The 57671-nt window shown below is 60.8% G+C and carries 45 protein-coding genes, 1 tRNA gene and 1 other RNA gene (1 of these 47 running past the window's edge); 16 read left to right on the top strand and 31 right to left on the bottom strand.

What is annotated here, in order from left to right:
- Positions 1–310: the start of an ROK family protein gene (locus tag NG895_RS03645; protein WP_252851092.1), read on the bottom strand. It extends 716 nt beyond the left edge of the window; the window shows 310 of its 1026 coding nt (coding positions 1–310); the start codon lies at positions 308–310; its stop codon lies beyond the left edge, outside the window.
- A gap of 194 nt (positions 311–504) precedes the next feature.
- On the opposite strand from NG895_RS03645, the gene NG895_RS03640 reads away from it, so the two are divergent.
- The 3 genes from NG895_RS03640 (at position 505) to NG895_RS03630 (ending at position 3153) form a co-directional block, all read left to right on the top strand.
- Positions 505–816 carry an ArsR/SmtB family transcription factor gene (locus NG895_RS03640; RefSeq protein ID WP_252851091.1) on the top strand — a complete coding sequence of 104 codons (312 nt, stop codon included), beginning with the start codon at positions 505–507 and terminating at the stop codon, positions 814–816.
- 73 nt (positions 817–889) lie between these two features.
- Positions 890–1447 carry a rhodanese-like domain-containing protein gene (locus NG895_RS03635; RefSeq protein ID WP_252851090.1) on the top strand — a complete coding sequence of 186 codons (558 nt, stop codon included), beginning with the start codon at positions 890–892 and terminating at the stop codon, positions 1445–1447.
- A gap of 56 nt (positions 1448–1503) precedes the next feature.
- Positions 1504–3153 (top strand): FAD-dependent oxidoreductase, encoded by a 1650-nt coding sequence (locus NG895_RS03630; RefSeq protein WP_252851089.1) that lies wholly within the window; start codon positions 1504–1506, stop codon positions 3151–3153.
- Between the two features lie 269 nt (positions 3154–3422).
- Here NG895_RS03630 and NG895_RS03625 read toward each other — a convergent pair whose 3' ends face one another.
- Positions 3423–6269, bottom strand: coding sequence for an MMPL family transporter (locus NG895_RS03625; RefSeq protein WP_252851088.1), 2847 nt, complete (start codon positions 6267–6269; stop codon positions 3423–3425).
- A gap of 487 nt (positions 6270–6756) precedes the next feature.
- On the opposite strand from NG895_RS03625, the gene NG895_RS03620 reads away from it, so the two are divergent.
- The gene (locus NG895_RS03620) at positions 6757–8532 is read left to right on the top strand and encodes an arylsulfatase (protein WP_252851087.1); all 1776 of its coding nucleotides are present in this window, start codon (positions 6757–6759) and stop codon (positions 8530–8532) included.
- Positions 8533–8546: 14 nt separating this feature from the next.
- Here NG895_RS03620 and NG895_RS03615 read toward each other — a convergent pair whose 3' ends face one another.
- Positions 8547–9251, bottom strand: coding sequence for a hypothetical protein (locus NG895_RS03615; protein ID WP_252851086.1), 705 nt, complete (start codon positions 9249–9251; stop codon positions 8547–8549).
- 233 nt (positions 9252–9484) lie between these two features.
- Here NG895_RS03615 and NG895_RS03610 point away from each other — a divergent pair, with 233 nt between their 5' ends.
- On the top strand, positions 9485–10546 hold the full coding sequence (locus NG895_RS03610; protein ID WP_252851085.1) for a hypothetical protein: 1062 nt from the start codon (positions 9485–9487) through the stop codon (positions 10544–10546).
- Positions 10547–10568: 22 nt separating this feature from the next.
- Here NG895_RS03610 and NG895_RS03605 read toward each other — a convergent pair whose 3' ends face one another.
- Positions 10569–10988, bottom strand: a complete 420-nt coding sequence (locus NG895_RS03605) for a secondary thiamine-phosphate synthase enzyme YjbQ (protein WP_252851084.1) — start codon at positions 10986–10988, stop codon at positions 10569–10571.
- A gap of 398 nt (positions 10989–11386) precedes the next feature.
- On the opposite strand from NG895_RS03605, the gene NG895_RS03600 reads away from it, so the two are divergent.
- Complete coding sequence (locus NG895_RS03600; RefSeq protein ID WP_252851083.1) at positions 11387–11617, top strand: hypothetical protein; 231 nt, start codon at positions 11387–11389, stop codon at positions 11615–11617.
- A gap of 860 nt (positions 11618–12477) precedes the next feature.
- Positions 12478–12738, top strand: a complete 261-nt coding sequence (locus NG895_RS03595; RefSeq protein ID WP_252851082.1) for a hypothetical protein — start codon at positions 12478–12480, stop codon at positions 12736–12738.
- Between the two features lie 114 nt (positions 12739–12852).
- Here NG895_RS03595 and NG895_RS03590 read toward each other — a convergent pair whose 3' ends face one another.
- Positions 12853–13362: a hypothetical protein gene (locus NG895_RS03590; RefSeq protein WP_252851081.1), complete on the bottom strand. Its 510-nt coding sequence runs from the start codon at positions 13360–13362 to the stop codon at positions 12853–12855.
- 124 nt (positions 13363–13486) lie between these two features.
- Positions 13487–14609 (bottom strand): peptide chain release factor 2 gene (gene prfB, locus NG895_RS03585; protein WP_341871429.1). Its coding sequence is split into 2 segments (ribosomal slippage): positions 13487–14539 and positions 14541–14609, totalling 1122 coding nucleotides; the frame shifts between segments, so codons are not numbered across the junction.
- Between the two features lie 152 nt (positions 14610–14761).
- Here prfB and mnmA point away from each other — a divergent pair.
- Both mnmA and NG895_RS03575 read left to right on the top strand, forming a co-directional pair.
- Complete coding sequence (mnmA, locus tag NG895_RS03580; RefSeq protein ID WP_252851080.1) at positions 14762–15895, top strand: tRNA 2-thiouridine(34) synthase MnmA; 1134 nt, start codon at positions 14762–14764, stop codon at positions 15893–15895.
- 116 nt (positions 15896–16011) lie between these two features.
- The gene (locus NG895_RS03575; RefSeq protein ID WP_252851079.1) at positions 16012–18084 is read left to right on the top strand and encodes a thioredoxin domain-containing protein; all 2073 of its coding nucleotides are present in this window, start codon (positions 16012–16014) and stop codon (positions 18082–18084) included.
- A gap of 227 nt (positions 18085–18311) precedes the next feature.
- On the opposite strand, the gene NG895_RS03570 is transcribed toward NG895_RS03575, so the two are convergent.
- Positions 18312–18384 (bottom strand) — tRNA-Ala (locus tag NG895_RS03570).
- Between the two features lie 90 nt (positions 18385–18474).
- A complete protein-coding gene (nrdR, locus tag NG895_RS03565; RefSeq protein WP_252851078.1) occupies positions 18475–18948 on the bottom strand; it encodes a transcriptional regulator NrdR in 474 nt (157 codons plus the stop codon).
- A 174-nt stretch (positions 18949–19122) separates the two neighbouring features.
- Between nrdR and NG895_RS03560 the strand changes: the two genes are divergently transcribed.
- Complete coding sequence (locus tag NG895_RS03560) at positions 19123–19797, top strand: PH domain-containing protein (protein ID WP_252851077.1); 675 nt, start codon at positions 19123–19125, stop codon at positions 19795–19797.
- A 45-nt stretch (positions 19798–19842) separates the two neighbouring features.
- On the opposite strand, the gene NG895_RS03555 is transcribed toward NG895_RS03560, so the two are convergent.
- The 17 genes from NG895_RS03555 to NG895_RS03475 all read right to left on the bottom strand — a co-directional run bounded on the left by NG895_RS03555 (position 19843) and on the right by NG895_RS03475 (position 41329).
- Positions 19843–20028, bottom strand: a complete 186-nt coding sequence (locus NG895_RS03555; RefSeq protein WP_252851076.1) for a hypothetical protein — start codon at positions 20026–20028, stop codon at positions 19843–19845.
- 18 nt (positions 20029–20046) lie between these two features.
- Positions 20047–21177, bottom strand: a complete 1131-nt coding sequence (locus NG895_RS03550) for a DUF1559 family PulG-like putative transporter (protein ID WP_252851075.1) — start codon at positions 21175–21177, stop codon at positions 20047–20049.
- A gap of 121 nt (positions 21178–21298) precedes the next feature.
- Complete coding sequence (locus NG895_RS03545; RefSeq protein WP_252851074.1) at positions 21299–21493, bottom strand: hypothetical protein; 195 nt, start codon at positions 21491–21493, stop codon at positions 21299–21301.
- Positions 21494–21735: 242 nt separating this feature from the next.
- A complete protein-coding gene (rpoN, locus tag NG895_RS03540) occupies positions 21736–23280 on the bottom strand; it encodes an RNA polymerase factor sigma-54 (protein WP_252851073.1) in 1545 nt (514 codons plus the stop codon).
- 421 nt (positions 23281–23701) lie between these two features.
- The gene (locus tag NG895_RS03535) at positions 23702–24910 is read right to left on the bottom strand and encodes an acyltransferase family protein (protein ID WP_252851072.1); all 1209 of its coding nucleotides are present in this window, start codon (positions 24908–24910) and stop codon (positions 23702–23704) included.
- Positions 24907–25278, bottom strand: a complete 372-nt coding sequence (locus NG895_RS03530; RefSeq protein WP_252851071.1) for a YbaB/EbfC family nucleoid-associated protein — start codon at positions 25276–25278, stop codon at positions 24907–24909. The genes NG895_RS03535 and NG895_RS03530 overlap by 4 nt, the downstream gene beginning before the upstream one ends.
- A 136-nt stretch (positions 25279–25414) precedes the next feature.
- The gene (dnaX, locus tag NG895_RS03525; RefSeq protein WP_252851070.1) at positions 25415–27283 is read right to left on the bottom strand and encodes a DNA polymerase III subunit gamma/tau; all 1869 of its coding nucleotides are present in this window, start codon (positions 27281–27283) and stop codon (positions 25415–25417) included.
- Positions 27284–27384: 101 nt separating this feature from the next.
- An RNA gene (ffs, locus tag NG895_RS03520) (signal recognition particle sRNA small type) lies at positions 27385–27483 on the bottom strand.
- Positions 27484–27525: 42 nt separating this feature from the next.
- Complete coding sequence (locus NG895_RS03515; RefSeq protein ID WP_252851069.1) at positions 27526–30021, bottom strand: WD40 domain-containing protein; 2496 nt, start codon at positions 30019–30021, stop codon at positions 27526–27528.
- Between the two features lie 26 nt (positions 30022–30047).
- Positions 30048–32498 carry a DUF1549 and DUF1553 domain-containing protein gene (locus NG895_RS03510; protein WP_252851068.1) on the bottom strand — a complete coding sequence of 817 codons (2451 nt, stop codon included), beginning with the start codon at positions 32496–32498 and terminating at the stop codon, positions 30048–30050.
- A 33-nt stretch (positions 32499–32531) separates the two neighbouring features.
- Positions 32532–34844 carry a PPC domain-containing protein gene (locus NG895_RS03505; protein ID WP_252851067.1) on the bottom strand — a complete coding sequence of 771 codons (2313 nt, stop codon included), beginning with the start codon at positions 34842–34844 and terminating at the stop codon, positions 32532–32534.
- A gap of 60 nt (positions 34845–34904) precedes the next feature.
- Positions 34905–36206, bottom strand: a complete 1302-nt coding sequence (locus NG895_RS03500) for a DUF1501 domain-containing protein (RefSeq protein ID WP_252851066.1) — start codon at positions 36204–36206, stop codon at positions 34905–34907.
- 447 nt (positions 36207–36653) lie between these two features.
- A complete protein-coding gene (locus tag NG895_RS03495; protein ID WP_252851065.1) occupies positions 36654–36857 on the bottom strand; it encodes a carbon storage regulator in 204 nt (67 codons plus the stop codon).
- A 209-nt stretch (positions 36858–37066) separates the two neighbouring features.
- Positions 37067–37624, bottom strand: a complete 558-nt coding sequence (locus NG895_RS03490) for a hypothetical protein (protein ID WP_252851064.1) — start codon at positions 37622–37624, stop codon at positions 37067–37069.
- A 661-nt stretch (positions 37625–38285) separates the two neighbouring features.
- Positions 38286–39269: an SUMF1/EgtB/PvdO family nonheme iron enzyme gene (locus NG895_RS03485; protein WP_252851063.1), complete on the bottom strand. Its 984-nt coding sequence runs from the start codon at positions 39267–39269 to the stop codon at positions 38286–38288.
- A gap of 189 nt (positions 39270–39458) precedes the next feature.
- Positions 39459–40658: a serine/threonine-protein kinase gene (locus tag NG895_RS03480; protein ID WP_252851062.1), complete on the bottom strand. Its 1200-nt coding sequence runs from the start codon at positions 40656–40658 to the stop codon at positions 39459–39461.
- A gap of 506 nt (positions 40659–41164) precedes the next feature.
- Positions 41165–41329, bottom strand: coding sequence for a hypothetical protein (locus NG895_RS03475; RefSeq protein WP_252851061.1), 165 nt, complete (start codon positions 41327–41329; stop codon positions 41165–41167).
- Between the two features lie 262 nt (positions 41330–41591).
- Here NG895_RS03475 and NG895_RS03470 point away from each other — a divergent pair, with 262 nt between their 5' ends.
- The 3 genes from NG895_RS03470 (at position 41592) to NG895_RS03460 (ending at position 44224) form a co-directional block, all read left to right on the top strand.
- On the top strand, positions 41592–41960 hold the full coding sequence (locus NG895_RS03470) for a TFIIB-type zinc ribbon-containing protein (RefSeq protein WP_252851060.1): 369 nt from the start codon (positions 41592–41594) through the stop codon (positions 41958–41960).
- Positions 41961–42058: 98 nt separating this feature from the next.
- Positions 42059–43351, top strand: a complete 1293-nt coding sequence (locus tag NG895_RS03465; RefSeq protein WP_252851059.1) for a DUF1593 domain-containing protein — start codon at positions 42059–42061, stop codon at positions 43349–43351.
- Between the two features lie 171 nt (positions 43352–43522).
- Positions 43523–44224 carry a lamin tail domain-containing protein gene (locus tag NG895_RS03460; protein ID WP_252851058.1) on the top strand — a complete coding sequence of 234 codons (702 nt, stop codon included), beginning with the start codon at positions 43523–43525 and terminating at the stop codon, positions 44222–44224.
- An 89-nt stretch (positions 44225–44313) separates the two neighbouring features.
- Here the strand turns inward: NG895_RS03460 and NG895_RS03455 are convergent, their stop codons facing one another.
- The 6 genes from NG895_RS03455 to NG895_RS03430 all read right to left on the bottom strand — a co-directional run bounded on the left by NG895_RS03455 (position 44314) and on the right by NG895_RS03430 (position 52884).
- Positions 44314–48462: a M56 family metallopeptidase gene (locus NG895_RS03455; protein WP_252851057.1), complete on the bottom strand. Its 4149-nt coding sequence runs from the start codon at positions 48460–48462 to the stop codon at positions 44314–44316.
- Positions 48407–48745, bottom strand: a complete 339-nt coding sequence (locus tag NG895_RS03450; RefSeq protein ID WP_252851056.1) for a BlaI/MecI/CopY family transcriptional regulator — start codon at positions 48743–48745, stop codon at positions 48407–48409. The genes NG895_RS03455 and NG895_RS03450 overlap by 56 nt, the downstream gene beginning before the upstream one ends.
- Positions 48746–49308: 563 nt before the next feature.
- Positions 49309–50106, bottom strand: coding sequence for a helix-turn-helix transcriptional regulator (locus NG895_RS03445; protein WP_252851055.1), 798 nt, complete (start codon positions 50104–50106; stop codon positions 49309–49311).
- A gap of 300 nt (positions 50107–50406) precedes the next feature.
- Positions 50407–51060: a hypothetical protein gene (locus tag NG895_RS03440; protein WP_252851054.1), complete on the bottom strand. Its 654-nt coding sequence runs from the start codon at positions 51058–51060 to the stop codon at positions 50407–50409.
- The gene (locus NG895_RS03435) at positions 50985–52043 is read right to left on the bottom strand and encodes a WD40 repeat domain-containing protein (protein ID WP_252851053.1); all 1059 of its coding nucleotides are present in this window, start codon (positions 52041–52043) and stop codon (positions 50985–50987) included. Before NG895_RS03435 ends, NG895_RS03440 begins: the two co-directional genes overlap by 76 nt.
- Before the next feature lie 7 nt (positions 52044–52050).
- Positions 52051–52884 (bottom strand): hypothetical protein, encoded by an 834-nt coding sequence (locus NG895_RS03430; protein ID WP_252851052.1) that lies wholly within the window; start codon positions 52882–52884, stop codon positions 52051–52053.
- A gap of 1087 nt (positions 52885–53971) precedes the next feature.
- Here NG895_RS03430 and kaiC point away from each other — a divergent pair.
- From kaiC to NG895_RS03415, 3 genes are read left to right on the top strand one after another with little or no spacing between them, the layout of a single operon-like run.
- The gene (kaiC, locus tag NG895_RS03425) at positions 53972–55474 is read left to right on the top strand and encodes a circadian clock protein KaiC (protein ID WP_252851051.1); all 1503 of its coding nucleotides are present in this window, start codon (positions 53972–53974) and stop codon (positions 55472–55474) included.
- On the top strand, positions 55471–55791 hold the full coding sequence (locus tag NG895_RS03420; protein ID WP_252851050.1) for a circadian clock KaiB family protein: 321 nt from the start codon (positions 55471–55473) through the stop codon (positions 55789–55791). Before kaiC ends, NG895_RS03420 begins: the two co-directional genes overlap by 4 nt.
- A gap of 7 nt (positions 55792–55798) precedes the next feature.
- A complete protein-coding gene (locus tag NG895_RS03415) occupies positions 55799–57487 on the top strand; it encodes a PAS domain-containing sensor histidine kinase (protein WP_252851049.1) in 1689 nt (562 codons plus the stop codon).
- Positions 57488–57671: the final 184 nt, after the last annotated feature.

Genomic DNA, 57671 nt, shown 5'->3' with positions numbered 1-57671 from the left:
CAGGCAAATTGCCAGGCTGCAGTACTTTGCCGGCCGCAAGGTCCATCGGGCCGGGGGTGGCGAGCCCCGCTCGGGCGACCTGATCGGGCTCTATGCCGAGCCCGGCGACCATCTCTGTGAGCTTCTCAGCGGACCGCTGGGCCGCCTTCTCGGCCCCTTGCTGCTGATGGGTGTGGATCTTCTCAAAGGCCACGGGATGGCCTGCATCGTCCACCAGGCCGATCTTGATGTTCGTGCCACCGACGTCAATGCCGGCGAAGAGAGGAAACGTGGCCTGGTCGATCGGTAGCAAGGTAGCGGTGGCTGTCATTGAGTACTTGGAGAGTCAGATGGACTGGTCAATTGTTTGCGATTGCCCCCCAGTTGGGCCAATATAGTCGGCCACGCCGCACCGGGGCAATCTGCCAGGTTGGTATGGCAGGCGGCAGAGCGCGGTCAAAAAGTGGTCAGAATTATTAATTGACATATCGAGACATTCCGATATATTGAAATAGAGGCAAAACCATGGCATCCACCAAGAAAATGCGAATGACGAATCTCGAGTCCCTCGGCGAAGCTGCCGAGTGCTTGCGGACGTTGGCGCACCCGCACCGTTTGCGGATGGTTCAGATGCTGCTGCAGGGGGAGTACACCGTGGGCGAACTGGCCGAGGCGTGCGACGTGCCCAGTCATATGGCTTCGGAGCACCTGAGGCTGATGCAGCGTTGTGGACTGTTGACCAGCGAAAAAGAAGGTCGCCGGCGGTACTATCGCGTGGGTGAGCCTCACTTGGAATCGATTATGCAATGTATTGAAACACGCTTTGGAACCAAGTAATTCTAGTGGGAGTTTTTTTTCTCAATAATATCGTAATGTCGCGATGTGATAACCAATACGAGAGGTGTTAATTATGGCTGCTCAAACGATTAGTCCTAACGAATTCAAGAGTGTTGTAGATGGGGGAAACTTCAAACTGGTCGATGTCCGAACACCGGCCGAGTTTCAGAGCACCCATGTACGCGGTGCGGTGAACGTGCCGCTCGACCAGGTGTCGCCCGACTCGGTGCCGCAGCCGGTCGAGGGGAAGCCACTGTACATCATCTGCCAGAAAGGTGGCCGCGGCTCGCAGGCGTGTGATCAGCTGACTGCGGCGGGCTTGGAGAACGTCGTGAACGTCGAAGGTGGCACCACCGCCTGCGAGCAGGCCGGTCTGCCACTCGTGCACGGCAAGAAGACCATGTCGCTCGAACGGCAGGTTCGTATCGCGGCTGGTTCGCTGGTGCTGCTGGGGATTGGGTTATACTTCGTCCATCCTGCGTTCCTGGCGCTGTCGGCGTTCGTGGGGGCGGGACTCGTGTTCGCCGGCGTGACCGACACGTGCGGCATGGGCATGCTGCTGGCCCGCATGCCATGGAACCAGGCGTGCGGCGACGGTTCCTGCAGTACCAAGGCCGCCAAGGCTGCCTAGCCGGTCCTCTGGTGTTTCGCGAATATCACCATCCAAGCTCCAAGTGAGTGAACGTCATGAAGATCGTCATTGTTGGTGGCGTGGCAGGCGGCGCAAGTGCGGCCGCCCGTGCACGAAGGCTGTCGGAAGAAGCCGAAATAATTATGGTCGAGCGAGGCAGTTACCCGTCGTTCGCCAACTGTGGAATGCCCTATTACATAGGCGGTACCATCGAGTCGCGCAACAAGTTGCTGGTGAGTCCCATCGAGCGGCTGCGTCAACGTTACCAGTTAGATGTCCGCGTGCGGGAATCGGTCGAGTCGATTGATCGAGCTAACAAGCAAATAGTGATCCGACGGCTCGAGACGGGCGAGCAGTACACGGAGAGCTACGACAAGCTGATCCTGGCGCCCGGCGCGGCACCGTTCAGGCCGCCGATTCCTGGCATCGAGTCGCCTGGCATCTACACGCTAAGGAATCTGGAGGACGCCGACCGTCTGGCCGCCGCGACCAAGGGGGCCCAGCGAGCGGTTGTGATTGGCGCTGGATTCATCGGCATCGAGATGGCCGAGAACCTGGTGCATCGCGGCCTGCAAACGTCGCTGGTAGAACTCAGCCCCCAGATATTGCCTCCCTGGGACGCCGAGATGGTGGCGCCGCTCGAGCAATTGCTCCGCGACCGCGGCGTCGACCTGTACCTGGGCGATTCGGCCACGGAATTTCGCCCAAAGGACAATGGGCTGCAGGTGGTAATGAACAGTGGCAAGACGCTGGCGGCCGACTTCGTTGTGCTGGCTATCGGTGTCCGCCCTGAGAGCACGTTGGCAGCCGACGCGGATCTGAAGGTCGCCCAGCGCGGCGGTATTCAGGTGAATCGCCAGCAACAAACCAGTGATCCCGACATCTACGCCGTGGGCGACGCCATCGAAGTAACGGATGTGGTGAGTGGTACGCCAGTGCAGATTCCGTTGGCCGGGCCTGCGAATCGTCAAGGACGCATCGCCGCTGATCACATCTTTGGGCGCGACCTGGAGTATCGCGGCACTCAAGGCACGGCGATCGTCGGCCTATGGGATCACGGTGCCGCGATGACTGGCTTGAGTGAAAAAGCATGTCAACGACTCGGCCTGGAATACGAAAAGGTCTACCTGCACCCGGGCGACCACGCTGGCTACTATCCCGGAGCCACGTCGATGGCGGTAAAGGTGTTGTTCGATCCGGAGACCGGCAAGCTGCTGGGGGGGCAAGTGGTTGGCAAGCACGGCATCGATAAACGTGTCGACGTGCTATCCATGGCGCTGCAGGCGGGCATGTCAGTGTTCGACCTGGAAGAATCGGAACTGGCCTACGCCCCGCAGTTTGGTTCGGCCAAGGATCCCATCAACATGGCCGGCTTCATTGCTGCGGGCGTCCTGCGTGGCGACCAACCAGTGGCGCACTCGAAGGATCTCATCGATGGAGAGTTCGAGGACGCGGTGTTGCTGGATGTACGCACGCCCGAAGAGTACGCTGCAGGAGCGATTCCGGGCAGCGTGAACGTTCCGCTCGATGAACTGCGCGACAAGCTGGATTCGCTACCGCAAGGTAAGCCAGTCGTTGCTTACTGCAAGGTGGGCCAGCGGGGCTACATGGCAACCAGGATTCTCTTGCTCGCAGGCTATCAGGCGCGCAACCTGAGTGGTGGATACACCACGTACCAACAGGTGGTCGCCGCCAGCGATGCGTAACGGTCGCACCGGTAGCGCATAAAAAAACCGGAGGAACCCGTTAGGGCTCCTCCGGCGTTGCCATTCGCGGAATCTTGTGATGTTGGATCAGTGCGGGTGTGCGAACAGCTGGATGGCTTGTGATGGAGCACACTTCAGTCGCTCCACACCTAGTCTGTCGGCTGGCTCGCAATTCGTCAATTATGGCGCAAGGAAAAAGCCAAAAATTCATCAAGGGTCCGCGGAAACCCGACTTCTGAGACCACGAACGCCAATAGAGGCGAATTTGGCTAGCTAGCAGTTTCCGTAACTTGAGAGCTGCCAGAGTGATGCGGCGAACTACCCCGGTGTGCCGCATCTTCGCCAAGGGCCTTACCCTCGTTGTTTACCCCCTGCGGCTCCCCCGGTTCATCTTCCTTACCCGCCATCAAGGCGAAGAAACAAGGCACGACGACCGTTCGCACAAAGAAGGTGTCGAGCAGGACGCCCAGGGCCAGGGCGAATCCGATTTCGATCATGCCCCGCAGCGTACCCGAAGCCATCGCGATGAACGTACCCGCCATGATGATGCCACAGCTGGTAATGATGCCACCGGTTTGCACCATAGCCCGTCGCAAGCCGCGACGCGGGCCCAGTCGAGACTGCTCCTCGAACACGCGGGTGGTGAGATAGATGTTGTAGTCCTGGCCCACGGCGATCAGGATCACGAACAGGAAGATTGGCACCTTCCAGTCGAGTCCGTCGAAAGTATCACCGTAATACCAGCGGAAGAAGAAGTCCGTCATTCCGATGGTTGCGAAGTACGACAGCAGCACCGTGACGATCAGATACAAGCAAACCAGCGGACGGCGCAGGATCACAATGATCACCGCTAGCACTGCCAGCACGACTAGTACCTTGATGGTGGTCTCGTCGGCGGTAGTGACCCGTTCCAGGTCGCGCATTCCCGGCGTGGTGCCAATGAACTCGAACGTGGCTCCTTTCCACTTGGAAATACCTTCGCGCATGACGTCCCAGTTGTCCTGAGTGCCAGCGAACCACTCCGGTTTCTCGGCGGGGAACTCTTCCCCTTTGCTCACCATTTCGAGCCGCTTTTCAATCTCGTTGACGATCGCCCGGGCTTCGCGTGAGAAAGGGTCCTTATCCAGCACCAAGTGAAGCTGGGTGACCTTGCCAGCGTACTTGCCAGTCTCCGAGACGAATGCGGTCTTGGCCAAAGGACTGCCCGCCAGGGTGGCGGCGCCAATGTTCTTGCCGCTGGTTGGATCCCCACCAATTGGTTTATAGAGGCTGCGAACGTCGACCACGCCCGGCAAGTTGTAAAGCAGTGTGTTCAAGTAAGCGATCGAGTAGTCGCTATCGTCGTTCAAGTTGCCGCTGGGCAGCTTTGCCACCACGGACATGGGGGCGGATTCGCCCGGGGGGAAGTAGTCGCGAATCAACTCGGTGCCCAGTTTGCTGGCGCGGTCTTCGGCCAGTTCGTTCATAAAGTCGTGCGTCTTCTGGACACTCAGGCCGTTGAACATGAACGGAGCTGCAATGCCGAACGACAGCCACAGTATCAAACCAGGCCAGCGAATCACCTGGCGGGCGACCCAGTCCCAAATAGGCGAAATCCGCTTCATCTGTTCGTCGAACGACAGATTCGACTCTTCGGGCGGAGTGAGGTGCTTGATGCCAAAGGGCCAGAACACCACCTTGCCGAACGCCCGCAATAGAGCTGGAGCGAACGTGATGCATGCTAGCAGAGCTATGAACAGGCAAATCGCGATGACCGGCCCCGAGTACACGAACTTGCCGTACGAGGCGAAGAACATCGTGGCCAAGCCCAGAATCGTGGTGAACGCGCTGGCGGCCAGGGCGTCGCCCACATGCGTGAGCGCAGTGCCAGAAGCCTTGGATAACTCGACACCCAGCCCGAGTTCCTCCTTGAATCGCGCGATCAGGAACAGGCAGAAGTCGGTACCGGCGCCGAACAGAATTACCACAACAAAGATCTTCGTGGTGGTGAAGATCTTGAAGTCGCTGCTCAAGCCGGCAATCGTCAGGTCGCCAGGCCCCAAGTACTGCGCCATCAGCGCCACGACGTCGCTTGCCACGCTCAAGCTCACGCCGATCGTGGCCATCGGTATCAGCACCAACAGAGGCGAGCGGTAGATCATCAGCAGGCACAGCAGTACCAGCACGATGGTGGTCAACTCCGTGCTCTTGAGGCTCTCGCCGATCGATAGCTGCATATCGCCACCAATCATGCCCGAACCGCTGAGCCCCACCGCTAGCCCTTCTGGCTTGTCGGGCGAAGTGCGGGCTTCTTCCACCAGGCGCTTGACTGCCTGCAGGATCCACACGTTTTCGGTGGCCATCATGTCGGTCGTAAGACGCCCGACCACCATCACAGCGTGATCGTCGAGGTTCCTTCCGTCGTTCGAAGCGTCGCCCGGGGACGGCTTTCCTCGACCGGCGTTCTTGAGCATCTGGCCCACTACGGGGGTAAGCTCGGTCCACACCCGCGTATTGTCGTCTGCCCAGGGAAAGTCATCGGTGACATAGGCCACCAGGTCGCCTACCGAGACGATGGGCGCCGTAGCCGGATCGGGGACCGGTAGATTGTGCTCGTCACAGACAGCTTCGATCAGCTTATCGGCCTGCTGCTGAGTGAGACCAAGTGAGGGAGCCTGTTTGTCGTCCGCGACGGCTGAGTCTTCGTTCTCCGTCTCTTCGGGAGCGGGCGGCGCCACGAGCATCGTGTTCAAGCGCACCTTGTCGGGGGGAATGCTGTGCTCTTGGCCCAGCCGACTGCGGATGTTGTCGAGTACGTTGAACGACTCCTGGCCCAACTGCGACAACTGCCCTGCTACGTCGATGGCGAACTGGCGGTCGAGTTTCGAGAGAGGCTTGTCGGGGCGGGCGAACACCAGCACGATCTGGCTCTTGGCCTGCTCGTCGGGAAATGCCTCATGCAAGAGGGCGATGCCACGTCGGCTGGTAGAATTACTGGGCAGGTAGTCAAAGTCGCCATCCAGGGCCACCTGGTCCCAGCTGGGCGCCACTAGCTTCAGCACTATCGCTAGCGCTCCCCAGAACAGGAGGATTGCCAGCCAGTAGCGGTTTACCCAATTGCCAAGAATTGCAAACATCGACCATTCGAATGAGCTGGAAATTGCGGGACAGCGGGTCGGGCGTCCGCCACTCCTCCCCGAAGTGCCCGAAGTCTTTGATATTACCCCGTTTGCGACGAACGTCCTAGTGGATAACCCCATCGCCCGGGGTAACGATTGGAGGGATTCTGTGCTGGCGGGGTCCCTAACCCCTACTACAGGCAAACTTGCCGGTGTTACTGGCAAAGTCGCAAAATGCGGCAGAAATCGTCCCAAAAACCTCGGCTCGTGGTCAGTTTCGCGGAACCTTGCGGCTTGGCGAACGTACAAGTCCTGGAGACCGGTCCCCGATCAGATCGCGTGCTGGACACCAGCTGGCAGCTGAGCGTCCGCCAGGGGTGGTGGGGGGCCGCCTTGCGCCGTGGTACAATCGGCACACGGAGGTCGGCCCAGATGCCCTCACTCGGCTAGTCGCCTCATCTTATCGCTACGGAACAACACAAGAGACACATTCAGGGAACCAGTCATGATTCCATTGCGCCGTCACAACGGGGCAGCTGCGCTGCTGTTGGGAGCGCTCGCTGGGCTGCTGGGCAGTGCGTCGCCGCTGCTGGCGGCAGACGAGCGACCTAATGTCATTGTCATCTTGTCGGACGACATAGGCTTTTCCGACATCGGCTGCTACGGCGGCGAGATCAACACGCCAAACCTCAACCGGCTGGCCGACGGCGGGTTGCGGTTCACCCAGTTCTACAACTCCGGGCGGTGCTGCCCCACCAGGGCCAGCTTGCTCACGGGGCTCTACCCGCACCAGGCCGGCATGGGGTGGATGACCAGCTACTCCGGCCCCGAAGGCTACTCCGGCGACCTGAACCGCCGCTGCGTGACCATGGCCGAGGTATTGAAGACCGCTGGGTACAGCACCTACATGGTGGGCAAGTGGCACGTCACGCCCGCGCCGACACAGGCGCAGGTGGATGAGAATGAGATTCCACAGCACAACTGGCCCCTGTCGCGTGGCTTCGATCGCTTCTATGGCACGATTGCGGGAGCCGGAAGTTACTTTGATCCGGGCACCTTGGTCCGCGACAACCAACTGATCGCGCCCGATCACCCCGACAGCTTCTATTATACCGACGCACTGAGCGACAACGCCTCGCAGATGATTCGCGAGCACCAGCAGGGCGAGAAGCCGTTCTTCATGTACCTGTCTTATACGGCGGCCCACTGGCCGCTGCACGCCAAACCGGCCGACATCGCCAAGTACGAAGGCAAGTACGACGAAGGTTGGGACAAGCTTCGCGAGACGCGCCTGGCCCGAATCAAGGAACTCGGCCTGCTGGCCGACGACGTGGCGCTGGCGCCCAACGTGAAGGACTGGACCGACGCAGACCGCAAGCAGTGGCAGTCCGACCGCATGGAAGTCTACGCCGCGATGATCGATTCGATGGATCAAGGCATTGGTCGCGTCGTGCAGACGCTCCGCGACACCGGCCAGTTCGACAACACGCTGATCCTTTACCTGCAGGACAACGGTGCTTGCCAGGAGGAAGGCCGTAGCAACAAAGCACGGCGTTTGCGCGAGGATATGGAGCCCGTCGAGGCCATGGCCGACGACGCCTTGCAGTTGAAGGTGGTTCCGCAATACACCCGGGCAGGGCAGCCTGTGCAGTGGGGAAGGGGTGTCGTGCCCGGCCCCCCGAATACTTACATGGAGGTTGGCCGCGAGTGGGCCAACGCTTCGAATACGCCCTTCCGGCTGTTTAAGCACTATGTTCATGAAGGGGGTATTGCCACGCCGCTGATTGCTCATTGGCCGCAAGGCATTAAGCGACACGGCGAACTCGAAACCCAGCCTGGTCACCTAATCGACATCATGGCCACCTTGGTTGAGGTCGGTAAGGCCGAGTATCCGACCAAGTTTCACGACGGGGACGTAGAGATACAGCCGGCCGAGGGAACTAGCCTGGTGCCGGCCTTTGCGGGCGAGCCGCTCGATCGCAAGGCGCCCATCTTTTGGGAACACGAGGGGAATCGCGCCGTTCGCGATGGCGACTGGAAACTCGTCGCCCGCGGCGCGAAGGGGCGTTGGCAATTGTACAACCTTGCCAACGATCGCAGCGAGTTGCACGATCTGGCCGAGGAGCAGGCCGGAAAGGTCACCGAACTGAGCGGCGCGTGGAACGCCTGGGCAACGCGGGCCGGGGTGTTGCCGCTTACGCCCTACTGGCCCGAACCGGAAGAGAAGGCCAACGCACAGAAGCAGGGTGCCTCGCCGCGACATGCCGCATTGGTGCGGTAATCAGCCCGCACGGCTCACCGCCAGGGCAGCCAGTCGAACCAGCCACCGGCGCCCTCCACGCGATTCATCTGGGGCAGGCGGGCGAGTTGTTTTCGCAACGTGCCGCTGACGGCCGTGCCTCGCAGATCGAGGTATCGCAGGTTGCTGGTCGCGGTGACCTTCAGTACGCCAGCGTCGCCGACTCGGGTGTGAGCCAGACGCAATACCTCAAGGAACTTCAGTCCTTCGGCCTGCTCGGCCAGGGCCAGCAGCTCTGCATCGCCCACTTGGCATCCCGACAGGTCGATCTCCACCAGGCGATCGGCAATGGCCGTGAAGTCTTGGCCGATGGTCTCCTCCAGCCAATCCATTTGCTGCACCTCGACCCGCCCGCCCCACAATTCGACCAGTCGCAGGATCTCGCGCTGGGCGATGTACAACGGCATCTGCAGGCCAATCCAGGGTAGTCGCTTGCCGTTGCGTTGGGCGAAGTTCAGCGCTTCGTCGAACGCCTCTTGCAGCGCCATGAAATCCTTCGAGTTGCCACCATGGTCGGGGTGCACCTCCTTGGCCTTTTCGAAGAACGCCTGCCGCACATCCTGCTGGGTAACTGGCAGCGTCAGCCCCAGTCGTTCGAGGAACCACCGCCGCTTGCGGCCGCGTTTCACCACTTCGGCGTTTCGCTGGATGGCTGCGTCGAGCGCCGCGGATGCGGCTGGTTTTTCAATGTCGTCCGGCATGGGGGGACACCCGTTTCGGTCAAAGGCACCGTGAAGGCGAATCTGGAGCTCTTGGACTGAATTATACCCATCCTGGGCAAGAGTTGCGCACCACGGGCGAACAACCCCCTGAACTTACCCGGCCCGGCAACCAGCAAGCGTATTCCAATGCGGTGCCGGGCAGTCCCTCGGAGGCTATATTCGCTATGATGACGTCCACCCCCTCTGCGGCCGATGTGCGAGAAAGGACCCCGATGCCTCAACCGTCCGATCCGACGCCAGAACCCTCCGAACGCAGTGTGCACGACTACCTGCTGTACTCGCTCAGTCTCCCCGAGCGAGCACTCCGCAGCACCGCCGGCATGGCGGGGGGCGTGGTGCGCGAGGGGGCCAATCTGCTGGTGCCGCAGGCGTTTCGCAGTTCCAAGAGCTATGAGATTGTGGTGCAGCAAGGTCTCGACTTTCTCACCAGCGATGTGGGCGGCGTTAGGCACGAAGGCGACGCACAGCCGGCTCCCAAGATCGAGGGCTACGTGGCCAAGAAGACCGTGGGCAGCTTCGTCGAGATGGCCAGTCTCGCCACGCTGCATCTCTCGCCCGCCCTGCTGCTGGCCGTAGTGAGCGATGTTGCCTACGGTTCGCAGACCTACCTCAAGGAACTGGCCATCGAGCTCAAACGCGAAGGCGTGATCGACGAGAACTCGACCATCGACCACGCCGGCGACCTGCTCGAGGCCATCCGCAATTCCTCGGCCGTCGGCGCCGAGGTGTTCGACACCCCGCCGCTGTCGGTCGAGGGCATCACCCAGGCTATCAACGATACCAGTGCGTCGGTCCGTAAAATCGATCCCACCAAGGTCCTGCCCGCCGCCGAGATCGATCGGCTGTGGCGAGACATGCACGAAGTTGCACGCGGCGAGGATGTCACGCTGCTCGAAGTGTCCGGTGCAATGACCCTACATGCACTAAACCGAGCCGACAAAGTCGCTCAGGGGGCATTGTCGGGCGTTACCATCGCAGGCACGCTGCTCGATCGCCTGGTGGTCGACCATTACCGCAGTGCATTGACCGACATCCACACCCGTGGCTACTACAACACATTGGCCGATGTGAGCCAGCCCTACATCACGGCCGTCTGGGAGAATTTCTCCACCGACCGCAGCACCATCACCGAGGACCTGCTCAGTGGCAAGCTGGTGGGTCAGGCCGCCACCGTGGTCGGCCGCTGGTTCGGACTCGGTCAGCAGGAAGTCGAAGCGGCCGAAAATACCGACCCCCAGGGTCCGGATTCCGAGTCCGCCAACCCTGGCGCCTAGCTTCCAGCTGGCCCCGAGCATGTCACTCGCCCCACAGCGTCGCCACGACGCGTCGACTGCTAGCATGGTTGCGGTGTTCCACCAGGTAGATTCCCTGCCAGGTACCCAGGGCCAGTCGGCCATCACGCACCGGTACGGTGAGCGAAGCCCCCAAAAGCGAGCTCTTCACGTGGGCCGGCATGTCGTCCGGGCCCTCGCAGGTGTGGACGTACGGAAACGACTCGGGGGCGATCGCATTCATCGAGGCCTCTAAGTCGACCTGCACGTCCGGATCGGCGTTCTCGTTGATGGTCAGACTTGCGGATGTGTGCTGCAGAAACAAGTTCAACAGGCCCACACTCGTGTCGCCGATTTCGGGTACCTGAGCGACGATCTCGCGGGTCACCAGATGGAAGCCACGGCGCTTTGGGGCAAACTGCAGGGAATGTTGAATCCAAGGCATAAATTTTTGGAACCTTTCGCTTTTAGGTGTAATCGCAGGCTGTTAAAATGGGCTTAACACATGGCGGGCAGACGTTATGATTTCGGCCTCGATTCGGAATTCGAGGATGTCGGCAATACCCACCTCCTGGATTGCCTTTTTGCATTAAAGCCCCCATTTTTCGCCATCCGGTACGGTTTGCCAGGTTGGACCAAAAAAGGCAAGAAAAGTTGGGTTTTGGACCCTTGCAAAAACTTGACTTCCGAATTTTCCCAGTAATAATCGTGCGTTCAATGTTAACGAGTTCTTCATTCCCCGTAGCGGTGTAAGTTCACCCAGGCGGCTGCGAGGATCACCCATAGCCGGCTTCACCTTCCCGCCCCTAGGGCCGGCCCTGTATCGAGTTGTGAGAGTTTATCATGCCTGACAACAAGCTAGACAATGTATTCGACGCCATCCTGAAGTACGGTCACGACGAAGACTTCGTGCCCCGCGTCGACGAAACCTTCCAGCCCACCACGGCCCCCGCGGGCTCGGCGGAGAAGCTGGAAATCCTCGCCGAGCGTGTCCGCCAGGGTCAGCCCCTGTGGCACGACGAAGATCGTTTCGACTACAGCGGCCTGACTGGTGCCGTACGCCCTCGCGACTGATCGCAGTCGCGGGAGTTTGAAACCCACATCAACCGTCGTCTTTTCCACAAGGCGGCGGTTTTTTCATGCGCCGGCGCCAAGCCGCGACCAGCGCCGCTACCCTGTAGCCACCGTCACCAGACGGTGGATCGTGGCGGGCTGGCCATGGTTTTGGGCCAACTGCTGGGGATCTTCATCCGTGGGCCCAAAACCCAACGTGTTTTGGTCTCTCCCAAGCGGTGACACCCCTTGTTTTCCAGTGTCAATCACTCGCCCGGTGGTCCATAACCCACCGCGTTGTTCCCCGCATGTGTGGAAGTTGTACCAATACTCCCGATAGTGGCGACTCGCTCCGCGAGTCAGCGAAGTGCCCCAGGTGCACGCTTACTCACTCACCGCCTTCTGCTCACCGCTCACTGCCTACCTGCCTTCGACACGACCACGGGCCTTACGGCCCACGCTCGCCGGTGTGTACGTAGCGGGATGCACCTCCATTGGAGCAGGTTGGGGGACGGGTTCAACGACGAGTTTCTTACAGCCCGCGGGAAGTAGAGAGCCACGAGCGTTGGTCGCGGCGAGACTTCGGCAAGTTTGGTTAGACGCAAGAGAGGTCCCTCGGTCTCTCGTGGTACAATGCAACCAGCGATACCTGCTCACCAATGACTCCGCCAGAGATTCCCGACTCGCTGCTCCCTATGCCCAAGTCGCAAAAGCTGGTTCGCCTCACACTTCTCCTGCTGGCTATCGGTGTCGGTTTTTGGCTCCTCTGGCGTAGCGCCAGTCCCCAACCGACCAGCTTTCCCCTCCCGATTCCAGCCACCGCGAAACTCTTATCCTCGTTCCATCATGAGGGCGCCATCAGAGAACATACGTATGCATTTGTGTTCGAAGTGACAGACGACGAGTTGTTGAATCAACTAATTGACGAGTGGAGTCTCGAGGACCACAGCTCCGACCACTTCTCGGGCTCCTTCGCAGCAACGACGGCGAAAGCCTGGAAGGTGAAGTGGTGGCCAAGTCGCGAGGAGCTCGAGGCGATGCCAAGGCGGTTCGAGTTGTACGACCACTCCAGGCAGTTCTATCACGCGGTCTACTGTGGCCGCGAACCCGACCGACTGTATTTGGAGTACGGCAACTGGTAGCCCCGCAGGCCTAAACAAGCCCTACGCAGTTGCGCCAGAGCCAATCCATCCGACGCTAGCGCGTGCGGATGGCTTTGTTCGCTCACGGCCACCGGCGGCCATGTTCCTTTATGGTTACCAAAGAAACATGTACTTGTAGCGTAGCGTGGCCGGCAGTTTGTCGCTCGATTCCTCCGACGGAATGCGATTCCCCGGCGGGCTAGGATCGATGAGTTCGCCGCTACCGTTTGCGAAGTGGGCACAGGCGAGGGGTAGGTTGCCATCCAATTCACTACGATATTCGATAACTCGCTCAACTGGCTCTTTGGCAACCCGTGCGGCCACATCAAAGGTCAGATGGCAGACTGCTTCTTTGAACGAAACACTAGCCGACCAATGCGCCCCCGCACTCGCTCCGTTGAGGAACAGAATCGTCCGGCCATCATGCGTGGTCTGCTCGTGCAGTTCCTGATACACAGGGCCGAACTCGTCGTTGTCCACGCTCCGCCACACCACCGTTGCTTCACCGTCGCGCACCGCTGAGATCGTGTGGCTGAACCGATCGCCGAGCCAATAGAAGTCGACGCGGATGCCGCAATCTTTCTTGGTGAGCTTTTCGAGAGTGGTGTGTGGGGAGTTGGACATCGTCGTCAGCTTGTTATTCTCAATCCCCAACAGCCTTCGACGGAAGTCGAGTGTTTCGAAGCTCCAGCGCGGTTGCCATTCCCAGAAACCCTCGACATCCGTCGAGGGCTACGGTGAGCCACTCTTAATCCTCGTCGTCGTCGTCTTCGATTGGTTGGCCGGCGCGCCAGCGGAGGGTGCTATCGAGGAAGCCTTGGATGTCGCCGTCCAGTACGGCGTGGAAGTTGCCCATCTGGAATTTGGTGCGGGCGTCCTTCACGCGTTGGTCGGGGTGTAGGAAATAGTTGCGGATCTGCGAGCCGAAGCCGGTCTTCGCCTGCTCTCCGTACTTGGCCGCGTCGGCCGCTTCGCGTTTTTCTTCCTCGGCTCGGGCGAGCTGCGCACGAAGCATCTTCCAGGCGGTGGCACGATTCTTATGCTGCGAGCGTTCGTTCTGGCACTGCACGACGATGCCGGTTGGCTCGTGGGTCAAACGCACCGCCGAGTCGGTCTTGTTGACGTGCTGACCGCCGGCGCCGCTCGCGCGGTAAGTGTCGGTGCGGACGTCACTCTCGTCGATTTCAACTTCCACCGAGTCGCTGATCTCGGGCGACACATCGACCGCCGCGAAGCTGGTCTGACGCTTGCCTTCAGAGTTGAACGGGCTGATTCGCACCAGGCGATGAATGCCGGTCTCGCCCCGCAGGTAACCGTAGGCCATCGGCCCGCGAATGGCGAACGTGGCGTTGTTGATGCCCGCCTCTTCGTTGTCCTGCCGATCGATCAGCTCGACTTTGTAGTCGTTCTTGCTGGCCCATTGGATGTACATCCGCAGCAGCATTTCGGCCCAGTCGTTGGCGTCGGTGCCGCCGTCGCGAGCGTTGATGGTGATGATGGCACCCGCAGCGTCATGGGTACCCGAGAGCAGCGCGCTGAGCTTGAGCTTTTCGAGCATCGTCTCGATTCGCTCGACCTCGCCCGGCACCTCGGCCGCGAGTTCCTCATCCTCTTCGGCCATTTCGACCATGGCCGCCAGGTCATCCGCTGCGGCGAGCGCCTCGTCCAGCGGGGCGACGACAGAATTCAGCGACTTGCGCTCGCCGATTTTCTCCTGTGCCTTTTCCTGATCGTCCCAGAAGCTAGGCTCGCCCTGTTCCCGCTCGATTTCCTCGATGCGGGATTTCTTAGTGGCGTAGTCAAAGAGAGTCCCTGAGCTGCGTCAGGGCCTCCTGAATGCCGGCCGTGCGGTCGACAAATTCCTTTTCCATGGCGATTTGCTTCTTTTCTGGGGGTGGCAAGACTCGCAAGAGTTCTGAGGTCCGAAGTCTGGCGACTCCGGCTACGGAATTATACGGGTAACCCCCAGGACCCGCGAGGGCGGGCCGTTGTTCGCGGGCAAGCTCGCGCCTATGCTGCAAGCATGGCACGCGTGGTCCTGGCAATGAGCGGGGGAGTCGATTCGAGCGTGGCGGCCCATCTGCTCACCGAGGCGGGCCACCAGGTGATCGGCGTCTTCATGCGCCATGGCGAACAGAGCCCCGCGGTTTGTGCCACGCTGAGCGGTTCTGAGGGCACCGAGCAAGCTCGCTCGGGAGGGCAGCAGTTGCCGGTGATGCGGCTCGATCACAAGCAGGGGTGCTGCACAGCGGCCGATGCCGAGGACGCCCGGCGGGTGGCCGACCGGCTGTCGATACCGTTCTACGCCATTGATCTGAACGAGGAATTCGGGCGGATCATGGACTACTTCACCGCCGAGTACGTCCGCGGCCGCACGCCGAACCCGTGCGTGCAGTGCAACAACTGGCTGAAATTCGGCAAGCTGTTCGACTATGCCGACTCGGTCGGCGCCGAGTTCGTTGCCACGGGGCACTACGCTCGGTTGGTCCGCCGCGGGGGCGAAGTGGCCTTGGTGCGGGGCATCGACGACGGCAAGGATCAATCGTACGTGCTGTTTGGCATCGAGCGGAAGTACCTCGAGCGGATGATGCTTCCCGTGGGCGAGTTCCTGAAGCCCGACATCCGCGAGCTGGCCGCCAAGGTTGGCATGAACGTCGCCGAGAAGAAGGACAGCCAGGAAATCTGCTTCGTCACCAGCGGCCGCTACGACGAGTTCGTCAAGCGCCGCCGCGAAGGCTCTTCCACGCCAGGCGAATTTGTTACGACCGCCGGCGAAGTGGTCGGCACGCACGAGGGGATCGAAGGGTTCACCGTCGGCCAGCGAAAGGGCCTCGGCGTAGCGCTCGGCGCCCGAAAGTTCGTGGTCCGCATCGAAGCGGATACCAATCGAGTGGTACTGGGCGACCGGGACGAACTCGGCCGCCGCGAGTTAACCGCCGCCGAATGCAATTGGCTCACCGATGTGCCGGTCGACCATTCGGTGCGAGGCCTAGCGCAGATCCGCTACAACGCTTCGGCCGCGCCGGCGGAGTTTACACGGCTCGCAGACGGCCGGCTGAGCGTGATGTTCGACGAACCGCAATTTGCCGTCGCACCGGGACAAGCGGTAGTCTGCTTCGAACGCGATCGTGTTCTTGGTGGTGGTTGGATTGAGTAAATAAATTAGCCACGGATGAACACGGATAAGCACTGATTGATGCGAACGAACATCTGTGTCTATCTGTGTCTATCTGTGTTCATCTGTGGCTAAAAAACTAAGGACGATTAGCACACATGCCAAATCAACTTGCCAACGAAACATCTCCCTACCTGCTGCAGCACAAGGACAACCCTGTTGAGTGGTATCCATGGGGACCCGAAGCGCTCGAGCGTTCGCGCGCCGAAGAGAAGCCGATTTTTCTTTCGATTGGTTACTCGGCCTGCCATTGGTGCCATGTGATGGAGCATGAAAGTTTTGAAGATCCGCGGATCGCGGCGATGATGAACGAGAAGTTTGTTTGCGTGAAGGTCGATCGCGAGGAGCGACCCGACCTCGATCAGATCTACATGAACGCCGTGCAGTTGATGACCGGGCATGGTGGCTGGCCGATGAGTGTATTTCTGACGCCGGCGCTCAAACCGTTCTATGGCGGGACCTACTGGCCGCCCACCGCGTCGCGAGGCATGCCGGGATTCGATCAGGTACTGGCGGCCGTGGACGACGCGTGGACCAACCGTCGCGACCAGGCTCTGCAAGGTGCCGAGCAGCTTACCGCCGAGCTCGAACAGCTCACTCGCAAAGGCGCCGAAGGAGGTTCGGTACTGCTCGACAAGAGCCTTCTCAACGCCGGGGCGCATGCGCTGGAGCGAATGTTCGATCCCATCCATGGCGGGTTCGGCGAGGCGCCGAAGTTTCCTCACCCGTTCGAGCTGCAGCTGTTGATCCGTTGGTGGCAACGCAGCGGCAACGACCAGTGGCTGCATATGGTCACGGCATCGCTCAACAAGATGTTCCAGGGCGGGATGTACGACCACCTGGGGGGCGGCTTCGCCCGGTACAGCGTCGACGCCCGCTGGCTGGTGCCGCACTTCGAGAAAATGCTGTACGACAACTCGCTGCTGGCCGTGGTCTACCTCGAGGCGTACCAGGCCACCGGCAACGAGCAGTACCGTCAGGTGGTAACCGAGACGCTTGACTACTTGCTCCGCGACATGACTGACGCAGCAGGTGGGTTCTACAGTGCCGAGGACGCCGACAGCGAGGGGGTGGAGGGCAAGTTCTACGTCTGGACGCCCACCGAAGTGCAACAGCTGCTGGGCGATGCGGCCGACACATTCTGCCGGGTGTACGATGTGCGCGACGGTGGCAACTTCGAAGGCCAGAGCATTTTGAACTTGCCAAAGACCATCGAGCAGCAAGCCAAGCTGCTGGACCGCGATGTTGATGAGCTCGCCAAGGAGTTAGCCGAGAGCCGCCAGAAGTTGCTCGCCGAGCGAAGTAAACGGACCCGGCCCGGCCTCGACGACAAAGTGCTGGTGAGCTGGAACGCCCTGGCGATTGATGCCTTTGCCAAGGTCGGCGCCGCGCTGGGCGAAGTGCGTTACACCGCGGCCGCCAGGAAAGCGGCCGATTTTATCCTCTCGGAGATGCGCGACGAGTCGGGCCGGCTGCTGCACACCTGGCGCGGTGGTACAGCGAAGCTGGCCGCGTACCTGGACGACTACACGGCGCTCGCTAACGCCCTGGTAACGCTGTACGAGGCAACCTTTGAGGAGTCGTACATCTCGGCCGCTACCGAATTGATGGACGTCGTGATTGCTCACTTTGGTGGCGCCAATGAGCAAGAAAAATGGGAAGCGGGCTTTTACTTCACGGCTGACGACCACGAAGAGCTGCTCACCCGCAACAAGGACTTCACCGACAACGCCACGCCGGGTGGCAACTCGATGGCGGTGATGGCGCTACTGCGATTGGGTAAGCTTACCTCTCGCGGCGATTACCTCGACACAGCAGCCGCCATCCTCAAGGCTGCCGCGCCGCTGATGCAGCAGATCCCCATGGCCACGGGGCAAATGCTGGTGGGGTTGGACCTCTTTGTGGGCCCGGCGCAGGAGTTGGTGTTCACGGGGGCCGGCGCCAAGCAGTTAGCGCTCGATTGCTGGCAGCAATTGCTGCCACGTACCGTGATCGCGGTGCGAGAGGCTGCATCCTCCGCAGGGCCACTCGACGCGTTGTTCCAAGGTCGCGATGCCGGTGAGGACGTGGCGCTCTACATCTGCGAGAACCAATCCTGCCAAGCGCCAATCAAAGGGCAGCAGGCGATTCTTGCCGCGGTGAAGGAGCTAGCCACCGCAGGCCGCGGTTGAACGCAGTGAAGGGAGGGTTAGATCGATGCCGCCAAAGCTACACCCGCCCAGCACAGAAAAGCCCCAGCGTAACGAGATCCTGGCGCAGCCAAGTCGAGTAGCAAGAAAACCAGCGTCAACGAGATCCTGGCGCAGCCAAGTCGAGTAGCAAGAAAACTAGCCGAGTAGCAAAAGCCCCAGCGTCAACGAGATCCTGGCGTAGCCAAGTCGAGTAGCAAGAAAAACAGTGGAGCGGAGGAGAGTCGAACTCCCGACCTCTGCATTGCGAACGCAGCGCTCTCCCAACTGAGCTACCGCCCCAAAGTGGTTTCTAGATTCTACGACATTTCGGGCCGCTTTCAACCAAGCGCTGGCCTGGGGCAATCGCGGACCGCCCGATGCCAGGGAGGGCTAGCGGGGGCTGATCGGCGGGCGTTTGGCCAGCATGGGCCGCAGTTCCTCAAAGAAGTCCTGCACGTCGTTAAACTGGCGGTAGACGCTGGCGAAGCGGACGAAGGCCACTTCGTCCAGGTGCTGCAAGTGCTCCATGACCAGCACGCCCAGCTCTTTCGACTCGACTTCGGTATCGAACTTGGCGTAGACGTCGTTCTCGATCGCGGCGACCGTCGTATCGATCTGGCGGCTGGAAATGGGCCGCTTCCAGCAGGCCCGCTCCAGGCCCCGGCGGATTTTCTCACGCGAAAAGGGCGCCCTCGATCCGTCCTTCTTCACGACCTTGATGGTCGATTCCTCGGGACGTTCGTAGGTCGTGTAACGCCGGCCGCAACTCAAGCACTCACGACGACGGCGAATGGCCGATCCATCCTGGCTGGCTCGAGAGTCGATGACGCGGTCGTTGTCCAAGCGACAAAAAGGGCATTTCATGACCGTTGAGTATACACGTCGGCTGACAGCGTCGACAACTATCCCGTGGCCCGGTTGAATGAAGTTTGCCAAGATTGGTAGGTTGCTAGCGAAGTAGGTTTTGGGGCAAACTGAGGGCTTGCCCTGGTGGCGTTCCACTGTGATCAACTGGTCCCGTACAACGAGTGTTCGTCGATGAACTGTCCGAACTGTGCTAGCGAAATCGAAAACGACGCTGCTTTCTGCCAGCATTGTGGAGCCCGCATTGCGGACGACCACTCCCAGGCGGAACAGGCGGAGAACGATGCCGAGTTTCCCATTCCTCCCACGGGTACCGATGCGACCAGCAAGTTTCAGCGGGCGGTTGCGGCCAGGCAGGGGGACGACGACCATGTGGAGGACGACGTCTGGAACGGCTGCTACTCGCCCAAGGCGATGGTGGGCTGGTGGATTGCCGCCGGTGTGATCACGGTCGTCGCCCTGGTGGTGGGCCTGATGTACTTTGGCGATTACATCGGCTGGCTGTTGCTGGCCTTGGTGATTGGCTGGGCGGCGCTTGGCGGGCGGTACGCTTATCGCCGGTTCGGCATGCACTACTACCTGACCAACCAGCGCTTCATCCACGAGGTGGGCATCCTGTGGCGGCGAATTGAGCGCATCGAATTGATCGACATCGACGATGTGACCTTCCGCCAGGGGCCGATCGAACGGATGTTCAACGTCGGCACCATCCACATTTCGAGCAGCGACAAAACCGACCCGGAGATGGATGTACCAGGCATCGAGGACGTCCGCCGAGTGGCCGACCTGATCGACGACCTACGCCGCAAAGAGCGCCGGCGCAGAGGATTACACATCGAGGCAGTGTGAGACCGCGATGGCTGGATGCGACTACCGATTAGCTGGCCTGACGAACTACTTGGTCTGGAAGCCAGCGGGTGCCTGACTGGTGGTCGAGTCGTCGACCGGCTCGCCCAAGGGTTGTGCATCTTCGGGAATCTGGGCCGAAGGCTTTTCGGACATGCATCCCGTAAGCAGCGGACACGCCAAGACCAGGCCCATCAACGTCGGAAAAACAAATCGCGTACTGATACACTTCATCGCTTGGCTCCTGCAGCCTCAGAGTTCGGTAGAGTCGACCAAGTCTTCGCCCTTCATGGTCGAAAGAAACATGTAAGTGGCGAAGTCGATGTCTTTGGTAAGGGGTCGAACCGAGCCGTCGGACATGGCGAACATTACTACATCACCTTGGTGCAAGCTGCCGTAGGTTCCGGACGCCACGTCATACTTGGTTTCCGGTGTTGGGCTGCCATTGTAGGACGATGCATCCAGGCCGAGCACCGTCGGAAGCGTGGCGTTGCAGGCCCAGGAAATGCCGGATACGAAGCCGGTGTAGGTGCCAGTATTTGTAGTGATGTTCTCACCAATCATACCGGGGGCTTCGCCAAACATCAGGGTGTTGCTGGTGCCATCGATGATCTGGGCCATTCGCGTCTTACTGCGAACGAAAAACACCCCGATCCACCCGTCGTTGATCGACTTGTACCCACTCGAACCTAGGGCCAGTTCCGGAAAATTGGGATCCTGCTTGCCACCCAAGCCTTCCACGCCCTGGTAGTGCGTGATGCCCGGCAGTGGATTGTCGGGCGTGTAGGAACCGCTGATGATGGAGAGTGTGACCTGTCCATTGCTAATGAGCAACTCGTTCCATTTTCTGGCCATCACTCCGCTTTGGGGAGTCTCGTTGGTCATGCTGGGGCATAGCAGGCCCGGGATGGTCGCCTGGCTGGCGATACTTGCATTGACATCGGCGTACCATTCACTGGGTGCAAACTTATCGACTCCCATTGGAAGGGTCTGCGAAAACCGATCGTAGACCACGTTGGCTTCCATGTAAGGAAGCAGGTAAGTGAAGACACCGTTGAGCTGGTAGTACTGAGCGGTGCTGCCGACTGTCTGGCCGATCGCTCCAAATGTCTCGGGCACTTGCTCTCCAGACAAGTGTCCCGGTGGCAGACGCTGCCGGGCGCTTTCGTAGTTCAGCGCCGCCAGAGCGATTTGCTTGAGGTTGTTGGTGCATGAGGAACGCCGGGCTGCTTCGCGGGCCGATTGGACCGCTGGCAACAACAGAGCGACGAGAATGCCAATGATGGCGATGACGACCAATAGCTCGACTAGGGTAAATCCCTGGAATCCACGCCATCGGAGGGATGGACGTTGAAAGGCAACTTCGCGGCGTTGCGTTCTCATAGAATCTCTGCGGGGACAGGGAATCGCCTGTAGAGCATACGGCCGCTGCCAGCGCGGAAGCCAAGCTAGCGCCCCACCGACCAATCCGATTATCCTAGCTTAAGCCACCTAAACAGTCAATCTAAAGGCTTTTTTGTGGGTCCAACTGGTCCTCGGCATCCGGTTGGTTGTCGCAGCCGGGTGGTGGGGAGCCATCGTTCGGAAGGCCAAACACATTGGTGAGCATTAGTCCTGCGATGACTCCAAGCAGATTGGTGATGAGCGCGGCTACGACGATGAACAGCACGTGTTCGCTGCTGTAGCAAGCTAGAATCAACGAAACGATGGTGAAAAACAGCAGCAGGTGGGCGAGTCGAAAGCGGAACCGCCGGACGGGCCGGTCGTCCGCCTGGGGCGGAGTGTAGGGGCTAGTCGCCCGTGTGGGTGGATGAGAGCCATCGATAGCGCCGCCGCAGTTCCAGCAGACCTCGAACCCCCGAGGGACCGCTTCGCCACAGTACTGACAATTGGTGCTAATCGGTAGTGCACCCTTGGGCGGGAGCTTCGGTTGCTATGGGCCTACTTGTCGGCAGTCGCCCAATCGCGTCGCTGGCGGCTGCTGGGGATATTCATCGCCTTGCGATACTTGGTCACCGTGCGGCGTGCGACCGTGATACCTGCTTCGGCCAAGGCGCTCACCAGGGCATCGTCGCTCAGCGGCTTGCTTTTGTCTTCGTTGTCGACAATTTCCTGCAACTTCAGCCGCACCCGGTCCCAGGCCACCTCTTCGCCATCGGCGCTGGTGGTTCCGCCGACGAAGAATCGCTTCAGCGGGAAGATGCCACGCGGGGTTTGAATCCACTTGTCATCCACCGCGCGACTGACCGTGGTGACGTGCACGCCAACCTTGTCGGCGATCTGCTGCATCTTCAAAGGTTCGATGAACTCGGGGCCTTCGTCGAGGAAGCGAGTCTGGTGGTCGACGATCGCCTGGGAGACGCGCGAGATGGTGCCGCGACGTTGTTCGATGGCGTCGATCAGCCACTGTGCGGCGTTGATCTTCTTCTTGATGTATTCGCGGGTCTCGACGTCCTTCTGCTGTGCCGCCTGCTGCAGCAACTTGCGATGGTAAGGACTGATCGACAGCGAAGGGATCTGGCTGTCTTCCAACCGTACCGTGTAGATGCCGTCCTCGCCCCGTTCGACGAATACATCGGGCGTTACGCTGGGCACGCTGACATCGCCGTAGTCGGCGCCAGGCTTGGGCTTTAGCTTGCGCAGTTCGGCCCAAAGTTCGTTAATCAGTTCGATGGAGAAGCCGGTCTTCTTCGAAATCAGCGGCAACCGATTATTCTCGAGATCTTCCAGATGATTCTCGATCAGGGTACGCAACTGTTCGTGGTGAGGCATCGAGGGCTTGATCTGTAGCAACAGGCACTCGCGCAGGCTACGCGCGCCAACGCCGGGGGGATCGAGCGACTGCACCACTCCCAACGCTTGCTCGGCAACGGCCAGTTGTTCTTCGCGGTACTGCTGAGCGTTGCCGTTCAGGTCGCTGGCAGCCGGCGGAATGATTTCCTCGAGTGGCGTCTTCAGGTAGCCGTTGCTATCCAGACTGTAGACGATGCGTTCGGCCATCTGCCGCACGGCCGGCTCGATTTCGAACCAGCTGAGTTGATGATGCAGGTAGTCGGCCAACGACTCGGGACGGGCCGAAATGTTGGCCATCGCGTCGTGTTGCCGGTCGCCGTCCGACTCGATCTGATCGCGGGACGGCCGACTTCGTTCTTCGTAGTCGTCCGGCAGATTCTCCGCCATGTTGAGCAGGCGTTCGAAGTCGTCTTCGTTGTTGTGCTCCTCGTCGACAACCAGTTCCTTCTCCGACTCGGTGGGAGCGTTAGGATTTTCTTCGTCCTGTTCTTCCCGCGAGTCGCGTTCGCTATCCGAGTCTGTCTCCCCCGACTCTTCGGTTTGCTCGAGCGTAGGATTGTCTTCCATCTCCTGCTCGATCCGTTCCTGCAAAGCCATAATCGGCAACTGCAAGATCTCCATCGACTGGATCATCCGCGGTGCAAGCACCTGCTTCTGAGCCAGTTGCATTTGTTGGCCGAGCGAAAGACGCATGGAAGTGAACTGCTAAGTTGTGAAGGAAGGGGAGTAGGAGGTTAAGCCTGTGACGAACGATTCAATGGGTTGTTGTCGGCGGTCCTTGGCCGACGCCTCTAGCATACCGCTGTTTGCCTGGAGTGGTCAAACCAAACTTGAAACCCGTAGGTATGCTTAATCTTAGCCTACCACCCGAAGGGGCAGCGGCGGCATACCAAAGTGTACACCGAGTTAACCACACGGTAGGCGACGCTCCAGGGCCGCTCGGGGGGATTGGGCAGAGGAGGCCCCCTGTCGGTGTTTCCAGTTTCCCCATTCTAACGAGTTTCCTCACCATCTGGCGAGGGGGCCGAAAAAATTGTTGTCCTGCGCGTAACCCGCACTTTCCGAACCGGTGTTGCGAAAAAGGGCAATAACGATGCGAGCGGTGCAACACCGGTTAGTACGGGAAGTATCGCTTGAGGTTCAAGAACCACTTCTCCAGCAAGTGCCAGCTGAGCCAACCAATGCACCACGCGGCCGCAATTGCTAGCAGGTAGAGCAATAGCTGCCCTACCCACGGACAGGTACTAACCTGTTCGAACGTCAGCAGTGGTGTGTAGCGGTCGTTGGAGGGACTGATTAAGAATCGACGGAAGGAGAGGAGCACCACGGTGTGAGTCAGGTAGATCGCAAAACTGTATTTACCGAACGATCGCAAGAACCGGGAGCTTAGAACCCGCCGCGCGAACGGGAGTGCATCGGTAGCGACCAACAAGATCACCAGACTGCCAAACCCGATGGCCATGAGCGAGACACCTACCAGCAAACCGAAGGCGGTCCGCGCGTAAAGACTTTCGCCCACGTACAGCGTAGCGATCCACTCGCCCACATAAGCCGTGGTGAGCGTCAGCGTCGCGGTGGCCAGTAGCAGCTTTCGCCAGGGCCGGGCTTCCCAGCCGGCCCGCAGTGCCGTGGCGATCCAACTGCCCACTACCAGCCCGTCGAGCCGGCAGGGGGTGAACACGTACACGGTCGTGAGCCCTTGGTCCCAGACGTAGAGCATTGCCGCCCGCAACGCGATGGACAGCACCAGCAACACAGGACACAACCGCAGGAGCCCGCGCTTGCCCACCAGCAACACGACCAGCGGCCACACCAGGTAGTACTGTTCTTCGATGGCCAGCGACCAGGTCACGGCCAGCAGCCGGTTATGAATTCCGTTGTCCCAGGCAATGGCGTAGTTCGACAGAAAGCACCAATAAGTCCAGTCGTGGTGGCCCACCAGTCCGTCGCTGGCAGCCCGTGCGGGAAACAAGACCGGAATCAGCACCAGCACCGTCGTCACCACGACGTAGTACAGCGGAAAGATCCGCAGCATCCGCCGACCGTAAAACGAGCGGAAGTACCGCGGCGACTCTCGTGCATCTAGCAGGATGCCGGTAATCAGGAATCCCGAGAGGACGAAGAACAATTCGACGCCCGACCAGCCAAAGTGACCAGAGTAGATGAGCCAGCGATCGAAAGTCGACTGGCCGTGGATGATGGTGAAATGATGAAACAGAACCAGCAGGATGGCGACGCCCCGCAGGCCGTCGAGCTCGGTGATGCGACGCGCTTCGCCAGTAGCGGGCGATGGCGTCGAGTTGGTCGTGGGCAGGGCGGTCACGGGGTGGGAGTCGTGTCGTCTCCGCCGCCCAGCATGTCGCCGAGGCCGGGCAGGTCCAAGCCGCCGGTGACTTCGGCCATGGCCTGTTGATGCAACTCGCCGGCTTTCGCCTTGGCCGAGTTGAACGCGGTGGGCAGCAGGTCTTCGAGCATCTCTCGCTCGCCCTTGGCCACCAGGTCTTCATCGAGCCGGACGGCCAGTACCTCGCCCAGCCCGTTGATTTCCACCTCGACCAGGCCGCCGCCCGCCGAGCCGGTAACCCGCTTGGTCTTGAGCTGTTCGTTCAGGGCCTGCATCTTGGAGTTCATTTCCTGCGCCTGCTTCATGATGTTGCCCAAGTTGGCAAGCTGTCCAAGTCCTTTAAGCATGGCTGACTCCGTAACTAAGTTAGAAAATGGTTGTGTTGATTCTAGCACACCGTCGGGTGACGGCTGATCGCGAGCGGTGAATTTCTGGTCATTGTCAATGGCCGAGGTGGCCATGGTGCTCGAGAACCTCGTCCATCTACCGCTTGTTGCGAGGTGGTATGACTTTGAGTTTGGAGATGTCGGTGTTGAACAGTTCCATGGCCCGCACGACAAAGGGCCGCTCGGCCACTTCGCTCTGCAGTTGCCGCTGCGAGACCACTCGCTGCGGCTTGGCCTGCTGCGTTTCGACCTTGATCGAGCGGTCGATCTCGAACTTCAGCGACACCGCGCCACCGAGTTGTTCTGCCAGCGAGCGTTCGAGCGTTTGCAGGTTTGCCGGTTGCTGGCACATGTCCAGCGAGAATTGATTGCTCGGTGCGAAGCGGACCAGCACCCTGGAATCGCCATCGAGCTCGACATGATGTGCCTGCTCGGCCTGCATGGCGAGCAACCCTTCGAGGCTGCTGGTGACGTGCTTCCAGGCTGCCTTTACCGCTTCGCTGGTCAGCGCCACCGGAGCGCGTGGGGCCGCAGGCGCGGGAGGATCGACCCGATGGGCCGCGGCGTCGCCGTTGGTGGCCGGCGGGGGCGATGTGCGAGCGGGAGCAGGCGCTGGGGGCTGCGGTGCCGGAGTGGTCGCCGCCGGAGATTGGGGGGGCGGCTGTGGCGACACTGGGGCTGCCGGCGGTGGTGTGGGCGCGGTTGACTGAGGCGCCGCTACGGGTTGCGGGCTAACGTTTTTTTTTACGCCCCCTGCACCGGCGGAAGCGGGTTCTGAGGAACGCAATTCGGCTACGGCGGCCGCCAGGTTATCGAGATCATCCAGGTGGGCCAGCCGCACCACGGCCATCTCGGCCAGCGTTCGCGTGTGCAAACTGCCCCGCATCCGCGAGGCGGTTTGATCAAGTACCTGAATCATGGCCAGCACCGTGTGCACGCCCAGTCGCGTACCGAGCTCGCGAGTCTGTTCGTACTGGCTCGGTAAGGCGTATCGTAGTTGCGAAGTATCGCACCCCACGACCATCGCCATGACGTCACGAAAATAGCCAAGCAGCTGATCGATCAGCTGCCCCACGTCGGCGCCGCCCACGATGGCCTCGTCGAGGCTGGCAATTGCCGCCGCGGCGTCGCGGTTGACGATGGCTTCGACCAATTGCGCGATGCGTTCGCCCGGGGCCGTGCCCAGTAGCGTGTAAACCTCCTGGGCGGTGATCTTGTTGCCCGCCACGGCCAACAGTTGCTCCAAGAGCGACTGGCTGTCCCGCATCGAGCCCGCCGCACGAATCGACAGCACGGCCAGCGCCTCGTCGTCGATCTCCACGCCTTCGGCCTCAGCGATTTGCGAGAGCCGTCCGGCGATGGATGCCGCTTCGATGCCCGCGAAATCGAATCGCTGGCACCGCGACAGGATGGTGATCGGAATCTTGTCGGGCTCGGTCGTGGCGAAGATGAACTTCACATGCTCGGGCGGCTCTTCCAGCGTCTTCAAGAGCGCGTTGAATGCGCTTTTGGAGAGCATGTGCACTTCGTCGACGATGTAGATCTTGTAGCGACAGCGGCTGGCCCGCACGTTGGCGTTCTGCCGCAGGTCGCGGATGTTGTCGACACCCGTATTGCTAGCAGCGTCGATTTCCATCGTGTCGACGTCGTCGCCGGACTTAATGGCCTGGCAGATGTCGCACTGGTCGCACGGCTCGGTGGTGGGACCGTGCACGCAGTTCAGCGCCTTGGCCAGGACGCGGGCAGCCGAAGTCTTACCGACACCCCGGGCACCGGTGAACAGATAGGCGTGGCCCACGCGGCCGCTGGAAATGGCCTGCTTCAGGGCTTTGGCGACGTGTTCCTGGCCGATCAGCTCGTCGAACGTCTGCGGCCGATATCGTCGGGCGACAACCTGATAGCCGGCGGCCTGAGGGGCCTCCTTGCCGGTGTGTGTCGCTTCAACTGGCGTATCGGGGTCGGCCATGACGTGCCCTGCGAGTGGCCTTTGCTGGAAATCTCGGACGAACGGAAAGCCTCGCACGCGGCCGCTGGTGGGCACCGGAGGAGCCATGCTGGGAGGGCGACGCCGGGCGAGAGACCCCCACACAAAGAAGCACGAGCTTATGGCTGCTGTGTTTCCACCCTGACCAGGTTCACTAGGCCCCCATTGCAGGGGCCTCTCGCTTGACGCCGTCACCTACAAGTATGACGAGTAGGACATGATCGTCAATTGCCCGGTTCGAACTGCTTGCGGAGCTCGGCTGTGGCGTGGAAGTCGGAGAGGGCTTTTTCCACTTTTGCCTTTTCGTTCGACAGTTCGGCCAATTCCGCTTCGAGCGAGGACGCCGCCTGCTCGGCCGTGCTGGCCACGGCGGCCAGCTCCTTGCGTTTGGACTCGAGCTTCTCCATCTGCTTGCGGAGCGCCTCGAGTTCGGCGGCAACTTCGTCGACCTTGGCTTGCTCGGCCGCGTACTGCTCTTCGAGCTTGCCGAGCTCGCCGGTCTTCGCCTCCACGGTGCTCTCTTGCTGGGCGAAAGTCGCTTCGAGTTCCACCTGCGCGGCGGCATAAGCTTCGATTTCGGCGGCAATTGCGGCGATGTTGTGCTCGGCCGCCGCTTTCGCCTGCCGCTCGGCGTCGAGCTGCTGCTGCAATCGATCGCGCTCGGCAGTGAGGGCGTCGATCTTTGGCAAGCTCTTTTCTTCCGCTTCGAGTTTCTTCAGTGCCTCGCGCTTCTCTTTTAGCTGCCCGGCGAGTGAGTCGAGCGAACTCCTGGCCGCCTTACGCGACTCGGCTAGCTTGGGCTTCTTGGCTGCAGTTTCTTCGCGCTTGGCGAGAATGCCCTCGAGGGCCGATTCTTGCTCGGCAATCTTGCCTTCAATCTCGGCGGCCGCTTTGCCGTCGGCCTCTTCGCCCTGCTGATTACCGACGGTGGCCAGGTGCTGCTTGAGTTCTTCGAGCTTGGCCTCGGCGGCATGTTGCTCATCCACTACGGTCATGAGCGCCTTGTTCAGTTCGTCCATTTCCTGCTTGCGGAGTTCGAGCTGCGCTTGTTGTTCGCCGCGAGCCTTTTCAAGCTTGGCGAGGGCATCGGTGGCAGCTTGCTTGGCCGCTTTGTGTTTTTCGACCACTTCGGTTGCACCGGAGAGGGTCATCGTAGCGGCGGCCAGCGCTTGTTCGGCGGGTTCGATTTTGGGCACAATCTCGGCCAGCGCGTTGTTCGCCGCGTCGAGCCGCATCGTAAGCGTGGGTGGGTTGGCGTCCAGGCGGCCAAGCTCCTCGCCCGACTCGAGATTCACCAATCGCACCGCGCCGGTCCAATCGGTGAACACGGCCTTGGTCTCGTCATGCGTGGCGGCGATGGCCAGCGTGATGTCGTCGCCGGTACCGAGCTTCTTGAGTTCCTTGCCATCGGTGTTGTACAAGCGAGCCACGCGGTCGCGACCCACGGTTACCACGCGGCCATCCTTGGTGAACGACACATCGAGCACGCCCGGCCCGGCCCGCCACTGCTTGACCTGATTGCCACGCGGCTGCCAGGTGCGGATGTCGCCATCGTCGCTGGCAGTTACGACCAGCTTGGAGTCGCCACGCCACGAAACGGAAGTGATGGCCGCTTTGTGCCCGTTGAGCGCCGCCACGGGGCGGCCCGTGACCGCTTCCCACAAGTGGACGCCACCCGAGCGATCGGCAGTGACCAGCAACTGGCCATCGGGGCTGAACTCCAGGGCCGTGACCCAGTCGGTGTGTTTGGTGATGCTGTACGCCAGCGAGCCATCGGCTGTGCGATGGACCTGCACGCGTTTGCGAGGGCCGCCCATCGCCACGAGCGTGTGATCGGCCAGCAGGTCGGCGGCCAGAATGGTGTCGAGCTCGTCCCCCACCTCGGCAATTCGTTCGCCGGTCTTGATGTTCCATAAATGCACGACGCCCAGGGACGCGCCCCGCCCACCGCCGACCATCAACAGGTCGCCATTACGGCTGAAGCGAACCACCTGGGGTTGCCCCACCACGAACGGCAGGGCGGCCAGCAGTTCGCGCGTATCGGCATGGTACAGCAGCACCTGCCGCTGTCCGGTCAAGGCAATCAGCGGCGCCCAGGGACTGGCCGCCACGTCGGCCACGGCGCCGGCCGTTTCGGTGCGCAGGACCGGTTCGCGGAAGAATCCGCCCGGCATGGCGGGCTCGCCGCTGGGGCGATTGTCGGCCGAGGGGACGAAGGCCTCGACGGCCGGCTTCTTCGACTTCAGTGCCTTGGAGCCCGAGTTTTCCAGCAGCCCGCCATCGATCCACGCTTTGACCAGGTTCAGTTGTTCGTCGGGCAGCTTGTCCGACCCCGGCGGCATGACCGGCGTTTCGATGTGTGCCATCAATTGGTACAGCCGCGAGTCGCCCGCGACGCCCGGTTCCACGATCTTGCCACTGGCGCCGCCGGTCATGGTGTCGCCGTACGATTCGAGCGACAAATCACCACTCTTCCCGCCCGAGTCGTGACACGCCAGGCAGTGCTCGCGAAAGATGGGCGCCACGTGATCGTCGAAGGTCACTTTCTCGGGGGCGTCGGCCTGGGCGTAGGGACACACCGCCACAATCAATAAAGCGGTGACGATGAATTCGGAGTTCGGAATTCGGAATGCGGAATAGAGGATGTTCCAACCGCTTCGCGCGTCATTCCGCACTCCGCATACCGCCTTCCGCATTTGCGTTTCGTCAAGCTTCGCCATGGAATCAATTCTCCACACTGTAGCCTCTAGTGGTTGAACAAGAACTCGCGGCTATTCAAGATGGCCCAGAACACGTCTTCCAGCTCGGCGACCGGCTTGTCACCGTCGCCAACGGCTGCCAGCAGTTTTTCGCGTTCGGTATCGCTCGGCTTACGGGCCAGGCACCGCAAGTAAATGGCGTCGATCACCTCTTCGGGCGTGCTTCCTTCGTCGAGCATCGTGCGAACCAGCTTGCCCTGCGCAATTTTGCTGTGCACGGTGCCGCCGTTCAGCAGGTGCAGCGCTTGGGAAAGTGTTGGCTCGCTTTTCACTTCGCAAGCACACACCGAATCGCGGCGAGCGCGGCCAAACGTGGTGAGGAAGTAGTTGCTCGAACGGCCATCGGCGATCTCCACCGCTCGCGAACCCACCGGCAAACCGGGCAGCTTCTCGGGCGCTTGGGTCACCTGGCAGATGCAGTCGAGCAGCGTCTCGGCCGGCATGCGGCGTGTTTGCGCGTGGGCAAAGTTGGCCGTGTCGGTTTCGTTCGACTGGTTGGTAACGGTCGAACGCTGGTAGGCGTTCGAGTTGCAGATGTCGCGGACCAGTTGCCGCAGGTCGTACTTGTAGTCCACCAGGTGCGTTCCGATCGCATCCAAGAGTTCTGGATTCGAAGGTGGGTTGCTCACGCGGAAGTCGTCCACCGGTTCCACCACGCCCACGCCCATGAAGTGGGCCCACACGCGGTTGGCCAGGCTTGGCGCGAACCAGGGGTTTTCAGGGCTAGTGACCCACTCGGCAACCACCTCGCGGCGATCGCGGCCCTTGGTGTCAGGTTGCTCGCCACCCAGGAACTTCGGTGGCACGTTCTGGCCGGTGACTGGGTGCTTCGACTCGCCACTGCCGCGGTTGAAGACCAGCCAGTCGCGATAGTCGCTGCCCCGTTTGCGGGAAATCTGCGTGAAAAACGCGGTGAATCCGTAGTAGTCGTCCATCGTCCAGCGATCGAACGGGTGATTATGGCACTGGGCACATTGCATGCGAATGCCGAGGAACGACTGGGCCACGTTCTCGGAAATCTTGTTGGTGTCCTGCTCCACCAGGTAGAAGTTCACGGCCGGATCGTCGAACGAACTGCCGCTGGAGCCGATGAGCTCCTTGAACATCTTGTCGAGCGGCACGCCGGTTTCCATTTGTTCTTTGAGCCACTCGGAGTAGAGGAACATGGCCTTATAGTCGACGCGGTTGTTCTCGGTCCGCACCAGTACCAGCTCGGCCCACTTCATGCCCCAGATCTGCGAGAACTCTTCCCGTTCCAGTAGTTCGTCGATCTTCTTGGCCCGCTTGTCGGGCGTGGCATCGGCGACAAACTGCTCAACCTCCTCGGGCGTGGGCAGCATGCCGATGGTGTCGATGTACAACCGGCGAAGGAACTCGGCGTCGGTCGACTGAACGCTGGGCTCCAGCCGCAGGTCGGCGAGCTTGCTGTCGACCAACTCGTCGATGTAATTCACCGGTGGCGGCATCTCCGCTTCGTACTCCAGCCCCTCAGGCAGCACGATTACCTGGCTGCCCACGGTGTGGGTGTCGAAGCGAGCCATGACGAACGCCTCGCCCCGCATGCCGGCGGTGGCCAGGGCCGATGGATCGAGCTTCGCCACCGAGTCGTTGTTCGAGCTGAACACCGCCAGGTTGGTCACGTCGCGGGTCGAACCGTCGCTGTAATTGGCGATGGCCACGAACCGCTGCGTGGTGCCGGCGCCCTCGAGCACCACCCGGGGCGGATAGAACTCCACGCTTTCGACGGTTGGTGCCCCTTCCAGGTCGTTGGGCACCCCGCTTTCGATCCACTCTCGCAGCTTCTCGTAATACACGGTGTCGTGCTCGAACAGTTTGCCACCCGTGTGCGGCACTCCACCCACCGCCTTGACCAGCAGCAAACTGTCATCGGGCAGGGCGCGGTTGATGCGGCGAGTGGTCATTTCGCGGGTCAGGCGTTCGTAGTCGCCCTTGGGATCGAAACCAAACAGCGACAGCCGAAAGCCGTCCTTGCCCCGGGCCGAGCCGTGGCAAGCGCCCGAATTGCAGCCCGCCCGGACCAGTACCGGGATGACGTCGTGCCGGTAGCTGATCGGCTTGTTCACTTCCACTCCGGTGACGGTTACATCGCACTGCGAGGCCAGCTCGCCCAGTTTGGCGTGCAAGATGCCGTGGCCGTTGGTCTCGGGACGCAGAATACTGCCGTCCAGGAAGGCCACTTCGCTGTCGAGCGACCACTCGACCTGCTCGGTCACGTCTTCCGACACGCCATCGGCGCGCTTGGCTACGGCCACCACCGATTGATAGTCGGCCGCATGGTTCAGCGACGCCGCGGGGGGATAGACGCTCAGCTCGACATACGTCGCCTCGCCGGCCAGTGCCGTAGAAGCTGCGAACGTTGCCAGAGCCAACGCGACGGAAGTGTATCGTGGGAGCATTGAAGCAAATACCGCTTTCATGCTGGTGCCTTTATGGTGCTGAAGGAAGGAGCACTATCGTGATGCCGTGGCGTCGGTCGATGGCGGGAGCGGTTTATCGACTCGCAGTTCGCCGTAGCCCACCGAATGGGTTACTGGCTCGCCGTTCTCCATCACCGTCACCCGGCAAAACTGACCTTTGTGCTGGCCGGGGCGGGCGTCGTCGGCCACGCTGAGTTCAAACGTAATTTCAGTAGTGTCTTTGGTGATCATGATCGGCTCGGTCGAGACACCCGGTGGCAGATTGATGAGCTCGACTTTGGCCTCGCCCTCGAAGGGGGTGCTTTGCTCGATGGTGATCGGGTAACTCACATCATTGCCTTGCTCGGTGTTGGGCCGCGGTAACTCCATGGCCAGGTACGGTGCGGCCACCGTGAGCGTGGCCAGCGGTGTGACCGTGACCAGCTTGCCGCCCACTTCGGCCTCGCCCCGAACGACGATGGGCCACTCGCCGGTGCGGGCGTTCTGGTTGGCCGTGATCGGGATGAGGCATTCGTTCTCTTTTTGGTTCACTCGCCGCGAGTTGTTGCTCGAGACGCCTGGCGGGTTGTACAGCATGCGAACCAGGATCGCCCCTTCGAAGCCCTCGGCCCGTTCGGCGACAATCTTCAGGTCCTTGTTGCCACGTTGCACTAGCGGACACTTCGGTTGTTCGATGCGGATGCTGAACGGTGCCTTTTCCGTCACTGCGACCACGGGCCGGGTGCCGGTGAAGTTCCACATATCGACGTTGTTCTGCCCGCGGATCATCCAGTTCACTTGCTCGAAGTTGGCCACAACCGGAGCGTCGTCTTCGGTGCGATGCGCCGAAAGCACGGCCAGCGACTGTCCCAGCGGCGCGTCTTCGGCCGCCGATACAACGAACGGCACGCGGTCGAAGTCGCCCCGCAGTTCGGGGGTTTCGACCGACACGCCCGGCGGTAGCTTCGACCAATCGAACGCCATGGCTCCGCCCGTGTCTTGCCGACCGACGCGGAACACGCCGCCGTTACGATTGCCCCGCGGCACGTCGAGCAATTTGGCGACGTACCGTTGTTGCTCGTCGATCACCAGGTCCACTGTGGGCACGGGCGACTTCACCTCGAGCCAGTAGATGTTCGCTTCGTCGCCACGTCGCAGGCGTTCTTCCACTTGGGCGATGTAGTCCCCGTCCTCGGGGGCCTGGAAGCGAATGTACGGGTCGGGATAGCCCCGGTCGTCGTCGTTGCCTGCCAAGTTCTTTCCTTCGGCATCCAGCACACGAAGAACCAGATCGCCGGGCGAGCCGATCCGCCGGCTGTGGGCCCGCAGGTGCAGTACCTGTCCCTTTTTCGCGCTGAAGCGGAAGTGGTCGCGCTCGCCCGGTTCGGTGAGCCGGCCGTAGAACGCTCCCGGGGCTTCGCCCACGGTGGCTTCCTGCGGCTTGTTGTTGGGTTCGGTCTCGCCGGTGACTGGCATGTCGACCACCCGCAGCAGGTGGGGCGAAGGCGCCCAGCCTCGCTCGTCGTGCGGCACGTAGGCGAACGCATTGTCTGCCACGTCGGGCAGTTTGACTTCCTGGCTGGCCTCACCGGCCGCGTCGCCCAGCCACTCGATGGCCACGGTTTCCCCTGCGCGTCCGCCCGGCGGGTACACAGCTAGAGGCCGGGGGAAGTTGCCAATGTGCAAGCGGTACGTGCAGTTGTCGTCGCCGCGATAGGCCGACTCGCGGAGCTCGACCATGTACTTGCCATCGGCCGGCGCGACGATCGACAGGCACGCGTCCTGCTTGACCAGCGGCCAGTCGTCGCACTTGGCCAGTTGCTCGCCGTCGGGACCGTAGAGCGTGATCACGGGATCGAAGAACGTGCGGCCGAGCCGCAGTCCGTCCACTTCCACGGCGATCACCTCCCCGGCAGTGACCTCGAAGGAGAAGTAGTCGATGTCTTCCCGCTTCACCACGCCATTCGTCACCGAGCCGAATTCAATCTCCTGCGGCGCGTTGGGATCGGAATTAGGCTCGACCTCTTCGATCTCCGGCAGCGCGCCGACGTGTAGGGTCATCACGTTCGAGATGCCGGTCTTGGTCCGCAGCCGCAGCGGGTAGCGGCCCGGCTTGGTGGTTTCGGGCACCACCAGGATGGCCTTGGTTTGATTGTCGTCGACGCGCTCCAGGCTTTTGACTTCGATACCCGGGGTGTGCCAGAGGATCTCCAGCGGATCGATGCCCAGCCGCGGGCCACGCAGCGAGATTTCGGCCTCGGTGCCGCGCTGGGCGCCTTGAGGAACGAGCTGACTGAGCTGCGGCGCGGCGGCCGACGCCACGCTATTCGCGAGCAGAACGGCAGCAACCAGAAATAGCCATCGCATAAGGGGCCTCGCCTGAGGTGGCCATGAGGGAAGGATTTGGAAAAGGATTCAGGGATTCGACTAGCCCACGATCTCGTGGCGGACCTGCCCGCCTTTGACGATCTCGATGGGCCGGGCACCTGGCGCGATCAGCTCCTTCTCGGCGTTGATGCCAAGCTGGTGATACACGGTGGTGGCCAGATCTTCAGGGCTGATCGGCGTGTCGTCCGGCTCGGTAGCCGTGGCGCCGCTGGAACCAACAATCGACCCGCGATGCACACCGCCGCCGGCCAGGGCCACGCTGAACACCTTGGGCCAGTGGTCGCGGCCACCGTCCTGGTTGATCTTCGGGGTGCGGCCAAACTCGCTGGAAACCAGCACCAGCGTCGAGTCCAGCAGCCCCCGCTCGTCGAGGTCGGAGAGCAGCGCCGCGTAAGCACGATCGAAGTCGGGCATCAGTCGACGCATGTTACCGGTGATCTGGTTGTGATGGTCCCAGCCGCCGTAGGTCATGGTGACGAACCGTGCACCGGCTTCGACCAGTCGTCGTGCTAGCAGCATCCGCGCGCCGGCCTGGTTGCGACCATAGCGATCGCGCATCTTGCCATCCTCGGCTTCGAGGTTGAACGCCTCGCGGGCCTCGGCGGAGTTCACCATGTCGAACGCTCGCTCGTAGAACGTGTTCATCGCACCGACGTTGTCGGCCGCCACGCGATCGTTGAAGTCGCAGTTCACCAGGTCCAACAGCTCACGGCGGCGGTTGTAACGCACTTCGTCCACACCGCCGGGCAGGTTCAGGTCGCGGACCTTGAAACCGTTGCGTTCTGGAGCCGCGCCCAGGCTGAAGGGTGCAAAGCTGGAACTCAAGTAACCTGTGCCCGCCGAGGGATCGAATTGGTTGGGCACTGAAATGTAGGCCGGCAGGTTGTTCCGCGGGCCGAGCTCGTGGCTCACCACGCTCCCCATGCTGGGGTAAACCAGCGCCGGGCTGGGGCGGTAACCCGTCAGCATGTTGTGCACACCCCGCTCGTGGGCGGCCTCGCCGTGAGTCAGCGAGCGGATGACCGTCATCTTGTCGGCCACCTTGGCGGTCTGCGGCAACAACTCGCTGAACTGCTCGCCGCGGATCTTAGTGTTGATCGCCCGCAGCTCGCCGCGGTACTCGATCGGGGCGTTGGGTTTGGGGTCCCACGACTCCTGCGCGGACATGCCGCCCGGCATGAAAATGTGAATGACGCTCTTGGCCTTCTCGGAAAGGGCGGTGGCGGACTCCGAAGCTTGCGCCTGGCGAAGGAATAAGTAGTCGCCGAGCGTCAGACCTAGGCCGGCCAGGGAGCCAACAGTCAGAAAGCTACGACGGGATAAGCCTTGGTAGTGTGGCATGCCAATGCTCCTTGTTTTGCAGGATGGCACCAATGAGATCGCGGCACGGCGGCCACGGGCTAGTCACGAGAGCGAAGCGGCAGGTGGGCTGGGGGCCGCGGAGGTGGGCTAGTGAGGTAGGAATTGCCGGAGGAAAAAATCGCTCTCCCCCCGACAGCGGTCCGCATCTTAGCGGTCCGAACCCCAGTTGTCAAAAAAAGTACCGCCGACCTTTCAGAAAAATGAAAGGCCGGCGGAATTATAAGTTCGTCGGTTTTTTGCTGTGTCCTCCGCCTTTCCCAGTGTAACACTGGGGCGCTCGACACGAGCTCCTGCTGGTAACCGCAGGTTGTGGCGACACAAGTTAGTGTCACTCTTCTGGCCCGACCTCTGCTGGGCTAACTGTCGAGGTCAGGCGGCAACCAAGGGTGGAACTTGGATGGCAGGGGCGTACCCGGCAGCGACCACTTAAGCCGCGGCAATCGCTGCGTCGGGATTGCTACCGCTTGCGGGAGGGGTCTCCCACGCTTCCAGCTCGTCGCGAAGCACCAGCACGTCGTCCGGCGCGTCGATGCCTACGCGAACTTTGTCGCCGCCAATCTTCACAATGGTTACTACGATCGAGTCGCCAAGCCGAATCCTTTGCGACTCTTTGCGGGAAAGAACTAGCATGTGGGGGCACCTCCGTGTTTTTAATCGCCGTACAAGGCTACTGAAGTCTTGTATACCTTGTGGCGGTTGGCAGGTCAATACGGTTCGTGCCAGACGTTTCCAAGAAACACCCCGCAACGGCGGTGTGCAAAGCCCTTGGAATTCCGTCCATGCTGTGGCTGTCGTGCCCTGTTTAAGGAGAGTCAAACGTTTTTTTCCGGCGGGGGAACTCAAGCAGCGGTTGCGGCCGCGGCGGTGGGCGACGCGGTGCTCTGCAACTGGGTCTTCGCACACCGTTCGCCAATCGCGTTGTAGAACCAGATGACGCCTCGTTCCCATTCCCATACGGCGGTCACCTGCAACTGCCGTGGTCCGTGCAGGACAAACATCGCCGCACACGCTTGGCCGTTGCGCTCGAGCGTCCGTTCGCTCAGGGGGAAATGGTCAGGCTCTAAATCTTCCAGTTCGCACAGTACTTCATTGACGTGGGTTCGGACTGCTTGGGGGTCCTCTAGTTGCTCTTCTCGCGTCCGCATGCTGCTACTAGTTCCTTCCGGGTAACGCCTGCTCTCCGGCTGGTCGCCTGCTCCGTGCTGCGTGGGCTCCAGAGGGAGCTGCGGCAGCTGAGGCGACAAGCACGACAGCCCTTGGCGAATGGCCGCATCCAGCGACCGGTCGCCAAGCACCACCGACGGTTGCTGGCAATAAAAAGTATCGGTCCAGCAACCCGGGGGGCTTTGGTTGAGTTGGTAAAATAGACAGTCTTGTTCGAATGGCGAAGGCGGCACGTGGCGCCACTTCGCTGGCTCGACACCCCACTATCGGCCACCCACCCCGCGAGTGAAAACCAGACCAGCCTGTCACCGGCAAGCTTTGCGTAGTTTGTGATTGTTAAAAGGTGGGCATTAGGCAGCCGGCGGCGAGCAGCGAAGCGTAGGTGTCGCTTACGCCGTCCGATGGTGGAACTCCGTAGAGTTTTGGTCGTTTTGGCGCGCTTTTGCGATATACGATTTCTGGTACCAAAACTCGCGCCGCATTGCTTTGGACTAATTTCGTAAGTCGCTCGAAGACAACACTTTGCGACATCTGCTGAATTCAGGACCTTCCGAGTTTTGGTACCCCCTGCGCGCCGAAACGATCAAAACCCCGTTGGTGGCCATTCGCTCCGCAAATGAGCGCAGAGCCCCGAAGCACCCGTCCACGTACCGAGCGACAACAACGACCTTTACTTACTCACCTAATCACCACTCTTCCGCACACGACCACGGGCCTGACGGCCCCCGCTCGCCGTGGGTACCTAGTGCCGCTTGATTATTGGACCAGACTGCCGCGTGATTTCAACGGCGATTTTTGGACACCCACCAATTGGCCACAACAATACCTGGTGGGTGAACCTGCCGGTCAAGCACCGCGCCGGCAGAACCACCCACCGTACGGCCCCAGCAGCCCTCAGGCAGCGCGTCGGCGTTGCCCCCGTACGATCAGCATCATCACAGCGGATGATAGGGCGAGTAGAAGTGAGCTAGGCTCAGGCACGCTGACGACACGAATCCCGATTCGAGGCTGTTTCGCGTCGACGAACGCTGAGTTACGAAAAACGGATGACATGTTCTCGGGCAGTTGGAAAATCCAACTACCGCCATTTGTACCGCGAGCGGCTAATGGATCGTCGTTCAAGAGGTCGCGCGTAGACTCTTCAAAGTCGGCAATATTGCCGGCCATCCCAACTAACCCGAAGAGGTTCTCTCCACCCGCCAGCATGACATCAGCAGGTCCGTCCTGGTTGAAGACGGCTGTACCTGGATCGGTTCCACTTGCCACGGGCACTGGCGGTTCGTCGCTACCGTAGGGGTAGAGCCAGTAGCGATCATTCACCGGGTCGTAGTAAGCCGCCTTGTGCCATTCGTCGGCGCTGGGCAGGAAGTACCGCGCGAACCGATTGCGGAACTGGTTCTCTGGGTCGTAGCCTGGGTCACCAGGCTCCCACAGCTGAAAGATTCCATTGGCGTCGAACTTGTAGGCCGGTGGTGCGCCTTTTACTTCGTTCAAGTAGTTCACAAACCGCGCCGCGTCGAAACAACTAAGCCCCGTGGCCGGTTTTTGCGGACCTCGCTCGACGTCCATCGTCAGGTCCAGCGGATGGCCTTCAGCATTCGATAGCGCATTTGCTTTGTATATGATCTCTTCGGAAATCTCATACTTTGCCATCCGGTAGACGTAGTCCACCGACCCACTGGGAAGCGGCGCGCTCACCGGATGGGGCACGACAGTATCCGCCGCGTTGCCCGGATCGCCGATCGTGACGAAATCAATCGTGAAGGTGTTTTCGCCAGTACCAAATGTGTCTGTGCCAAACGTATCGGCGCGAGAGAGCGCCGCCGAGCAGGTCGCTACCAACAGAGCGACTCGCAGCAAACTGCCTGATGTCGTCATCCCCAGTGTTCCTCAATCAAAAGCCCCAGTGCTTTCCAGTGTAACCTGGGGGCGTACTAACGTCACCCATGCTGAGTCTCCAAAGAAGCGTAGGGTGGGTGGTTCCGTCGGCGGTGACAACTTGTCGTGGCGAGCGCATTTTCCCGCCGATGGGTTCACCCACCATTGCGCGAAAACAACGACTACGCCCTACATGGGAAAACTCTGATCCATCCAACGTCGTAGGCAATCCGAGTAATCGCAGTCCAGAGATCCTAAGACCAATTGACGTCTCACAACGTCGCACTGCTGGATCGCATCTTCCGCCGTCGTCACGCGGTCTTTTTCATCGAACGCGATCAAACGTTTGCAGAGCGACATCAGCGACGCAAAGCCGCAGACATTTTTGGGCAGGACGCAATGCAGATTCTCCACCAACCATCGTTTCTCGTTGAGGAGTTCGTCGAGTGTTTTCGCATTAAAGTTGGTTACACGCCCCAATAGCAAGGCAATCAACGTGTACCCCAAACTGGCGAGATCCGATTGGGGAGTGGCTCTCCCACCCAGCAGTACCTCGGGCGCTGCAAAGTGTGGAGTCAGTAATCGGCCAACTCTCGGGGGACGAGGGCTTTCATTCGCTCCGATGTCGATGAGTTTGGCGCTACCCGTACGGTTTACCATGATATTCGATGGCTTGATGTCACCATGCACAAGACCAAGTCGGTGCAAGGCCGCGATTCCGGAAAGGCATTCGCGTACGATATGTACCACAATCCCAGGACTAAACCGCGGCGTGCCTTCGTCTCCGGCAACGACCGCCTCCTGGAGTCGTTGGCAGTCGCTGGCCGACTCTTGGGAGCCGAGGTGCGCACGCGAGATGCCCGACGTCAGCACCTTTAAATCGAACCCGTTGATCCACTCCATGGTCATAAAGCGGATGCGTTCTTGTTCGTAAAAACTCCACACGTCGACGAGATGGTCATGCTGGATACGCACAACACTCGCGGCGACATGGCTGACTCTTTGCATCGCCGCCTCGTATTCCTCCATCGTTGGGTAGATTGCCGGCGAATACACTTTCACGGCACCAACTACCGAGAAACCGTCGGACCCACTGCGAACCGTCCGAAATACGTAGCTCTCACCGCCCGTGCCGATCCGCTCGAGAATGTCAAACGTGGACGTCGAACTGATCTGGGCGGAGTGAATGATCGTCCGGAACACCTCCATGTGAGGCGCCATCGTTTCGGACACGGACGATTCGAGGTAGGGGATGTCGTCCCACGTTATGGTGGAGCCACTCGAATTCCACGCGTATCGCGAATTAGAGACTTCAGTACCCTGCATCATTGCCCCCCTCGGCATCGTCGCCGGTTTGAATGTTTCAGCAGAGAAGAGATCGCGATGCATTATTATATCCTCGCGCAGAGTGCCAGGTAGCTGGTTCGAGCTGCCGCGAGATAAACTAACGCGTCAGCTCGCGCGTCTCCCTCCCCTTGGGTCCCACCCAACGCCAAGTTAGGGCGGCCATCGAGGCCGTGGCGAAAGGCCTCCTTCGCGCATAGCAATTGTTAGCGCCAACCCGGCAGGAACCACCGCTGGCCGATGGCAAGATGCCACTAGCCGCAAGATGGCATGGCGGACCGATCCTACAACTTTACCGCCACGGTGCCGAGCGACAGAATGGTGTTGCTGCCTGATCCGAAAACGACCATCGTGCACTGCTGGTTTGCCTGGCACAGGCGATGCATCAACAGCCGTGCTCGCCTTTAGCAATGGCGGCCGGGGCTAGGTTTGAGAAACCGGCCGTGGCCTTCCCGCGTGCGTTGGGCGATACCGCCAGCATACTACCAGCCCGATACCGCCGAGCAGCAGGTGCAGCGTGGTAGCTTCGGGGACGAAGGTCGGGTTGCCAATCACCAGCTTGAGTTCGCCCACGGCACTGCCTTTCCCATGCCATCGTCGGTGAGCGCCGAGTGGGCTTGGCCGTTCGCCAGGGAGGTCCAGGCCTCGGTGTAACGAGTACTGGACAGCTCGAACACACCAGAGGTGTCGAGGGCATTCGCAGATGCACTGGACAAGAGGGCTAAGAAGAGTAGAGCCGATCCGCGTGTTTTCATTAGAACGATCCCTGGTGAAATGATCCAATGGAACAATAGGTGCGATCGTAACCTGTCATGCGAAGAAGTGAGCTATCGCCGAGGCGATTTTTTGCAGCTTTATACCGTGCGTTTTCGCATAAGGTGTTTGGGGGCGAGTCCGCTGGCGGGCCATTCTCGACACGGAGAGCTATGTTGCCGCGGGTGGATCCACCAGCGGGCCCGCCGTGCTATACTCCAGGGTATGTCTATCTCCTATCGCTGCCCGACTTGCGGACGTATCGGAGAGGTCGATGACGACCTGGCCGGACAGCGAATCAACTGCCCTTCGTGCGAGACCGAGATCGGGATCGCCGCGGCTCCAGGTCGGGATGACGACGATTTTATGCCGCTGGCCGAGTTGCAGCAGGCCCGTCGGAATGAGACCTTCGCCGAAGAGGCGCGTGCCGACCAGACGATCGAGTGGCAACGCGAACTCTTAAAGGAGTCGCGTGATCAGTCGGCACACCTGAAGAAGATCGCCGACAACACGGGCTGCATCTTCATCATCCTGGCTATCTGGTTTTTCCTTGGAATCGCAGCGGTGGTGATGTCCATTGTGGGGGCATGGTAAGTCGCCAAGCGAACGTCGAGCCGGATCTTCGTGCTACAATGGCACCCGCGTGCCACGCAGCGTTTCGCCCCGAATGTACCCTGCAGCAAGGCCAACCTATGAGACTTCGCACCGCCACCGAACTGTTGTTGCTCATCGTGATGGTTGCTGCAGTGCTGAGTGCAAATCCGGCGCGCGCCGACCAGCGCCCTCGGGTGCTCGTGTCGACCGACATCGGTGGCACCGATCCGGACGACTTTCAGTCGCTGGTGCATCTGCTGGTGTACGCGGACGTGCTGGATATCGAAGGACTGGTCTCCTCTCCCTACGGCCCCGGCCGCAAGCAGCACCTGCTGGAGGTGATCGATGCCTACGAGCAGGACTACGACAACTTGAAGACCTACTCCGATCGTTACCCCACGCCTGACGAGCTGCGTGCGCTCACCAGGCAGGGCGCCACCCAGCCGGCGCCCCACGCGGGCGTGCGACAAGCGACCGCGGGGTCGCGGTGGATTGTCGAGTGTGCGCGGCGTGACGATCCTCGTCCGCTGCACGTGCTGGTGTGGGGCGGCATCGAGGACCTGGCCCAGGCACTGCACGACGCGCCCGACATTCTGCCCAGCTTGCGGGTCTACTTTATTGGCAGCTCCAACAAGAAGTGGTCGCCCGATGCCTATCAGTACATCGTGGAGCATCATCCGGAGCTGTGGATCATCGAATCGAATGCCACCTTTCGCGGTTGGTACGTCGGTGGCAAGCAGTCGGGCGACTGGGGCAACCGCGAGTTCGTCGCGCGCCACATTGCCGGCCAAGGTGCGCTCGGCGAGTTGTTTGTGAGTAAGAAGGACGACATCAAAATGGGCGACACGCCATCGGTCGGCTGGTTGCTCGAGGGGACACCCGAAGATCCTTCGCAGCCGGGCTGGGGAGGGCGATACGTGCGGGCCTGGCAGCGGCCTTACACTCGTTTGAACCGCCTGCCGACCAAGGACGACGGCATGGAGATCTTCGGCATCCTCGAACTGGTGCTTCCCATGCGTGGTGAATTGCCAGACGAACCACAGGCACAGCTGCGCGTGGAGAATCAATCGCTCAGCGGCCACCTCGCCGGGGATGGGACCATGCGATTTCGTTTCTCGCCGAAGGCCGCCAAGACCCACGACTTCACGATCCACAGCAACGTTCCCCAGCTGGATGGAGCCAAGGGTGCCATCCGCGCGCACAACCCACCTGCCGATGCGGCCGACCATCCTTCGCCGGCCCATCCGAATTGGTGGACCGACGACCCCTCCCCGGCTGCAGCCACCGGCCCGCACCATGGTGCTCGGACCGTCAGCCGTTGGCGCGAGGACTATCTGAGCGACTTTCGGCAGCGGATGCTCCGCTGCAGTTCGCCAGCCGCATCAAGGTGAACGCTGTTGTTGCTGCGGGCTCCCGCCGGCGCCCAGCGCAGCGAGGCGACCGGCTTCTTCAGTTCTTCACACCTGCTTAACGTACGGCCGCTATCTTCCCGTTGCTTTGGCCACCGCGGCCAGGCGTCGGTTTGTTTTGACGTCCTTCCCCTCCAGATGAAAGTGCGACTTGTGAAGACACTATGTTTCGCGGCCCTGGCCGCCCTATTGGCCTCGCCCGCGTGCGGGGAGGTGATTATTTCTGAAATCTTCTACAACCTGAACGGCAGCGAAAGCGGCGTGACCGAGTGGGTGGAGATTACCAACACCGGCGACTCGACCGTCGACCTCAGTGGCTGGATCTACGGCGACGACCAGGATGGCTCCTACTCCGACCCTTTCGCCGCTGGCACCTCGCTGGCCGCGGGCGCCTCGGCCGTGATCACGGGTCAGGAAGCCGCGACGTTCCAATCGATCTGGGGCGATGGCATCCAAGTGATCAACTATCTGGTCGAAGGCGCGAACACTGGCATCAGCCTTGCCAACGGTGCCAGCGATACCAACGAGATGCCGGCCATCTTCGACGCCAGCAACACGCTGGTCGACGCTGTGAACTACGAGAACGGCACCAGCGGTTGGCCTTCGGGTAACGGCGCGAGCATCTACCTGCTGCCGGGTGGTTACGATTCGGTGGCCAACGACCTGGGTAACAACTGGGGAACCTCGACCGCCGGTGTCGACGGCGCTTATTCGGCGCTGCTGGTGAACACCGACATTGGCAACGCCACGGTGCCGGACGTGGCCTCGCCGGGCGTGGCGGTGACTGTGCCCGAGCCCTCCACGATGCTGCTGACCCTGCTGGGCCTGTCGTGCCTGACGATTCGTCGCAAGTAAAGCACGAATCGAAGCCAACGATTAGACAACAGTTGCGGCGGGCCATCGTGGTTCGCCGCGACTGTTTCTATAGTGGCTTGCCGGGCGAGCTATTCGAGGTGCTGGTTCAGCAGCTTCTCCATTGCCTGCCACGCGTTGGCCGAGCCGACGAGTTTCCCGTCGGGACCAATCAAGTAGTAGGCGGGCACCGTGCTGATGGCCATCTGTCGCGCCAGGTCCGACTCGGATCCTAGGTAGTTCTGCGACCAGGTGAGTCCTTGGTCCTTGGCCACGTTCTGGGCCGCGGCTTTGTCGTCGTCCAGGTTGAGTCCCACCACCACCAGCGGCGATTCGGAATGCTCGTCGACCGCGGCCTTGAGCTGTGGCATCGACTCGATGCACGGCCCGCACCACGTGGCCCAGGCGTGCAGCAATACGTATTTGCCCTCCAGGTCGTTGACCAGCCGCAACCGCCCCTGGTCGTCGGTGATCTTGAACGCCCGCATGTCGGATCCCACCCGCGGCCCGCTGCGACACTCGATGTCAATGTCGCCGATGTCGACTTGGCCTTGGGCGACGTCGTCCGCCGTAACGGTGATCGGCACGACCCGCTCGCCGATGGTCTCAACCAGACAGCCGGCGGGCTCCTCGTACAGCTGGATCACCAGGTCGTATTCACCGGGCTCGACGCCATGGATGGCGAGTTGGCCGTCGTCGGCCAGTTTCACGAAGTAGTTGGATCGAGTGCCGAGCCATGTATCGAAGTTGTTGCGTTGCAACCAATCGGCTTGGAGCGGACCAGCGGGATCGAAGCTAAGCGGAGGTGCCTCGGCGGGGTATTCTATACCTCGGTCGCGACTCACCAGGTAGTTGATCGACCATTGCTTGCTGAGCTGCTCGTTGTCGCGGCCCGTGGCCACGACGCGTCCTGTGAGCGTTGTGCCTTCGCCACCTAAGTCGACGTCGAGATGTTCGCCGGGGCGCAGTTCTAACGGCACCGACTGGCTGGACGACAGCGGCGAATCATCCCACGGACCTAAGTAGGCCTTGAGGTTACCGCTGACGGGTGGAATGCGGTCGAACTGGAAGCGTCCATCTGCGTCGGTCAGGGCACCGTAGCCATCCTGGAAATGGGGTTTGTTGAGGTCACGCTGGGCATTGGGCCAGAACTGCACGCCCTGGTTGGGAACCGGGCGGCCCGCTTGGAGGAGTTGGCCAGAGAGGGTGGCCCAGGGCGCGAGCTTCAACTCGCCAAAGCTCTCTTCGTCGGGAGCGAAGTCGACTTCGGCAAAACCGAGGTCATGATAGGCGCGAACGAGCACCGGTTCGCTGGTAGCGCGGATCTCAAAGTTTCCATCGGCGTCGGTTCGGAGAGGTCGCGCGTCGTAAGAATTCGGCGAGCCATTCCGTGCATAGGGGATGTCTGTTGGCGATGCCTGTTGGATCAAGGCGCCAGCGACCGGGTTGCCATCAGCATCGACCACCCGCCCTTTCCGCGCCGGCATCGGTTCGAGCGCTACGTCGAGCTCGGCTCGTCCATCGGTGGGGCCAAACAAGCGCTCGCATACCACCGAGCGGTACCCATCGGCTTCGAACCGGACACGATAGGGCACATCAGGATCGCCGCTGCCGGTGAGCGGCAACTCGTAGCGGCCGTGGCTACCCTGTTTTCTGTCGGTGAACCGCGTGGCATAGTTGTTCTCGCCGAACACGATCACAGGCATTGCCAAGAACTCCGGGATCGGTTCAGCCGTTTCGCATTCGGTTACCAGACCTACGGCAACGCGTGCCGGGGCAAGTCGAACCACGTGCGGTTCGCTCTTAGGCACGAGCGTCACCGACTGGCCAGCGAAGCCAATAGCTCCGATGTCGTACCGAACGCCGCCGTTCGGTGCCCAATCCCAGACGTACACGCCCTGTTCGTCGGCCTTGCGAGGAATACCATACTCCACGCCCGGTCGGCCTTGGTTATAGAGCGAGTTGGTGCCATTCCAAGTCTTTCGGCCGCTCATGCCGCCGAGGTATACACCGGCTTTGGGGATGGCCGCGCCTTGGTCGTCGACAATGTGGATTTCAATACGGTTGCCAGGCTGCAACTTAAACTCGAGCGGGGCCATGCCGGGTTCGACTCGCACCACACGTCGCTGGGCGGCGTAGCCTGGAGCAATCACGATGATCGGATATTCGCCGGACGGGAGCTGCGGAGTCGCGAAGTTGCCTTGTTCGCCGATGCCGGTCTCCCAATCGCCCTGGGTGAAATAGGATTCGTCGTTCCAGACAACCCAGCCGTTGGTGACAGGTTTACCGTCGGGACCGACGACTTTTCCTTCGATAGCTGTACCGCAAGTCATCACGAACTTCGCTTCCCCCGATCGCAGTTGCTCGGCGGTGATTCCCTGCTCGCGTTGAATACCGCCCCACTTGGTATCGCTGGTGTAGCCGGGGTGTTCTAACTTCACCTGGAACTCGTAGTCGTGATTGTCGTGCGGGCCGGGGGCGTTTCCGAGTTGCCACCGCCCTTGCTCATCCGTCTTGATGGTTGGCTGATAAAACGAGTCGGTCAGCCAGTCGCTAACAACCGGCTTTTTGTCGAACTCAGACTCCTCGCTGTAAGAAACTTCATCGTTGGCCTGCACGCGGACGTGCACTCCAGCAATGGGGTGGCCCTTTTCGTCTACGACCTGCCCACCAATGGTGCTTCCTCGAGCCAGACGGAACTCGAATTCGCCGGGAAGTTGCAAATCAAGTTCTTCGGGGCTGCGGTTGAGCCACACAAACTCCGATACCATCCCAGGTGCCCACGCCCAAAGCTTGACCGTGTCTTGCTGGCGGTTGATCGGCAAGGAGACAGTGCCATTATCGTCGGCAACCAGGTCTTGGTTGACGATCCTTTCGCCTTCGGAGTCGGGAGGCCGAACCGAGTTCGCGAAGACCTTCGCACCAGCCAGTGGCTGGCCTGATTCGTCGAGTAGCCGAATCGTGATCGACTGTTTGTCCGAGTCGGCGAGGTCGGTGGGCTTTTGGGACTCTGTAGCGGGCTCCTCGGCCGGCGTCGCGGGCGTCTCGTCTGCCCGCGAACTGAGCTGGCAGCTGCCCACCATCACCGCCGCCACCAGGGCCGACGCCGCCAAGTACCGCACGGTGCGTTTGGTGAGTAGCACGCGGCTGCGCGTGGAGCTGAGGATGGCGGCAATTCTGCCCTCCACATTGTTCGACCTGGCCATGGCAACCGCTCCGGCGATGGATTGCGAGCGGTAACGCTTGGCGACACCCAGCAGCATCTCCGCATAGTCGGCCGGCACGCCCGTATGCGTTACCACGGCATCGTCGCAGGCAATTTCGCGGAGCCGCTTCATCTGCATGGCGGCCCACCAGGCCAGCGGATTGAACCAATAGACCGCGCACGCCAGTGTGGCCATGTACTGGGTCAGCACATCGCGACGTTGCACGTGCGCCAGTTCGTGCAATAGCACTTGTTGGCGTTGTGCGGCCGGCCAGCAGTCCGAGTCTGCGGGCAGAAGGATCGTGGGCTGCCAGAAACCGATCACCATGGGAGTTAGTTCCCCACCGTACCGCTTCAGTGGCACCGGCCCCCGCAGACCGAGTCGCTGGGCAGCCAGCCTGCTCGGTTCGCTCCAGGCGGGATCGTGCACGTCGGTCGCCCGGTGGAGCCTGGCGTGGGCACGCCATGCCTGAACCATCAGGTGCAGCAGCACACCCAGCATGCCCGTGGCCCAGACCGCGATGACCACGTTACCGAACGTGAGCCATTGTCGCTGCGACAAGCGGGCACCGGGAGCAGCAGCCCGTTCCCGCTCGCGTACTGGCGTTGCTTTGACTCGCTGCGGGGGCTCGGCCGTCGCTGGTTTGGGTGGAGTTTGTGGTGCGAGCGATGCATCGACTCGGCGCGGCCCAGTGGGCGCGGCGCTACGAGCCGGCGGACGTACGGGCAGTGTTTGGGTGGCATCCATGGAGTCGCCAGCCGTGGTGGGAAGCACCGGCAGCGACCACCGCGGCGACGTGAAACTCACCAACGGCAACGCCAGGCAGCCTGCCAGGCCGAGCGCCCAGATGCCATGCAGCACGGCCGCCGAGCGACGTCGTAGCAGCAAGGCCGCGGTGGCCGTAACCACCAGCAGAACGAACGACCTGCCAGCGATGGCCCACAACGCAGAAGATTCGAACAAGGTGCTGAGCATGGTTTCATTCTCCCTTACGGACGCGGCGAATGGCTTCTTCCAGTCGATCGATGTCTTCATCGGTGAGCTTCTTGGCCGAGTCGTCGATGAGCGCGGCCAAGGCGTCGCCCGTAGATTGAGGGTAAAACGTCTCGATCAGCCGCCGCAAAGCCGACAGCCCAGCCGTCTTGCGCGACTTTACGGGCAAGTACAGGTGCGTCACCTCGCTGCGGTCGCGGCGCACGTAACCTTTTCGCTCCAATTGGCCCAGCATCGTGCGAACCGCGGAGTAACTGGGGGGATCGCTGAGCTGCTCGCGTACCTCGGCGACCGACGCTTTTTGCAAGCGATAGACCACTTGCATGATCTGTTCTTCCCGGGGCGCAAGTTCCCGAGGTAGTTTCTTCCTGCCCGCCATGGATGATGGTTCCTTGTGCTCGCGGGTGTTATTGGATTAGCAGGTGTCAATGTATTGGCACTCGCGGCGGGCGTCAAGCTTTTCCGACGACTTTTTTTCGACGCCCCCCGCGGTAACTATTCCGTGATTGTTTTGCGACGCCCCGTCTGAGTGGTCGTCGGAATTCTGTAGCAAAGCTGCTCAGAGTGGCGAAGGGCGGCGCCCAAGTAGAAAAACGCAGAGCGGCCGGAGCCGCCCTGCGCTGACTCCCTACGGGGAGAAGGAGTCGGTTGCCTCTTCTCGGTTCCGGCGACGCAAATGGAACCGGGTCCAGCAACGTAAGTCGAATTCTAAACGCCACCCGCCATTCCGTGAACGTTCCCCAATCGGGGTACGAAAGAAGTTGCCGAGATGATGCAAGAAGCTGCACCGCATGGTGCTAGTACGAATGCGCGGCGCTATGAAAATTCCAAGAAAGTTGGCTCACGAAAGTACGGGAATCGAAGTAGTTCACTGCGCCGACGGATGCTTCAAGCTACATCCTGGCCATCGCCCGCACGGAATTTGCATACCAGTTCCAGTTGGTCTTTGGCGTCGTAGAAACGCAGCACGTTGCGAATGTGAACCTTGGCCGTGTTTTCCGATACGTGCAATAGCGCAGCAATATCGCTGCGGCGGCGACCTTCCAGCAAGTAGACCAGCACCATCCGCTGGGTGGGAGTAAGCTGCGGCACCGCGTTCTCGCGGTGTTCGGGCAGGCCGGCGAAGTGCAGCCACTCGACGTTTGACAGAATGATATGCGTCACCCGGCGGTGTTGATCGGTGAAAGGCTCGCGGTCCACATGGCGGAACAGGCCAATGGCACTGCACATGTCGTCGCCGCCCAGTGGGTAGATGCTGTACAGGAAGTCGTCGATGCCGCGATCAAGGCGATACTTCTTGACCGTCGCGTTGCCATACCAATCGGGATCGGTCACTAGTTGCCGGCGGGTCCGCGTGTAGTGCTTTCCCTTCGCTAGCTCCTCGCCCAGCGGCGGGTCTTCGGGCGGGCGGGGCTTGGCCACCTGGGAGGCTTCGACCCAGCCACTGAACTGCTCGTCGGTCAGGCCCTCGTGAATCACGCCCACCGACATGGGGCGGTTGTTCGACGCGTCGCGAAACGTGACCGACCACAGCCAGCCATCAGCGCCGGTGAACTCCTGCAGACGGTGCATCAGCAGTCGCTTGCGGGCGTTGACGTCGCCCTCGTGCCCGGCGACTTCTCCCAGCAGTTTTACGGCGGCCACCGCGTCTTCGGTGGGGATGAGATCAGGGGTGGAGTCAGACATAGGGACTAGGCAAGTTATTCGGGCTCGAAGCGACGCTCCACCACCGCGAATATACCTCTGTGGGGGGCAAATATCACCCCTAGGGGTAATATCAAGCGGCCGACGTTGTACCGATGATGAAACGGTCGACTCGCACTCGCAAATTCAGGGGATGTGCCGTCCCAATTGTCGGGCACGTGCAAGCAGTGAGAGTTCATGGGGGACGGCCCACTCCTGAGCCCGCCCGCCGCCGGTGCGGTGCGGGTTCGGGGAGCGAGCTTCGAGAAGTGGCGGTGGAGAGTTTCGCTTTCTCACGCGCCCTCATGCGACTGGCTCCACGCTCGCGGCAGTGGTACCGCTGGTTCGTCGTCGCCGGCGTTCGATCAAGCGATAGGCAATCAACAGTGGCACCAGCGGCACCAGCAGGATCGTTAGCCACGGCTTGTGTCCCGGTACGTCCCACACCTCGTCGCCGCATCTAATCCGGTCGCCGGGCAGCATGTCGCCGCCTGCGACGACGTCGCGGACCGGCAGGCCGACCAGTCGCGTCCGCCCCGATTGCACTTCCAGGCAGCGGATCTCCAGCGGCCGCATCTCGGCCTCGGTTGTGCGCCAGTTCACCAGGTCCGACAGCGTCGATCGCACCTTGGCCCACTTGCTGTCGCGGTACTGCTCGTAGACCAGGTAGCGACCATCGGACGTGAATCCCAATGGATCGAACACGCTTTGCGAGGTGACTTCCTCGCTTGGTCCGGCGATGCTGGCTACTTCTTCGCCGTTGCTGGTGCTGACAACCGACAAACGCCGCCCTTTGACTTGATAAGCAAACGGCGGCGCGGCATCAACGATCTCGCCAGCCTCCTTGGCCCACAGTGAACCATCGGACGAAACGACGTTGCTCATGCCGTCGACGGCGATGCAGGATAGCGACTCATCGGAGACCTCCAGCAAGAACTTGGCAGTGGTCGTTTCCACCAGGAGCAAGCGATCGCTGAGAAACGATGTCGTGTAGGCATCCCCAATGCAATCAGCACATCTCCCCGTGTTTCCTCAACCAGCCGCTTCTCGAGGCGAAGCGTTTCCAAGTTCCACGCATGCAGGTAGGCGATGCCCTTGTTTGACAATTCAGAGTATTCTGCGAACAACAACCACAGCTGTTTCGAGTCGGAGGAAAGGGTCCAACTCCGCGGATACATTCTTTCGTTCCTGCTATACGGGTCCGTTTCGTTTGAGTCTTCGAACTTGCCGATGATGGTGCCAGATCGTGTGTCCCAAACCGTGTATTGCAGCGGCGACTCTTCATCTTCCTGCACTTGGGGGGCGAGCGAAATTGTAACAGCCCGCTGTCCGTCCGGGGCGATCGCCAAACCGGGTACGGACCAGGGCCCCTTGTGAAGATTGAATGGCTGGAGTGTTGAGATGGTCTCTCCGCTTGCTATGTCCACGAACGCAACACCGTTGTAGCGAAGTTTCCATTCGGCTGCGCTGAGGTCGTCCGAAAGGAGTATCACGGCCCACTGGGCGTCTGCAGGCGCCCGTGTTACGGAGTGCAGGTGCCCTGGAGTTGCAGGCATGGTCTGCTGGCCCGTCGATACATTCCAGGCGACGACGCGGTCGTCGCACTGGGCCACGACGTGCGAATCGTGATTGGCGAACTCCACCGACGAGATGCGCACCGAGTCGGACTCGATGGTGCGATACAACCACCCGCTGGACGCCTTGCGGATCAGCAACTTGGCGTCTCTCTCGCGGGTAGCACCAATCCCCACCGATGGGTCATCCTGTCTCAGTTGCCGCGTTGCCAGGTAGGTGCCATCGTGGCTGGACGCCTCAAACATCTCGTCGTCCGCCAGTCGATACAGACGGGCGGGCCACGAAACGAGGTACATCAACCCCACGCCCATGAGCCAGGCCAGCAGCCAATACCGCCAAGGGTAGAGGAAGCGAAGGAGTTTCATAGCGTACTTACTCCTCAGTAACCGGCGGTAGCCCCACCGTTACACGGACATCGATCGGCACCAACACCGTGGCGACGTCCAACCACTCGTCAACTTCCAGGTCAACGGTCTCAGGTGGCTTCTCGGCAAAACGCCAGTCCGTGTCGTTTTCGTTGCCGAGCTTCGCGCTCGTAACCAGATGCCAGGAGACGCGTCGGGCGGCGAGGTCTTGCTGGTCGGCACCCAGAAACCGGATGTTGCCAATATGTTGATTCGCTTCGGTACTCACGAGAACCGCTGGACGATTCGCGCTGGGCTGGCGGATATCTGTGATCGTCACGGTGTGGTCTCCAACGGCGAATGCCTCTCTCACTTCGAGTCGCACGTTCTTTACGGTATGCGTCTTCTTACCGCCCGCCACGACTAGCGCGAAGCTTCCGCGTAGGTGGATACTCGTCGCCTTGGCGTCGGGCACTTTGCCGCCGAATATCTCGATCAGCGCATGCTTGCGATCTCGCGAGTAACCGCCGTTGCGAATCTTCGTCTTGCGTGCCAGGCTCTGCGCGTTCGGGGCCCGCAGGTCGTTGCCCAAGTTATCGACAAAGCTCTCGATGGACGACTGGCGCATGTCTTGGCCCAGGATGTATCCCTCGGCAGGCGAGCACTGCATGACGATCGTCGTGCCCGTGCTCCAATTGAACGGCCGCGGGAAACCAGGCTCATCGGGGAGCTCCGCCACGAGCCGCAGACCATTGGGTCGGATCGTCCAATTCTCTGCGGTGGACTCATCGCCCCAAGTCACGTGTCCAAGCGGCAAAAGGCAAAGCAGCGTACTGAGAATCAACCAATGCTTTCGTGGCATGATCCGACTCCTGGTTGGTAATGAGATGAGTAAGCAAGGCGGCTATTCGGCATCCGTGGGGCCGACTCTCGCTCAGGTGGATATTGAAAAGTAAAATCCACCGGCGCGCAACAGGGCGAAAAACACACACAATGGGAGGGCACTCAGCTCCTCCTTGGATGCGCCGGCTCGTAGAAAACTCTTTCCACGCAAGCTACTCGATTAGAACTTGAGTATAGCAACAACGCTGCAGCATCGGAGCCGGAATCGAGGGCGAAAGGGCAGGCTTGGGCGTCGATTGCCCCAGCAGGAAGCGGACTGGCGCATGGCGGGGCAGCGCCCTTCAACTGTCGAAGAACTGGACCAGCTGCCAGATCGTGCAGCAGGCTAGACCTGCGATCCAGAGGACGGCCATCGCCATGAGCGCCCAGAATTTCACCGGCGTCTGGTCGCGGTAGTAGGTAGTAAACGTCGCCTTTGAAGCGGACCCATCCCTGTCGCAACGAGCGAGCTAGGATCCAGATCCACAGTAGCGTGCCCAGCAGCAGGACGAACGCCAAGCCCAGGTGTTTGAATCGTTCGGGCATCGTGGGCCTCGGGTAGGGTACTGCATGGCGCGGGCATTTCGCTGCGGGCCGCGGCGCCGTGGTACAATGGGGCCCGTCCTCATCAACCCTGTGGTCAGTATAGCCATAGGTACCACCTTCGCACTTCGCCGCGCTGTTTGCTTGGCTGGTACTCACCCGCCGCAACTCGGCTGCGTCTGAACGATTTGCAGGTGATCGGTCATTGGCCATCCCACGCGAGTGGCCCCGACCGATCGGGTGTCGTACGTTAGGTTGCTTGCACGTGGCCGTAGTGTTTGCCGCCATGGTGACTTCTGCCAGGGCGACTCGGGGAGGGGCTGCTAGAAGCCTGTTCCGCCGGAGTGGACCGGTACTTTGGCGACGTGAATTTCCGGGCGAAAGGCCCGCCGGCTCTGGTGACACGGCAATTCCTGCCCGTTACTTGCAATTAGCGGCCAAAAGCACCACAATTTGCTCACACCCCGATCTGGTGCGGGAACTGGGGTCGACGGGAAACGTGCGCGTTTGCCGGCTGTAACTCCATGTCTTCCCAGCGATCTCAACACCACCTCGACTTCATGGCCTCTCCGCCAGCTGATCAGTCACCACATCCACATGCTGGATACCCACCGAAGGTCGCTACGGGGATCGCGGGGCTCGATGACATATTGCTAGGCGGGTTGCCGAAGGGCCGTACTTCGCTGGTGCGTGGAGGGCCTGGAGCGGGAAAGACCATTCTCGCTTTGGAGTTCATCTATCGCGGCGCCCTGGAGGGAGAACCGGGGATCTTCGTCACCTTCGAAGAGCGGGCCGATATTCTCCGGCAGAATGCATGGGCCCTGGGCTGGGATCTCGAGCCGCTCGAGCAGCAGGGCCTGTTGACGATCATACAACCCGACATGCCCGTGAGGTTTGTCGAAAGTGGCAGTTTCGACATCGGCGGTTTGCTAGCAATTCTCGACGGGCATGTGGAGAAACTGGCTGCCAAACGAATCGCCGTCGACGCGGCCGACGTGTTGCTGCGACTTTTCAGATCGTACGCCCAGCGGGAAGAGCAACTCTTTGCGCTTCACTATTGGTTGTGGGAGCAATCCCAAACTGCCCTGCTGACACTCAAGTCAGGCCACGAAGAACAGGCTTCCAACGATCGCCTGGAGTATCTGGCCGATTGCGTCATGCATCTGGACAATCGCGTCGCGGGACAAATTGCTACTCGCCGACTGCGAGTGATCAAGTACCGTGGATCGGGATTCTTGAGCAACGAGTTTCCGTGCGTGATTACCACCGGTGGTATCGCTCTGATGCCAATTACGCGTTCGCAATTGGGGCGGCGGATTAAAGGCAAGGTGCCCACCGGTATTGCGAAGTTGGATTCCCTGCTCGAGGGTGGCTACCTGCGAAGCTCGTGCGTGCTGGTGGGCGGATCGACGGGTGCGGGCAAGACGACCATCGCCAGCCAGTTTGCGCTCGCAGCTTGCAAGCGATCGGAGCGAGTGCTGTATGTCGATTTCGAAGAGAGCGTCGATAGTCTGACTTCCAGCATGAAAAGCGTGGGGCTCGACCTGCAGTCGGCCGTGGACGCGGGGCAGCTGAAGGTCATCGCCACCATGCCCGAATCAGCGGGCGTGGAAGAGCATCTTTGGTACCTGTTTCAAGCCATCGATCAATTCGCTCCGGACCACTTGGTGGTCGACTCTATCAGTGCCTGCAATCGCATGGGATCGGAGGAAGCGGCTTTCGATTTCCTGGTGCGACTGCTAACCCACTGCCGGTCGACGGGCACTACCTGCATTTACTTGAATCAAACCACGCCCGAGAGCGCGAGTAACTCGATCAGCGGGGTGGGCATTTCTTCGCTGGTCGACGCGTTGATCGTTTTGGAACAAGACTGGCCGGCAGACGAGCACCGACGGCGACTGCTGATCATCAAATCCAGGGGGTGCAGGCACTCACATGCCTACCATCAGTTCCAGATCACCGACCATGGCATCGAAATTGCAGAGACTGAGTCCCGTGGTTCTGCTCAACAGGAGGCAGGACCATGAGCGTCGAGAATCCGATGCCAACATCGAACGAGACAACGGAAACCCGGCAGCTAATTCTGTTTCTGGCCGAGGGCGAGCCGAATTCCATAGCGGCCCGACGGAACCTGGAAAATTTGCTGGCGAGCGCGTACGACTGTCAGGTGCAAGTGCAGTACGTGGATGTGCTGGAGGAATATGAATTCGCGTTGGAGCATCGGGTCCTGGTAACTCCTACTTTATTAATGATCGATCCGCTTCCGCGGGTGATGATAGTGGGAACACTGAAGGACACGGAAACTGTCATCACTGCGTTGCGGCTCCGAAGAAGCGAAGACTGATTCCACCATGGACTCAACCGATCTGCAGCAACGCTTGGCAGAAGCCGAAGCCACCTTTGAGGCCCTGCGCAATCAGGAAGTCGACGCGGTTGTCGGTGCCAAGCAAATCATGCTCCTCCGCCTGGGGGAAGTGGAGCGGAAGCTCCGCGAGAGCGAGCAGCGCTTTCGTGTGCTCGTCGAAAGCACGGCCCAGGCTACCTGGGATGCCGACGCCCACGGTAACGTTGTCGAGGAGTCGAGTTCCTGGCTCGAATACACAGGGCAAGCTCCAGGAGACTCACTCGGCATGGGCTGGCTGCAAGCAGTGCATCCGGACGACCGCCAGTTGGTGGAAGCGCAGTGGCAGGCAGCCATCGGCCGGGAAGCATCGTTCGAGTGCGAGTTTCGCCTCGACCGACACGATGGAACCAGTTCATGGACTCATCTCCGCGCGGCGCCGCTCCGCAGCACGGGCGGCCATGTCACCAAGTGGGTCGCCATGAATGTCGACATCACCAAGAAGAAAGAGTTTGAACACTCACTGCAGTTCGCCCGTGAGCAAGCGGAAGCCGCTACCAGGTCGCGGGGCGAATTTCTGGCGAACATGAGTCACGAGATTCGCACGCCGATGACTGCCATACTAGGGTACGCGGACATTCTCGGTGAGCATTTGCAGGAGCCGGACAACATCCAGTGCGTGGATACGATTCGAAGGAATGGGCATTTTTTGCTCGAGGTGATTAACGACATCCTCGACTTGTCGAAGATTGACGCCGGCCGGATGTCCATCGAGTCGGAACGTGTCGCCACGGCCGAACTCGTCCACGACGTGCTGTCGCTCATGCAGATTCGCGCCCAACAAAAGAAGCTGCCTCTACTGGTAGAGTATGAGGGACGGGTGCCGGCGACGTTAGATATCGACCCCGTGCGGCTCCGGCAGATCTTGTTGAATCTGCTGAGCAACGCCATCAAGTTTACCGACACCGGATATGTCCAGTTAACCGTGCGGTATATCGACACCCCGCCGCGCGTGCAGTTCGACGTGATCGACTCGGGCATTGGCGTCGCCGAACAGGATATCCAAACCCTGTTCGAACCCTTCACACAGGCCGAAGCCTCGGCCACGCGTTCGGTGGGAGGGACCGGTTTGGGACTGACCATTTGCCGACGGCTGGCTAATGCCTTGCGGGGCGACATTGCCGTCCGCAGCAAGCCCGGTGAGGGAAGTGTCTTTACGCTGACCGTCAACGCCGATGGCCACGGCGAACTCGTCACGGTCTCTCCGCTCGATCGCGAGTCGTCAGATCCACCGACTGCAAACGACGACATTCGTCTCGAAGGGCACATATTGGTTGTGGACGATCGACGTGACATCCTCTTTCTCGCCGACCGGTTTTTATCCGAGGCAGGGGCCGAGATCGCGACGGCCAACGACGGTGCCGACGCCATTGCCGAAGTGGCGGCCCAACAACGAGCCGGCAGGCCGTTCGATCTGGTGGTGATGGACATGCAAATGCCTAACATGGATGGCTACGAAGCAACCCGGCATCTGCGAAGCAGCGGGTTTGATCGGCCGATCGTGGCCCTTACGGCGAACGCCATGAAAGGGGATCGCGATCGCTGTTTGCAAGCGGGTTGCGTTGATTTTGTGACCAAGCCCCTGAACAAGGACGTCTTCATCCGGACCGTGGCTCGGCATCTCGGTCGCCAGGGCTGAGGTTCACTGCCAGGCCATCCATCGTGGCGGCCGCCCGTGGTCCGATGACATTGCGTACCTGCGTGTCTTCGTTTGATGTTCTTCAATGGAGGTGCTGTTTGGCCCGCTCCGTGGCACGACGCTATAGTACGTGTGTGCTCCCGAAAGGCGGTTCATCGAAATTGGGACCGTCTCGGCAATCATT

It is taken from the genome of Aeoliella straminimaris (assembly GCF_024054565.1).
GTDB classification, from domain to species: Bacteria; Planctomycetota; Planctomycetia; order Pirellulales; family Lacipirellulaceae; genus Aeoliella; species Aeoliella straminimaris.
The sequence above is the reverse complement of the archived record's forward strand: the minus strand, read 5'-3'. Positions and strand labels throughout refer to the sequence as shown.

Excerpts from the sequence above, each read along its gene's own strand:
- NG895_RS03415 (WP_252851049.1), top strand. The coding sequence starts at position 55,799 with ATGGACTCAACCGATCTGCAGCAACGCTTGGCAGAAGCCGAAGCCACC.
- NG895_RS03510 (WP_252851068.1), bottom strand. The coding sequence starts at position 32,498 with ATGAAAGCGGTATTTGCTTCAATGCTCCCACGATACACTTCCGTCGCG.
- NG895_RS03635 (WP_252851090.1), top strand. The coding sequence starts at position 890 with ATGGCTGCTCAAACGATTAGTCCTAACGAATTCAAGAGTGTTGTAGAT.
- NG895_RS03450 (WP_252851056.1), bottom strand. The coding sequence starts at position 48,745 with ATGCAAGTGGTCTATCGCTTGCAAAAAGCGTCGGTCGCCGAGGTACGC.
- NG895_RS03435 (WP_252851053.1), bottom strand. The coding sequence starts at position 52,043 with ATGAAACTCCTTCGCTTCCTCTACCCTTGGCGGTATTGGCTGCTGGCC.
- NG895_RS03445 (WP_252851055.1), bottom strand. The coding sequence starts at position 50,106 with ATGTCTGACTCCACCCCTGATCTCATCCCCACCGAAGACGCGGTGGCC.
- NG895_RS03500 (WP_252851066.1), bottom strand. The coding sequence starts at position 36,206 with ATGCCACACTACCAAGGCTTATCCCGTCGTAGCTTTCTGACTGTTGGC.
- mnmA (WP_252851080.1), top strand. The coding sequence starts at position 14,762 with ATGGCACGCGTGGTCCTGGCAATGAGCGGGGGAGTCGATTCGAGCGTG.
- dnaX (WP_252851070.1), bottom strand. The coding sequence starts at position 27,283 with ATGGCCGACCCCGATACGCCAGTTGAAGCGACACACACCGGCAAGGAG.
- NG895_RS03455 (WP_252851057.1), bottom strand. The coding sequence starts at position 48,462 with ATGAAGACATCGATCGACTGGAAGAAGCCATTCGCCGCGTCCGTAAGG.
- NG895_RS03590 (WP_252851081.1), bottom strand. The coding sequence starts at position 13,362 with ATGTCCAACTCCCCACACACCACTCTCGAAAAGCTCACCAAGAAAGAT.
- NG895_RS03515 (WP_252851069.1), bottom strand. The coding sequence starts at position 30,021 with ATGGCGAAGCTTGACGAAACGCAAATGCGGAAGGCGGTATGCGGAGTG.
- NG895_RS03605 (WP_252851084.1), bottom strand. The coding sequence starts at position 10,988 with ATGCCTTGGATTCAACATTCCCTGCAGTTTGCCCCAAAGCGCCGTGGC.
- NG895_RS03465 (WP_252851059.1), top strand. The coding sequence starts at position 42,059 with ATGAGACTTCGCACCGCCACCGAACTGTTGTTGCTCATCGTGATGGTT.
- NG895_RS03430 (WP_252851052.1), bottom strand. The coding sequence starts at position 52,884 with ATGCCACGAAAGCATTGGTTGATTCTCAGTACGCTGCTTTGCCTTTTG.
- rpoN (WP_252851073.1), bottom strand. The coding sequence starts at position 23,280 with ATGCGTCTTTCGCTCGGCCAACAAATGCAACTGGCTCAGAAGCAGGTG.
- NG895_RS03555 (WP_252851076.1), bottom strand. The coding sequence starts at position 20,028 with ATGAAGTGTATCAGTACGCGATTTGTTTTTCCGACGTTGATGGGCCTG.
- NG895_RS03480 (WP_252851062.1), bottom strand. The coding sequence starts at position 40,658 with ATGCATCGCGATCTCTTCTCTGCTGAAACATTCAAACCGGCGACGATG.
- kaiC (WP_252851051.1), top strand. The coding sequence starts at position 53,972 with ATGTCTTCCCAGCGATCTCAACACCACCTCGACTTCATGGCCTCTCCG.
- NG895_RS03470 (WP_252851060.1), top strand. The coding sequence starts at position 41,592 with ATGTCTATCTCCTATCGCTGCCCGACTTGCGGACGTATCGGAGAGGTC.
- NG895_RS03485 (WP_252851063.1), bottom strand. The coding sequence starts at position 39,269 with ATGACGACATCAGGCAGTTTGCTGCGAGTCGCTCTGTTGGTAGCGACC.
- NG895_RS03625 (WP_252851088.1), bottom strand. The coding sequence starts at position 6,269 with ATGTTTGCAATTCTTGGCAATTGGGTAAACCGCTACTGGCTGGCAATC.
- NG895_RS03420 (WP_252851050.1), top strand. The coding sequence starts at position 55,471 with ATGAGCGTCGAGAATCCGATGCCAACATCGAACGAGACAACGGAAACC.
- NG895_RS03620 (WP_252851087.1), top strand. The coding sequence starts at position 6,757 with ATGATTCCATTGCGCCGTCACAACGGGGCAGCTGCGCTGCTGTTGGGA.
- NG895_RS03630 (WP_252851089.1), top strand. The coding sequence starts at position 1,504 with ATGAAGATCGTCATTGTTGGTGGCGTGGCAGGCGGCGCAAGTGCGGCC.
- NG895_RS03550 (WP_252851075.1), bottom strand. The coding sequence starts at position 21,177 with ATGAGAACGCAACGCCGCGAAGTTGCCTTTCAACGTCCATCCCTCCGA.
- NG895_RS03640 (WP_252851091.1), top strand. The coding sequence starts at position 505 with ATGGCATCCACCAAGAAAATGCGAATGACGAATCTCGAGTCCCTCGGC.
- NG895_RS03600 (WP_252851083.1), top strand. The coding sequence starts at position 11,387 with ATGCCTGACAACAAGCTAGACAATGTATTCGACGCCATCCTGAAGTAC.
- NG895_RS03505 (WP_252851067.1), bottom strand. The coding sequence starts at position 34,844 with ATGCGATGGCTATTTCTGGTTGCTGCCGTTCTGCTCGCGAATAGCGTG.
- NG895_RS03530 (WP_252851071.1), bottom strand. The coding sequence starts at position 25,278 with ATGCTTAAAGGACTTGGACAGCTTGCCAACTTGGGCAACATCATGAAG.
- NG895_RS03610 (WP_252851085.1), top strand. The coding sequence starts at position 9,485 with ATGCCTCAACCGTCCGATCCGACGCCAGAACCCTCCGAACGCAGTGTG.
- NG895_RS03495 (WP_252851065.1), bottom strand. The coding sequence starts at position 36,857 with ATGCTAGTTCTTTCCCGCAAAGAGTCGCAAAGGATTCGGCTTGGCGAC.
- nrdR (WP_252851078.1), bottom strand. The coding sequence starts at position 18,948 with ATGAAATGCCCTTTTTGTCGCTTGGACAACGACCGCGTCATCGACTCT.
- NG895_RS03615 (WP_252851086.1), bottom strand. The coding sequence starts at position 9,251 with ATGCCGGACGACATTGAAAAACCAGCCGCATCCGCGGCGCTCGACGCA.
- NG895_RS03560 (WP_252851077.1), top strand. The coding sequence starts at position 19,123 with ATGAACTGTCCGAACTGTGCTAGCGAAATCGAAAACGACGCTGCTTTC.
- NG895_RS03575 (WP_252851079.1), top strand. The coding sequence starts at position 16,012 with ATGCCAAATCAACTTGCCAACGAAACATCTCCCTACCTGCTGCAGCAC.